General features: G+C 41.4%; 50 protein-coding genes (2 of these 50 cut by a window edge). 31 read left to right on the forward strand and 19 right to left on the reverse strand.

Going from position 1 to position 57,671, the window contains the following annotated elements; translation table 11 throughout:
• Positions 1–432, forward strand: the end of a protein-coding gene (locus B5Y40_RS14730; protein ID WP_079687560.1) for a lytic transglycosylase domain-containing protein. The gene continues 573 nt to the left of window position 1, outside the view; only the last 432 of its 1,005 coding nucleotides appear in the window; its start codon lies off the left edge, out of view; the stop codon is at positions 430–432.
• A gap of 117 nt (positions 433–549) precedes the next feature.
• Positions 550–1,311 (forward strand): creatininase family protein, encoded by a 762-nt coding sequence (locus B5Y40_RS14735; RefSeq protein WP_079687561.1) that lies wholly within the window; start codon positions 550–552, stop codon positions 1,309–1,311.
• Between the two features lie 128 nt (positions 1,312–1,439).
• On the opposite strand, the gene B5Y40_RS14740 is transcribed toward B5Y40_RS14735, so the two are convergent.
• A complete protein-coding gene (locus B5Y40_RS14740) occupies positions 1,440–2,267 on the reverse strand; it encodes a toxin-antitoxin system YwqK family antitoxin (protein ID WP_245840557.1) in 828 nt (275 codons plus the stop codon).
• A gap of 116 nt (positions 2,268–2,383) precedes the next feature.
• Here B5Y40_RS14740 and B5Y40_RS14745 point away from each other — a divergent pair, with 116 nt between their 5' ends.
• The 3 genes from B5Y40_RS14745 to B5Y40_RS14755 are packed head-to-tail and all read left to right on the forward strand — an operon-like array spanning position 2,384 to position 5,240.
• A complete protein-coding gene (locus tag B5Y40_RS14745; RefSeq protein WP_079687562.1) occupies positions 2,384–2,917 on the forward strand; it encodes an NADPH-dependent FMN reductase in 534 nt (177 codons plus the stop codon).
• A 50-nt stretch (positions 2,918–2,967) separates the two neighbouring features.
• Positions 2,968–3,450, forward strand: a complete 483-nt coding sequence (locus B5Y40_RS14750) for a GAF domain-containing protein (RefSeq protein WP_079687563.1) — start codon at positions 2,968–2,970, stop codon at positions 3,448–3,450.
• 5 nt (positions 3,451–3,455) lie between these two features.
• Positions 3,456–5,240: a MutS family DNA mismatch repair protein gene (locus tag B5Y40_RS14755; protein ID WP_079687564.1), complete on the forward strand. Its 1,785-nt coding sequence runs from the start codon at positions 3,456–3,458 to the stop codon at positions 5,238–5,240.
• A 30-nt stretch (positions 5,241–5,270) separates the two neighbouring features.
• On the opposite strand, the gene B5Y40_RS14760 is transcribed toward B5Y40_RS14755, so the two are convergent.
• The 3 genes from B5Y40_RS14760 to glmM all read right to left on the reverse strand — a co-directional run bounded on the left by B5Y40_RS14760 (position 5,271) and on the right by glmM (position 8,842).
• On the reverse strand, positions 5,271–6,203 hold the full coding sequence (locus tag B5Y40_RS14760; protein ID WP_143785781.1) for an NHL repeat-containing protein: 933 nt from the start codon (positions 6,201–6,203) through the stop codon (positions 5,271–5,273).
• Positions 6,204–6,230: 27 nt separating this feature from the next.
• A complete protein-coding gene (locus B5Y40_RS14765; protein WP_079687566.1) occupies positions 6,231–7,370 on the reverse strand; it encodes a cysteine desulfurase family protein in 1,140 nt (379 codons plus the stop codon).
• Between the two features lie 68 nt (positions 7,371–7,438).
• Positions 7,439–8,842 (reverse strand): phosphoglucosamine mutase, encoded by a 1,404-nt coding sequence (glmM, locus tag B5Y40_RS14770; protein ID WP_079687567.1) that lies wholly within the window; start codon positions 8,840–8,842, stop codon positions 7,439–7,441.
• Positions 8,843–8,985: 143 nt separating this feature from the next.
• On the opposite strand from glmM, the gene mazG reads away from it, so the two are divergent.
• Complete coding sequence (mazG, locus tag B5Y40_RS14775; RefSeq protein ID WP_079687568.1) at positions 8,986–9,813, forward strand: nucleoside triphosphate pyrophosphohydrolase; 828 nt, start codon at positions 8,986–8,988, stop codon at positions 9,811–9,813.
• A 44-nt stretch (positions 9,814–9,857) separates the two neighbouring features.
• On the opposite strand, the gene B5Y40_RS14780 is transcribed toward mazG, so the two are convergent.
• Both B5Y40_RS14780 and B5Y40_RS14785 read right to left on the reverse strand, forming a co-directional pair.
• On the reverse strand, positions 9,858–11,090 hold the full coding sequence (locus B5Y40_RS14780; protein WP_143785830.1) for a cation:proton antiporter: 1,233 nt from the start codon (positions 11,088–11,090) through the stop codon (positions 9,858–9,860).
• The gene (locus B5Y40_RS14785; protein WP_245840560.1) at positions 11,083–11,964 is read right to left on the reverse strand and encodes a universal stress protein; all 882 of its coding nucleotides are present in this window, start codon (positions 11,962–11,964) and stop codon (positions 11,083–11,085) included. The genes B5Y40_RS14780 and B5Y40_RS14785 overlap by 8 nt, the downstream gene beginning before the upstream one ends.
• Before the next feature lie 337 nt (positions 11,965–12,301).
• On the opposite strand from B5Y40_RS14785, the gene B5Y40_RS14790 reads away from it, so the two are divergent.
• The 8 genes from B5Y40_RS14790 to B5Y40_RS14825 all read left to right on the forward strand — a co-directional run bounded on the left by B5Y40_RS14790 (position 12,302) and on the right by B5Y40_RS14825 (position 26,170).
• Positions 12,302–13,588 carry a sensor histidine kinase gene (locus B5Y40_RS14790; RefSeq protein ID WP_159453706.1) on the forward strand — a complete coding sequence of 429 codons (1,287 nt, stop codon included), beginning with the start codon at positions 12,302–12,304 and terminating at the stop codon, positions 13,586–13,588.
• 105 nt (positions 13,589–13,693) lie between these two features.
• Complete coding sequence (locus B5Y40_RS14795; protein ID WP_079687570.1) at positions 13,694–15,238, forward strand: glycine--tRNA ligase; 1,545 nt, start codon at positions 13,694–13,696, stop codon at positions 15,236–15,238.
• Between the two features lie 131 nt (positions 15,239–15,369).
• On the forward strand, positions 15,370–15,960 hold the full coding sequence (locus B5Y40_RS14800) for an LURP-one-related family protein (RefSeq protein ID WP_079687571.1): 591 nt from the start codon (positions 15,370–15,372) through the stop codon (positions 15,958–15,960).
• 145 nt (positions 15,961–16,105) lie between these two features.
• The gene (locus tag B5Y40_RS14805) at positions 16,106–17,425 is read left to right on the forward strand and encodes a deoxyguanosinetriphosphate triphosphohydrolase (RefSeq protein ID WP_079687572.1); all 1,320 of its coding nucleotides are present in this window, start codon (positions 16,106–16,108) and stop codon (positions 17,423–17,425) included.
• Between the two features lie 396 nt (positions 17,426–17,821).
• Positions 17,822–20,254: an efflux RND transporter permease subunit gene (locus B5Y40_RS14810; RefSeq protein WP_079687573.1), complete on the forward strand. Its 2,433-nt coding sequence runs from the start codon at positions 17,822–17,824 to the stop codon at positions 20,252–20,254.
• A gap of 128 nt (positions 20,255–20,382) precedes the next feature.
• The gene (gene ileS / locus B5Y40_RS14815) at positions 20,383–23,853 is read left to right on the forward strand and encodes an isoleucine--tRNA ligase (RefSeq protein ID WP_079687574.1); all 3,471 of its coding nucleotides are present in this window, start codon (positions 20,383–20,385) and stop codon (positions 23,851–23,853) included.
• 42 nt (positions 23,854–23,895) lie between these two features.
• Positions 23,896–24,615: a lipoprotein signal peptidase gene (locus tag B5Y40_RS14820; RefSeq protein ID WP_245840563.1), complete on the forward strand. Its 720-nt coding sequence runs from the start codon at positions 23,896–23,898 to the stop codon at positions 24,613–24,615.
• A gap of 130 nt (positions 24,616–24,745) precedes the next feature.
• A complete protein-coding gene (locus tag B5Y40_RS14825) occupies positions 24,746–26,170 on the forward strand; it encodes an amino acid permease (protein WP_079687575.1) in 1,425 nt (474 codons plus the stop codon).
• Positions 26,171–26,247: 77 nt separating this feature from the next.
• Here B5Y40_RS14825 and B5Y40_RS14830 read toward each other — a convergent pair whose 3' ends face one another.
• Positions 26,248–26,667, reverse strand: coding sequence for a nucleoside-diphosphate kinase (locus tag B5Y40_RS14830; RefSeq protein ID WP_079687576.1), 420 nt, complete (start codon positions 26,665–26,667; stop codon positions 26,248–26,250).
• A gap of 211 nt (positions 26,668–26,878) precedes the next feature.
• On the opposite strand from B5Y40_RS14830, the gene B5Y40_RS14835 reads away from it, so the two are divergent.
• The 7 genes from B5Y40_RS14835 (at position 26,879) to secDF (ending at position 34,608) form a co-directional block, all read left to right on the forward strand.
• The gene (locus tag B5Y40_RS14835) at positions 26,879–27,898 is read left to right on the forward strand and encodes a DHH family phosphoesterase (RefSeq protein ID WP_079687577.1); all 1,020 of its coding nucleotides are present in this window, start codon (positions 26,879–26,881) and stop codon (positions 27,896–27,898) included.
• Between the two features lie 48 nt (positions 27,899–27,946).
• Positions 27,947–28,843, forward strand: coding sequence for an FKBP-type peptidyl-prolyl cis-trans isomerase (locus tag B5Y40_RS14840; protein WP_079687578.1), 897 nt, complete (start codon positions 27,947–27,949; stop codon positions 28,841–28,843).
• A 25-nt stretch (positions 28,844–28,868) separates the two neighbouring features.
• Complete coding sequence (locus B5Y40_RS14845; RefSeq protein ID WP_079687579.1) at positions 28,869–29,783, forward strand: FKBP-type peptidyl-prolyl cis-trans isomerase; 915 nt, start codon at positions 28,869–28,871, stop codon at positions 29,781–29,783.
• The gene (locus tag B5Y40_RS14850) at positions 29,780–30,364 is read left to right on the forward strand and encodes a non-canonical purine NTP diphosphatase (RefSeq protein WP_079687580.1); all 585 of its coding nucleotides are present in this window, start codon (positions 29,780–29,782) and stop codon (positions 30,362–30,364) included. The genes B5Y40_RS14845 and B5Y40_RS14850 overlap by 4 nt, the downstream gene beginning before the upstream one ends.
• Positions 30,365–30,469: 105 nt before the next feature.
• Positions 30,470–31,096 carry a uridine kinase family protein gene (locus B5Y40_RS14855; protein WP_079687581.1) on the forward strand — a complete coding sequence of 209 codons (627 nt, stop codon included), beginning with the start codon at positions 30,470–30,472 and terminating at the stop codon, positions 31,094–31,096.
• 86 nt (positions 31,097–31,182) lie between these two features.
• On the forward strand, positions 31,183–31,533 hold the full coding sequence (locus B5Y40_RS14860; RefSeq protein WP_079687582.1) for a hypothetical protein: 351 nt from the start codon (positions 31,183–31,185) through the stop codon (positions 31,531–31,533).
• Positions 31,534–31,623: 90 nt separating this feature from the next.
• Positions 31,624–34,608, forward strand: a complete 2,985-nt coding sequence (gene secDF / locus B5Y40_RS14865; RefSeq protein ID WP_079687583.1) for a protein translocase subunit SecDF — start codon at positions 31,624–31,626, stop codon at positions 34,606–34,608.
• Positions 34,609–34,759: 151 nt separating this feature from the next.
• On the opposite strand, the gene B5Y40_RS14870 is transcribed toward secDF, so the two are convergent.
• From B5Y40_RS14870 to mltG, 3 genes are read right to left on the reverse strand one after another with little or no spacing between them, the layout of a single operon-like run.
• Positions 34,760–35,761 carry a YihY/virulence factor BrkB family protein gene (locus tag B5Y40_RS14870; protein ID WP_079687584.1) on the reverse strand — a complete coding sequence of 334 codons (1,002 nt, stop codon included), beginning with the start codon at positions 35,759–35,761 and terminating at the stop codon, positions 34,760–34,762.
• A complete protein-coding gene (locus B5Y40_RS14875; RefSeq protein ID WP_079687585.1) occupies positions 35,758–36,165 on the reverse strand; it encodes an acyl-CoA thioesterase in 408 nt (135 codons plus the stop codon). The genes B5Y40_RS14870 and B5Y40_RS14875 overlap by 4 nt, the downstream gene beginning before the upstream one ends.
• 4 nt (positions 36,166–36,169) lie before the next feature.
• Positions 36,170–37,222, reverse strand: a complete 1,053-nt coding sequence (mltG, locus tag B5Y40_RS14880; protein ID WP_079687586.1) for an endolytic transglycosylase MltG — start codon at positions 37,220–37,222, stop codon at positions 36,170–36,172.
• 93 nt (positions 37,223–37,315) lie between these two features.
• Here mltG and B5Y40_RS14885 point away from each other — a divergent pair, with 93 nt between their 5' ends.
• Positions 37,316–37,945: an L-threonylcarbamoyladenylate synthase gene (locus tag B5Y40_RS14885; protein WP_079687587.1), complete on the forward strand. Its 630-nt coding sequence runs from the start codon at positions 37,316–37,318 to the stop codon at positions 37,943–37,945.
• Positions 37,946–37,973: 28 nt separating this feature from the next.
• A complete protein-coding gene (locus B5Y40_RS14890; protein ID WP_143785782.1) occupies positions 37,974–38,858 on the forward strand; it encodes an SMP-30/gluconolactonase/LRE family protein in 885 nt (294 codons plus the stop codon).
• A gap of 14 nt (positions 38,859–38,872) precedes the next feature.
• On the opposite strand, the gene recO is transcribed toward B5Y40_RS14890, so the two are convergent.
• The 3 genes from recO to B5Y40_RS14905 are packed head-to-tail and all read right to left on the reverse strand — an operon-like array spanning position 38,873 to position 42,427.
• On the reverse strand, positions 38,873–39,538 hold the full coding sequence (gene recO / locus B5Y40_RS14895) for a DNA repair protein RecO (protein ID WP_079687588.1): 666 nt from the start codon (positions 39,536–39,538) through the stop codon (positions 38,873–38,875).
• A gap of 49 nt (positions 39,539–39,587) precedes the next feature.
• Positions 39,588–41,825 (reverse strand): type IX secretion system anionic LPS delivery protein PorZ, encoded by a 2,238-nt coding sequence (gene porZ, locus B5Y40_RS14900; RefSeq protein WP_079687589.1) that lies wholly within the window; start codon positions 41,823–41,825, stop codon positions 39,588–39,590.
• Entirely contained in the window at positions 41,822–42,427 is a 606-nt protein-coding gene (locus B5Y40_RS14905; protein WP_079687590.1) for a thymidine kinase, read from the reverse strand. The genes porZ and B5Y40_RS14905 overlap by 4 nt, the downstream gene beginning before the upstream one ends.
• 182 nt (positions 42,428–42,609) lie before the next feature.
• On the opposite strand from B5Y40_RS14905, the gene B5Y40_RS14910 reads away from it, so the two are divergent.
• Complete coding sequence (locus B5Y40_RS14910; protein WP_079687591.1) at positions 42,610–43,680, forward strand: hypothetical protein; 1,071 nt, start codon at positions 42,610–42,612, stop codon at positions 43,678–43,680.
• Between the two features lie 21 nt (positions 43,681–43,701).
• Here B5Y40_RS14910 and B5Y40_RS14915 read toward each other — a convergent pair whose 3' ends face one another.
• From B5Y40_RS14915 to ruvB, 3 genes are all read right to left on the reverse strand, one after another.
• On the reverse strand, positions 43,702–44,208 hold the full coding sequence (locus B5Y40_RS14915) for a hypothetical protein (RefSeq protein ID WP_079687592.1): 507 nt from the start codon (positions 44,206–44,208) through the stop codon (positions 43,702–43,704).
• 89 nt (positions 44,209–44,297) lie between these two features.
• The gene (locus B5Y40_RS14920; RefSeq protein WP_079687593.1) at positions 44,298–45,878 is read right to left on the reverse strand and encodes an FMN-binding glutamate synthase family protein; all 1,581 of its coding nucleotides are present in this window, start codon (positions 45,876–45,878) and stop codon (positions 44,298–44,300) included.
• 123 nt (positions 45,879–46,001) lie between these two features.
• Positions 46,002–47,033: a Holliday junction branch migration DNA helicase RuvB gene (gene ruvB / locus B5Y40_RS14925; protein ID WP_079687594.1), complete on the reverse strand. Its 1,032-nt coding sequence runs from the start codon at positions 47,031–47,033 to the stop codon at positions 46,002–46,004.
• A gap of 209 nt (positions 47,034–47,242) precedes the next feature.
• Between ruvB and B5Y40_RS14930 the strand changes: the two genes are divergently transcribed.
• The 7 genes from B5Y40_RS14930 (at position 47,243) to B5Y40_RS14960 (ending at position 54,283) form a co-directional block, all read left to right on the forward strand.
• Entirely contained in the window at positions 47,243–48,226 is a 984-nt protein-coding gene (locus tag B5Y40_RS14930; protein WP_221408952.1) for an FAD:protein FMN transferase, read from the forward strand.
• Between the two features lie 13 nt (positions 48,227–48,239).
• Complete coding sequence (locus B5Y40_RS14935; RefSeq protein WP_079687596.1) at positions 48,240–49,016, forward strand: ZIP family metal transporter; 777 nt, start codon at positions 48,240–48,242, stop codon at positions 49,014–49,016.
• 88 nt (positions 49,017–49,104) lie between these two features.
• Positions 49,105–50,067 carry a glycosyltransferase family 9 protein gene (locus B5Y40_RS14940; protein ID WP_143785783.1) on the forward strand — a complete coding sequence of 321 codons (963 nt, stop codon included), beginning with the start codon at positions 49,105–49,107 and terminating at the stop codon, positions 50,065–50,067.
• Positions 50,068–50,970, forward strand: coding sequence for an FkbM family methyltransferase (locus B5Y40_RS14945; protein ID WP_079687598.1), 903 nt, complete (start codon positions 50,068–50,070; stop codon positions 50,968–50,970).
• Positions 50,971–50,980: 10 nt separating this feature from the next.
• Positions 50,981–52,090, forward strand: a complete 1,110-nt coding sequence (locus tag B5Y40_RS14950; RefSeq protein WP_079687599.1) for a glycosyltransferase family 4 protein — start codon at positions 50,981–50,983, stop codon at positions 52,088–52,090.
• A gap of 61 nt (positions 52,091–52,151) precedes the next feature.
• Complete coding sequence (locus B5Y40_RS14955) at positions 52,152–53,258, forward strand: glycosyltransferase (protein ID WP_143785784.1); 1,107 nt, start codon at positions 52,152–52,154, stop codon at positions 53,256–53,258.
• A complete protein-coding gene (locus B5Y40_RS14960) occupies positions 53,255–54,283 on the forward strand; it encodes a glycosyltransferase family 2 protein (protein WP_079687601.1) in 1,029 nt (342 codons plus the stop codon). Before B5Y40_RS14955 ends, B5Y40_RS14960 begins: the two co-directional genes overlap by 4 nt.
• Here the strand turns inward: B5Y40_RS14960 and B5Y40_RS14965 are convergent.
• The 3 genes in view from B5Y40_RS14965 to B5Y40_RS14975 are tightly spaced (at most 12 nt apart) and all read right to left on the reverse strand, a layout consistent with a single transcriptional unit that may run on beyond the window.
• A complete protein-coding gene (locus B5Y40_RS14965) occupies positions 54,280–56,040 on the reverse strand; it encodes an ATP-binding cassette domain-containing protein (RefSeq protein WP_079687602.1) in 1,761 nt (586 codons plus the stop codon). The genes B5Y40_RS14960 and B5Y40_RS14965 overlap by 4 nt on opposite strands.
• Positions 56,041–56,052: 12 nt before the next feature.
• A complete protein-coding gene (locus B5Y40_RS14970; protein ID WP_079687603.1) occupies positions 56,053–57,462 on the reverse strand; it encodes a B12-binding domain-containing radical SAM protein in 1,410 nt (469 codons plus the stop codon).
• Positions 57,459–57,671: the final stretch of a class I SAM-dependent DNA methyltransferase gene (locus B5Y40_RS14975; RefSeq protein ID WP_079687604.1), read on the reverse strand. The gene runs 585 nt beyond the window's last position; only the last 213 of its 798 coding nucleotides appear in the window; its start codon lies off the right edge, out of view; it ends in the stop codon at positions 57,459–57,461. The genes B5Y40_RS14970 and B5Y40_RS14975 overlap by 4 nt, the downstream gene beginning before the upstream one ends.

Genomic DNA, 57,671 nt, shown 5'->3' on the forward strand with positions numbered 1-57,671 from the left:
TTAAAGGCAACAGAAGCAGCTTGTAAATATCTGAAGAAAGCTCATAACAAGTTTGGCGATTGGGCATTGGTGGCGGCATCTTACAACCGAGGGATGGGCGGTGTAGAGCGCGCGCTGGATGATCAACACGTTCAGTCGTACTATGATCTATACCTGAATGATGAAACATCACGTTATGTATTCCGAATACTGGCAATTAAAGAGATCATTGAACACCCGGCCAAGTATGGATTTAAAATTGAAGCCCGTCATCTATACCAGCAGGAGCCACTTCGATACGTTGAGGTTTCCGAAACTGTGAAAGATTTGATATCATTTTCACTTCAACAGGGAGCTAACTATAAATTACTAAAACGGCACAATCCCTGGTTGCGTGAAGACAGACTGACTGTAAAGAAGGGGAAGCGTTACAAAATCGCTCTTCCCTCATAAAGTATAGATCGGTTATCTATATCTATCATTTTGAAAATTCTATACAAGTTTTAAATTTTATAATCTTGAATTTTCAAGTTTGAGACTTTTCTGAATTAATATAATAAATCCCTCTCTATGCGCCCTTATATACTTGCCGAAAACACCTGGAAGACTGTTGAAGAGACAAAGTATAGACTCGCTGTTCTTCCGTGGGGAGCGTGTGAAGCGCATAATTACCATCTACCGTATGGGACCGATATAATAGAAGCTGATAACATCGCTGCCGAAGCTGCGCGTATAGCCTGGGAAAATGGCTCGCGTGTAGTGGTGCTACCCGCCATACCGTTCGGTGTTAACACTGGGCAGTTTGACGTAAAGCTTGATATGAACATGAACCCCAGTACGCAACTCGCTATACTTCGAGATATAGTAACAGTGCTTAACAGGCAAGGTATATTTAAGCTGATCATCTTAAATAGTCATGGTGGCAATGATTTCAAAACCATGATCCGTGAATTAGGTCTTCAGTTTCCAGACATGTTTTTATGCCAGTGTAATTGGTATCAGGCCCTGGACCAAAAAGAATTTTTTGAAAATAAAGATGATCATGCAGGCGAAATGGAGACAAGTGTTATGATGCACCTAACACCCCAACTTGTGCGGCCCTTGCAAGAGGCCGGTGATGGTGCAGCCAAAAAATTTCGCATTACCGCTATACGCGAGGGTTGGGCCTGGGCAGAACGCAAATGGATGCAGGTTACAAAAGATACCGGTGTAGGTGATCCCAGAAAAGCATCTGCAGAAAAAGGAGCTCGCTATTTTAAAGCCGTCACCGAAAAAGTAGGGAAGTTCTTCCAGGAAGTAGCGGAAGCAGACAATAATGATCTATATAGTTAGCCGTAACTTTGTTAACGAGCATAAAAAAACTATTGCAAGAGTATATAAAAACAAAGAGTAGGAGTCACATAGTTGATTTACAGGAAATGCACTATATATAGAACCCACTAGCACGCGAAGCCTACAAGTTAATTAAGCGCTGCCATCTTAGTATTCTTATAGATCTCTTTTCCCTTCTCGTTCCACTCGGCTTTGATGTATGGCTTCAGTTCTTTATCAAAAGCTTCTTTCGAATACGCGATAATTTTTTTTCGTTTTCCGTTGGGATAATATTCAGTCCAATCGCCAACCTTTTCATCCCAATGATATTCTCCCTGTACGGCTACATTTCCATTTTCATGGAACAAGTAATAGAAACCTTCCTTCTCTCCGAATTCAATAGGTGTCATTTCTTTCATCCTTTTACGCTCTGTCGGATCATAATATGATACAAGCGATTCACGCGGCCAGCCTCTATAATATTTTTCTTTATCGGTAAGCACGCTGTCGCGGCTATAGGTAAGCCAACGTCCATGCTTGGTGCCTTTATAAAATATTCCTTTAGCCAGAACAATTTCACCTTGTCTTCTTTCATACGGACCGTGTAGCAAGACACCTTTTGCGGGATCAAACGTACTGGTCTTCCGGATTTCTTTCCGGGTGTAGTCATACCAGTATATATCTCTGGCAAACGTCTGAGACTTCTCTGCTTTCTTCAGGTAATAAAATGTTTCATACGTAGTGCGGTCACCAAAACCTTTTCGCGTAAATCCCTTCTTGGTTTTAATGCCATAGAAAACTTTTTTCTTCGGTTTCTTTTTCTTTTTGGTATCAGTAGGCTCTTCCTCTTTTTTAAAATCAAGCGTGGCGGGTGTATCAATGGAGAAGCGTTGCTCTTCTTCCGGTGCTGTTTGTTGTGCAACCCCGGACAAGCAAAAAGAAACCAACAGGTATATCAAAAACAAATACCGTTTCATAATATTATCAGTAACAAAATTCAGAACGAATTTAGGCAAAAAATAGTGTCAAAAGATTCTCTGAAAAAATGAAACTTCTTTTTCTGCCATAAGGTTCAAGTCAACAATAAATCTGTATGCATAGCAGTCCCATAAAAATTCTTACCGTTAGCGGAAGTCTTCGTGAAAACTCATCGACACAAATTGTTTTAAACTTTCTGGAAAAATCAACGGCTGCTAATGTCGTGGTAACGCAATATAAAGGCATCGCTGATCTTCCGCACTTTAACGACAGTAATGAAGTTCCATCAACAGTTGAGGCTTGGCGCAGGCAGCTAACTGAAGCTGATGGTGTTTTGATCTGTACTCCGGAATACGCCTTTGGTGTACCGGGTTCGTTAAAAAATGCATTGGATTGGACAGTTGGATCTTGCGAATTTGTTAACAAGCCAGTAGCGGTAATCACTGCGGCAACCGGTGGAGATAAAGCGCATGCGTCCTTACTCTTAACGCTCTCTGCTCTATCGTCAAAAGTATCGGACGAGGCTGCATTGTTGATTCCATTTATACGTTCAAAAATTGATAAAGAAGGCAACATAAAAGATTCAGAAACCGAACGCGCTTTGTTGGCGGTATGGAATGCGCTGATAAAATCAATTGTTAACCTTTAAAACACATATACGTTTGGTACCTTCACGCATCGCGTTAAAACTATAAACTCATGGCCGAAGAACTTATCATTTCAACATCCGCCAGTAAAAAGGAAAGATACGATATACTCATTCCACAGATTGAATCATTGGTAGACGGTGAGCCGGATGCGGTAGCCAATCTTTCAAACATTGCAGCGGCATTAAAGCAGTCGATGAATTTTTTCTGGGTTGGATTTTATATCGTAAAGAATGATCAACTCGTGCTGGGGCCTTTTCAGGGACCAATCGCTTGTACCCGTATAAACTTCGGCAAAGGTGTTTGTGGTGCTTCCTGGAAAGAAAAGAAAACGATTCTCGTTCCGAATGTCGATGAGTTTCCAGGTCATATCGCATGTAGCTCTGCTTCGAAATCAGAAGTTGTTTTGCCTGCTTTTAAAAATGGAGAAGTTGCTCTCGTGCTGGATGTTGATAGTGATATACTGGACGACTTTGATGAGACAGACTGTGAATCATTAGAGAAAGTTATGCGCATTATTGAAAAATTGCTGTAAGCAGAATGACACAACAAGAACTTCATCTTTTTTATACTACCCGAAGATCAACTTTTGCTGAAAGCCTTTCTTCCGTTACTAAAAAAATCAATCTGGTTTCCAATGTACGACTTGCTACTGCACTCGCCTTTCTTATTATAGTATATTTAGGTTTTTCGAACTTCAATTTACTTTACGTAGCAGCCATGCTACTCGTGCTTTTCATTATTCTTGTTCAGCGACATAGCAAACTCTTTCAGGAGAAAACACATCTTGAAAACCTGGTATCCCTAAATGATGCCGAGAGTAAAGCTGCTGCAGGAGATTCTTCTTCCTTTGCAACGGGTTCAGAATTTACAGATGCGCATCATCCTTACTCACACGATCTCGATATTTTTGGTGAAGGCTCCCTCTTCCAGTATATAAATCGTTGCAATACCCTTGGCGGGAAAAAAAGATTTGCAGATCGGCTTTCCGCACCGTTATTATCAGCAGAAACTATTCATGAACAGCAACAGGCTATACAAGAACTTTCTTCACACACAGATTTCAGACAACACTTTCAGGCGGCAGGGAGAGAGATGGACGAGCAGCCTGATGATCGAGCACAGCTCGAAGCCTGGCTTCGTCACCCTTCGTTTCTATATACCAAGCCTTTATACCGTTATCTGCTTGCTATATTTCCCGTCATTACCATCGCGTTGGTGATACTCGCTTTTGTTTCACCTGCATTTAAAGGATGGGCTATACTCTGTGCGCTTGCTCAATGGGCTATACTTGGCTTCCACTTAAAAAAAGTAAATGCTTTCCATGATTATATCAGTCGCAAGAAAAATATACTTCAAAAGTATGCGCGACTGCTCCATTACCTTCAGCAGAATACATTCCAGTCACCACTTCTTAAAAAACTTGCAGGCAGTGCTCAGGAAGCAGAACAAAAAGTACAGTCGCTTGCCTCCCTTGTAAGCGCATTGGATGCCCGGCTTAACGCGATGACTACGTTAGTAGTAAACAGTTTACTGCTATATGATCTGCAATGTATATACCGGCTGGAGCGCTGGAAAATTAACCATGCTGAAAAACTTATAGCATGGCTGGAGGCTATTAACGAGACCGAAGTTCTCGGGAGCTTCGGCACCTTCGCATTCAATCATCCTGCTTTTCAATATGCTGCTATACATGATAAGCTCTCCATTGAAATAGAAGCGCTGAGTCACCCACTCATCCAGGAAGATGAGCGCATCGCCAACGACTTGCTTATTGGTAACAGGCAATCGGTGTTGATTGTAACAGGTGCTAACATGGCGGGGAAGAGTACATTTCTTCGTACGGTTGGTATAAATCTGGTGCTCGCGTTGAATGGAGCACCTGTCTGCGCACAGTCATTCCGTTGTCCCATCATTCATTTACGAACCGGCATGCGAACAGCTGATTCTCTGAAAGATCATCAATCTTATTTCTATGCCGAGCTTAACCGGCTAAAAACGATTATGGATGAATTACGAAGTGATAAGCCCTTGCTGATTTTGCTAGATGAAATCTTGAAGGGCACAAACTCAACAGATAAGCAAGCAGGGTCAATCGCATTGGTAAAACAACTTTTGCCACATCCTTGTCTCGCAATGATTGCCACACACGACCTTGCGTTGGGAGACCTTGAAACGGAATATCCGGATCGTGTAAAGAATTATTGCTTCGAGGCGACCATTGAAAATGATCAGCTCTCATTCGACTATAAATTAAAGCCGGGACTTGCTCAAAAAATGAATGCTACATTTCTGATGAAGAAAATGGGAATCATTCCAGCGTAGTAAGCAACCTATACAATTGCTTACTATTTGCTACTTGGCAAATTGAAGAACTATACTATAGGATTCAACTCCCTGAAGTACCACTTCGCGCGTTCCTGAACCATCCAGGTTACCGCGTGCAATGATATGTGTGTCTGTGTTAGGATCTGTTTCTGTCCAGTATATTTTTCCCGAGCCCTTATCAATGGCGATTCCATCCGGTCGCGTCACGCCATCCTGACGATCAAATAAAACAACAGGGCTACCACTTGAAAGGCTGGAACCTATAATCTTCCCTAAACCTTCGTCTGCCCAATAAATGCTGTTCGCCACAGCATCCAGATGTATACCGGAAGGGTTTTGTAACGTAAGGTTGTTTATACCGAAAAAACGAGTCGGAATTGTTGACGTACTCCCTACCTGATAAAGCCATATTGATGCAAAATCAGTCAGGTCTGAAAAGAACATCGCCTTTGTTGATGGATCATAATTAACTCCGTAGCTATAGGACAACACTGTATCATACGCAAACATGGAAGTTGCTACCGCAGTACCATCAAGGCTACCCGTTTTCATTTGTCCGGTTCCTGAATTAGCCCAGTATAGTGTGTTATTGATAGCATCGATCGCCAACGCAGTCGGCATATTTACACTATCTGTAGCATCATATATAACTTCGGGTGTACCCGAGCCATCCAGGTTCATGCGCAGAATTCTGTCGTTTGTTTCTTCGGCCGCGTAAATTTTACCGGCAACAAAATCTATTGCTATACCTGCAAGTGTATCCAAGCCTTTGGATTCGTCAGCTATCGTGGTGTAGCTTCCGGGAGCATTTACATCCATAACGCCTATCTTTTTACCGCTATAGTCTGAAAAGTAAAGATGCGTTGCTTTCGGATATACCGGGTCCTTATCTATACCTCCACCACAAGACGCTAAAAACATGAGGGAAGCAACAACAAGAATTGAGGGAATAAATTTCATGAATATATGGGCTATAGATGGGTTCACTTATGCAGGTATTTTACAAAGCTCTGACAATGCTTTTACAGCAACGTCAATTTCTTCTGGTTTGTTATACTTACTGAAAGAGAAACGTATCGCTCCTCTTTTTGATTCCGGGTAAAGCGCTCCTAAAACATGTGAGCCTTGTGCGGCACCACTTGAGCATGCACTGCCTCCGGAAGCAGATATACCTTGCAGATCAAGATTGAAAAGCATCATGTCGTTTTCGTCTGATTCAGGAAGTGACACGTTCAGTACAGTATATAAGCTGGTTTCGAGGTTAGCGGAGTCACCATGAAAAGATATACCAGGAATCTGCTCCGTTAATCTTTCGATCATCCGGGTTTTCAATTCCTTTATATAGCGTATATGTTCATCCATATCTCTATAGGCAATTTCAAGCGCCTTCGCGAGACCTATAATACCATATACATTTTCAGTTCCGCCACGCATGTTCCGCTCCTGTGCACCACCATGAACGAACGGCTGAATTTTTTTATCCTTGCGGATAAACATAAAGCCAACACCTTTCGGTCCATGAAATTTATGCGCAGCGGCAGTAATGCCATGCACTTTAACTTTACTAAGATCGTGGCGATAATGCCCGACTGTTTGTACAGTATCTGAATGAAAGTATGCTTTATACTGATCGCAGAGTTCGGCAACTCTTTCTAGGTTCAACAAATTTCCGATCTCATTATTCGCGTGCATCAATGACACTAACGCATTTGGATTTTCTTTCAGCAGGCTTTCGAGATGATCCAGATCTATATGTCCTTTTGCATCCAACTGAACCATGCGCAGATTGAGTTGCTCTTGCTTCGTCAACAAATGCAACGTATGCTCTACCGCATGATGCTCAATAGGCGAAGAGATAACATTCTTTATACCATATGTACGAACGCTGCTTGTCAAAATTGCATTGTCAGCTTCTGTGCCTCCGGAAGTAAAGATGATTTCACCGGGCGTACAGTTTAACAACTCAGCAATTTTTTTTCTGGCAGATTCAATAGCAGCTCTTACCTTCCGCCCATGCCCATGTATGGAAGATGGATTTCCAAAATCCTCCAGCATAAAGGGCTTCATTGCTTCAAAAACCTCCGGATCCAGCGGGGTAGTAGCTGCATTGTCTAAATAAATGCGCATAGTTCGTTTAATGAGTTCTGGCCGTAAAGTTAAAAGGTTCGGAGTTATCCTTTGCCAGGTGCCCGATATTAAGCCAAGGTTTTTTCGCTAATGATCTCTTTAATGTCTGATATGATCTTTTTCGCAAGATTATCGGCTTTTACCTCCATGTCTGACTCTGCGTAAATACGGATGATTGGTTCCGTATTCGATTTCCGCAGGTGCACCCATTCCTTATCAAACTCGATTTTAACACCGTCAATGGTGTTGATCGGCTGCTTGGCGTACTTCTTTTTTACCGCCTCCAGCACTTTGTCGACATTGATATCCGCGGTCAATTCAATCTTGTTTTTAGAAATAACATAGCTCGGGTATGTTGAGCGCAGTCGTGAAACCGTCATCTCAGACTTTGCCAGGTGTGTCAGGAAAAGTGCTATACCTGCCAGTGCATCACGGCCGTAGTGCAGATCCGGATAAATCACGCCACCGTTACCCTCACCACCAATCACGGCCTGCTGTTCTTTCATCATGGTAACGACATTTACTTCGCCAACCGCAGCAGCAGCATATTTACCTCCCGCCTTCTCGGTTACATCACGCAGTGCGCGTGTAGACGACAGGTTGGAAACTGTATTTCCGTTTTTCTTTTTGCCGGCATTCAATACATAATCAGCAACGGCCACCAATGTATACTCTTCTCCGAAAGGAGTGCCATCTTCACACACCAATGCCAAACGGTCTACATCCGGATCAACCACAATACCTAAATCATACTTTCCTTTTTTTATCTCGCGGCAGATATCCGTAAGATGTTCAGGAAGTGGCTCGGGGTTGTGCGGAAAATGTCCCGTAGGCTCGCAGTATAGTTCCTTTACTTTCACACCCATTGCTTTGAGAAGCATGGGCACTGCTATACCTCCGGTTGAATTCACAGCATCCACTACTACTTTAAATCCTTTGCTTTCTACTGCGGCTACATCTACAAGTGGGAGTTTCAGAATCTGATCGATATGAATCTGGATATAGTCATCCTTCTTTTCATATTTACCAAGCTTTGTTACTTGTGCGAATTCAAATTCTTCCTTCGCTGCTATTCGCAAAACTTCTTCGCCATCTTCACCTGAAATAAATTCTCCGTTTTCATTTAGCAATTTCAAGGCGTTCCACTGCACAGGATTATGACTGGCTGTGAGTATAATACCACCGGCTGCCTTTTCCAGCGGCACAGCAATTTCCACAGTAGGCGTTGTTGAAAGACCGAGATCGACAATATCAAATCCCAGACCTTGAAGCGTAGCGGTTACCAGCGCGCTCACCATTTCACCGGAGAGTCTCGCATCGCGGCCGATGACAACTTTTGTTGCTCCTTCTTTCTTCTTTAACAACGTGCCGTAGGCTGCAGCAAATTTTACAATATCAAGAGGCGTGAGGTTGTCTCCTGTTGTACCTCCAATAGTACCTCGTATACCGGAAATCGATTTTATTAAAGTCACTTAATTTTAGTTTAATGGGGAGGGCAAAAGTAAGAAAGAAATCTTTGAGACACGAGACACAGCTTTACGAAGTACGATTTTGATTGCTGATTTTACATTGTAGATTGACGCGTGTTATTTTGTCAATCAACTGAACAGCAAGTATGAAAAAAGTTATATCCGCGCCAGACCCGATACGTGAAGAAAAATTAAAAGCGTTTGATCGGTTGCTCACCATCATGAATGAATTGCGGGAAAATTGTCCTTGGGATAAAAAGCAAACCTTGGAAAGTCTTCGTCATCTCACCATTGAAGAAACATACGAGCTGTCGGATTCTATTTTAGAAGGAGATCTGAAAGAAGTAAAAAAGGAACTTGGTGATGTCATGTTACACCTTGTGTTCTATGCGCGCATTGCTTCTGAACTTGGTGCTTTCGACATCACCGATGTGTTGCATTCAATCTGTGATAAACTTGTTGAACGACATCCGCATATCTATAGTGATGTGGTAGCTAACGATGAAGAAACTGTAAAAGCGAACTGGGAAAAAATTAAGTTGAAGACCGGAAATAAATCTGTGCTGGAAGGTGTACCGAAATCTTTGCCTGCGTTGGTGAAGGCAATCCGCATTCAAGACAAAGCACGCGGTGTCGGTTTTGATTGGGAAAAGAAAGAGCAGGTATGGCAAAAGGTTGAGGAAGAGATGCAGGAATTTAAAACGGAGTTCAACACAGAATCCAACGAAGCGATCAGTAAAGAGAAAGCCATGGCAGAGTTTGGGGATCTTCTCTTTTCACTTGTTAACTACGCGCGTTTTATCGACATCGATCCGGAGGAAGCATTGGAACGAACCAACAAAAAATTCATCAAGCGTTTTCAATACCTTGAAACTGAGTCTGCTAAAGACGGAAAAGTTATGGGAGAGATGACGCTTGCAGAGATGGATATATACTGGGAGAAAGCCAAAGGCATGAATACCAAGCTACCTTAAGTATATAGTATATATTGTGATTGAATCCGAATACAGTCATACAATTATTTTCTATTCAAACTCCATCGCATAAGCGGGCCGCTGGTCATGCTGGTAACGAGTGCCATCACAACCAGGGAGACGAATACTTTTTCGTTGATCAATCCATTCTCCAATGCAATTAAGCCGAGTATAATTTCCATTGCACCACGGGCATTCAGTCCGAACCCTGCCGCCAGGGATTCTTTCCAGGAGAAGCCACCTAATCGTGTGCCGAGTCCTGCACCAAATATTTTCCCTGTAAAGGCGATGAAAATGATAATGACCGTTAATAACAGATCGAAATTGGTAAAGAAGTTTACACGCAATCCAATAGACACAAAAAACAAAGGCGCAAAAATGTTGTTGATAAACTGGTGAACGATTTCTTTGGCACGTTCTGAAAAATGTTCTGAATCACCTAGGGCTACACCCATTATAAACGCACCAAAGATCGCATGTATACCTATATATTCGGTAAACGCTGCTGCAAAAAAACAAAGTGCCAGTGATAATGAAAGTACACCTCCAGGCCAGGCAAGCTTCCGGTTTACCCACGGCAAAAATCTATTGAGTAATCCTCTGCCCACCGTTAGCATGAGCGCAGCAAATAACAATGTGAGTAAAGCCGTATACCATACGGGTATAACACTGCCTTTCCCAATCATCCCGAGTATCACAGAGAAGATCATCCAGCCTATCACATCGTCTACCATCGCAGAAGCAACTACTAATAATCCCATGCGTGACTTGAACATATTAAGATCCATGAGAATGCGAACGATCACCGGCAATGCTGAAATGGCCATGGCTGTTCCCATAAAAAGAGCGAACGTTAATCGCGCATGTATATCTGCTATACCAAAGAACTCCGGGAATAAATATGGAAATACAAAGCCTATCAAAAAAGGAATTACCAAACCAAACAGACTGGTTGCTATAGCTTGCCTTCCTTGTTGCCATACTATATGCAGATCAACCTCAAGACCGGCAATAAATAGAAGCAACACAACAGCGACCTGCACCATACCCGACAATACTGTTCCTGCACCACTGGGCACTGGGAATAAAGCATGAAACCATTCGGGTTGAATCATGCCCAACACGGTGGGGCCTAAAAGCAGACCGGCTATAATTTCACCGATCACGGCAGGCTGTTTAAATTTTCTGGCAACCTCCGCGAATATACGTCCCATGATGAGCATGATACCGAGCTGCATCAGAAGGTGTACTACATCAGCATGACTTAATCTAACCACGCTTTGCCTCCTTTCCGATTCGCTCATTTTTAGGTGGATGAATCACCAGCAGGTTACAAGGCATATCTGCAAATATATACTCAAGGTCATGCGGGAAGACTCTGTCAAATAAAGAGAACCTCCGTGGAGATGCCCCTACCACCAACAAGTCTGCATGCTTGCGTTGCGTAAACTTTGCAAGTTCAAATCCAGACTTTCCTGCCAGCATTTTGATATTTACTTTCAGCCCTTCATGTGGTATACTATTCAATATTTTTTCAACGTTATCTATTTCATCTTTCACCAGACTTTGTCGCAGGTTTTCATATTCGTGCTCGGAGTGTTGATCTGCTGCTGACATGGTGAGGCCATATAGTTTTATCTCGCGCACTACATGCAACCATTGCGCTTTATCCCGCAATCCAATTGTGCATGCAGCACGAACAGCTTCCTCAACAAAAGAACTGTCCTCGGCATTCACCACTATATTTTTAAAAGGATTTGGAGCTATCGATGGATCGGTAAGCATTAGCAATGAGCAATCTGCCTTCCGTAAAATTTTTCGGGCTATTGTACCGAGATAATATTGAACAAGATTCTCTTTCTTCAGCGCCCCAGCTATAAGCAAGTCTATATTTTCGTTTTTACAAGTAGCCAGTATCCGTTCACTGGGTTTTCCTTTTTCCCAAAAGATACGAACATCTTTTGCTTGCGACAGATCTACTGCAGACAGAAATTCTTCGAGCAGTATTTTTTCTTTATCACCATACTCGCCTACGTGTATAAGAATGAGTTCAGCATTCCACATTCGCTTGAACCGAGCTGCCTCAGCCATAAGCGCTTGCGTACGCGGCGAGAAAGCGAGAGCCAATCCTATTTTGCGGAAATGCATCATGAAGCGGTAAGATAACGGTTTTAACAAAGCTTCCCATAAGTATAATCCGGTACACCGGCCATGCACTTCTATTTTCAGAACCTTCTTGTTCCTCGAAATCTTACTTCTGTCGAATGGTTAAACTTCAAAATTAACGGAACCTAAAGCGTCTATTAACATGCTATAGTTCAAATACATATTTTGTAATCCGCCATAGCATGGAATTACATTACACGTCTGCGTTGATGAATCTTATGAATTTTCTTGAAAATCTTGCATGAATACTCCAAGGCCCATAATCTCACCATACAGCTGGGGAGCTTCTTCTACTTTTGTATACTCAAAAATTAGTGTGGGAATGGAGTGGAAGAAAAAGATCAGGGATTTGATTGTTGGTGAAAACAAACATATAGAATCCTGGGGGGAATATAAACAGGTGATGCTTTCCGGTCAATTTGCTTTGCTGGGCATTTTGTTATGTTGCATGTATATACTGATTGACCTGCTGTCGGGTACCTATTTTTCAATACCAGTTTTTGTCTGCGCATTATTTTTTCTTTCGCTTTCTATATTTATACATCGCCAAGGGGACCATTGCCTAGCCAATTATTTCCTATTGCCTACCATTAACATCATGGTGTATCTTTTTGCGGCAAGCGAATCACCCAACACCGGCATCTTTGTTTTCTTTATTGCAAATTCTGTAGCAGCCTTTGCTGTGTTTAACTATAAACAACGACTGCTATCGATTCTGTTTGCTGTCTTTACCTATGTATTGTTCGCGTTGGCCTACTTTGTAGACTTTAGCTTGATTCCTAAACGCGACTATTCCGATGAACTGTTGCTGTTTCACCTCGTAGTGAATTTTACCGTAGCACTTCCAGCCATTACCATGGGAGTATATCTTTTGATCAGCCTAAATCATTACAATGCTATACAACTCGTGCAAAGCAACGAGATGCTTACCAAAACAAACCGCGAGCTCGATCGCTTTGTATATAGTACCTCACACGACTTGCGTGGACCGCTTACTTCCATCATGGGATTGCTAAATATAGCGGAGCGTTCGCAAAATCCGCAGGACGTAAGAAACTATATGGTGATGATGAAGGACCGTATTCATTCGCTGGATAAATTCATCAAAGACATTACGGATTACTCCCGTAACAATCGCCTTGACATCGCGCGTGAAAAAGTAAATCTTCATGAACTGGCAAATGAAGTGTGGGATAGTCTCAAATATTCTCCGGAAGCTGAGCGTATCGACTTTCAAATTGATATACCACATGATGCTGTTGTTGAGTCTGACAAGAACAGGCTGAGAATTATAGTTGGCAACCTGGTTTCCAATGCTATCCGTTATCATGACGCCCGTAAGGATGGGAAATATATACGCCTTCGCCATCAATTGAATGGACGAGTATTCTATCTTAAAGTTGAGGACAACGGACAAGGTATAGCGCCCGAATATCATGGCAAGATCTACGATATGTTCTATCGTGGCAACGAAAAATCAAAAGGCTCAGGCCTCGGTCTATACATTGTGAAAGAAACCTTGATGAAACTTTCAGGCTCCATTCACCTGGAATCATCTCCCGGTATAGGCTCTACCTTTACAGTTAAACTTCCAAAACGCGTTGCTTAAATCACGCTATACCTAACAGGTGGAAGCTTCTTAACCAGAGATTAACATTCAAAAAACAGGAGAGAGTCCACTGCGAAGTGGTGACTAATATTATCTTTGCCGCTTATGGCAGCACAAGAAGATAACCTGTTTAAAAATGTGATTGCCCATGCCAAGGAGTATGGGTTTGTTTTTCCTTCCAGTGAAATTTACGATGGACTCAGCGCTGTCTATGACTATGGACAAAACGGGGCTGAGCTAAAAAATAATCTAAAAGAGTATTGGTGGAAGTTCATGACGCTTCTCCACGATAATATAGTCGGGATCGATGCTGCTATCTTTATGCATCCTACCACATGGAAAGCTTCCGGCCACGTAGATGCTTTTAACGACCCGATGGTCGATAATAAAGATTCCAAGAAACGCTATCGTGCCGATGTGCTGGTAGAAGACGCCATCACCAAGATGGAAGATAAAATTGAGAAAGAAGTCGAGAAGGCTGCAAAGCGATTTGGAGAATCTTTTAACCGCGAAACATTTGTTACAACAAATGCGCGCGTGCTGGAGTATCAGAAAAAAGTTGATGAGACCAATGCGCGGTTGAAAGATGCTATGGGCAATGGCGACATGGCGGCTATGAAGCAACTCATCATCGATCTTGATATAGCTGATCCTATTTCCGGCACCAAGAACTGGACAGAGGTTCGTCAGTTCAACCTGATGTTCTCCACCGAGATTGGTTCTCTGGCAGAAGATGCTAACAAGATATACCTACGCCCTGAAACAGCACAAGGTATATTTGTAAATTTTCTGAACGTGCAGAAGACGGGCCGTATGAAAATACCTTTCGGTATAGCACAGATCGGTAAAGCTTTCCGCAATGAAATTGTAGCGCGTCAGTTTATTTTCAGAATGCGTGAGTTCGAGCAAATGGAAATGCAATTCTTCATTAAGCCCGGAGAAGAAATGAAGTGGTATGAATACTGGAAAGCTAAGCGTATGAAGTGGCACCAGACGCTAGGCCTGGGTAATGATAATTATCGCTTCCACGATCACCTGAACCTAGCGCATTACGCGAATGCAGCCTGCGACATCCAGTTCAATTTCCCAATGGGATTCAAAGAATTGGAAGGTATACATTCACGCACTGATTTCGATTTAAAGAATCATGAAAAGTTCTCAGGCAAGAAACTTCAGTATTTTGACTCTGAGGATAATCAATCATTTATACCTTACGTTGTAGAAACCTCTGTTGGTCTAGATCGCTTGTTCTTATCTGTACTCTCAAAATCATATATAGAAGAAAAACTTGAAGATGGAAGTGAACGCGTAGTGCTGAGAATTCCTGCTCCGCTTGCTCCTCACAAAGTAGCCATTCTTCCGTTAATGAAAAAAGATGGTTTGCCCGAGAAGGCAGAAGCTGTGATGAATGAGCTGAAGTACGATTTGCGCTGCTTCTATGAAGAGAAGGATGCTATCGGTAAACGCTATAGAAGACAAGACGCTATCGGAACTCCATATTGCATTACCATTGATCATCAAACATTGGAAGACGATACGGTTACCATCCGCGATCGCGACACCATGAAACAGGAGCGTGTTAAAATTGCGGATGTAAAAGCGAAATTGATTGACGCGTGCTCAATCAACAACCTCCTCAGAAAAATATAGATATACTTGTATAAATAATTTAAAGCAGGCACCTCATAATATGGTGCCTGCTTTGTATGTATATAATTCTGAAACTGCCACGAGCCTCATCATCGCCATCATTATCCTAACTAAATTCCTATAACCCTTTTATGAATCCTATCCTTAACAAGAACCTCTTTTTTGTAAAAGAGCATGTCGGTATTTTCAAAGCTTCCAACAGTTTTGATATATACAATCCCGAGACACAGCAAATTGTATTGAACTGCCGCGAAGAGAACCTCGGGTTCTTTACAAAGCTTTTGCGTTTCTCGGATTATAAGCGGATGACTCCTTTCAACATCGAAATTAAAACTCCCGCTGGCGAAAAGATTATCACTGTAAAACGCGGCGTTTCTTTTTTCTTATCAACGGTACAAGTACTGGATGAGAACGATACACTGATCGGGATGTTCAAGCAGAAGTTTTTTTCTATCGGTGGAAAATTTGAAGTGCTTGATGCCAGCGAGCGCTCACTCTGTATGCTGAAAGGAAAATGGACTAGCTGGGATTTCAAATTTGTATCAAGCGACAACAAAGAATTTGCTACGGTAACCAAACAATGGTCTGGACTTGGTAAAGAACTTTTCACCTCTGCTGATAATTATGTTTTACAGATCAGCTCTGAAGTACCCGAGAATCATCAACTCCGTCAATTGATTCTTGCGGCTGTTATGTGTATTGATTTTGTTTTGAAAGAGTAAGAAGAGTATAATTTGAGAGTACAGAAAGACGAGTCGAGAGTAATCTGGCTCGTCTTTAAATATTTAATATCTTGCGCTCGCGAAAAAATGCTTATCATTTTTCGTGATTTAAATTCATCAAGGCTCCGCCTTCTTTTAATTTTTAATGAACTGGCAATCTCTTCTTTCTCCACAGCGTACAGGTTCAAAGCCAACTTCTTCAGAAGCATCACGAAGTGCCTTCGAGCAAGATTACGATCGGATTATTTTCTCGCATCCCTTCAGAAGACTACAAGATAAAACCCAGGTACACCCGCTACCTGAACACGACTTTGTACATACACGATTAACGCATTCACTTGAAGTATCGAGTGTAGGCAGATCGTTGGGAAGAAAAGCAGGCGAAGTAATTGTGCAGCGACACCCGGAGCTCAAAGAGAAATTTTCGCTGTTTGATTTTGGGGCCGTTGTAGCCGCGGCTTCACTCGCGCATGATCTCGGCAACCCTCCCTTCGGACATGCCGGAGAAGATTCTCTTTCCGATTTTTTTCTGGAACATCCTTATGGGAAATCTTTTCAATCAAAAGTTACAGAAGCAGAATGGAATGATTTGTTGAAGTTCGAAGGAAACGCGCAGGGCTTCCGCATCATCAACAGTAATCAATACGGGTTGAAGCTTACGCTGGCAACCCTAGGAGCGTTTACAAAATATCCGTGTCCTGCTTTGTTTCCGGGTCGCGATAAATCAAAAAAAAGTCAGAAGAAATTCGGTTTCTTTCAATCCGAAAAAGAAATATTCTCTACCGCGGCAGCGCAGCTTGAGTTAACACGCATTGCAGAAGATGTATGGGTGCGCCATCCTTTAACTTTTCTGGTAGAGGCAGCAGATGACATTTGCTATAGCATCATCGATCTCGAAGATGGTTGTAGGATGGGATTGGTGAACTATAATGATACTGTAGACCTGTTAGCGAATATTTTAAAAGAGAATTTCAAGCGTGAGAAACTCGATAAGATTACGGGCCAGAATGAAAGGATAGGAGTGCTTCGCGCCATGACGATTAATAAACTGGTGGAAGAATGTACTGAAGTTTTTCTGGCGCATGAAAAAGAAATTCTGGAAGGCACATTCGATAAAGCGCTTGCTGATCATTGTGCTTCCAAAGATGCCCTCGAAGAGATCAGTAGTATTTCTGTTGAGAAGATTTACCGTGCACGGCATGTAGTAGAGATCGAAGCCTCCGGCCATGAAGTGTTGCCGGGATTATTGCACGAATTTGTTACTGCGGGTGAACACATCATGAATAAATCTTCATCACGCAAGTATAAAAATCTCGCTTTATTGTTGCCGGTAGAGATGCGAATTGAAATTGAAAAGCAGGTGAGCACCTATGGTATGCTGCGCATCATTCTTGACTTTGTTTCCGGATTGACCGACCGGCATGCGCTTTCACTGTATAGAAGAATAAAAGGGATTTCGCTATAGCGAATAATAAAAGTTGTTTCAGCACTCCCTGGTGCTGAAACAACCTCGAAGGAATTAATTTTTAGAAGCTTTCTTTACCTGCTTTTCAGCACGTTTTTCCTTTAATGTTTTGGCCGGCTTCTTTTTAGTTTCCTTCCTTGCATCTTGTGATTTTGCCATAGCTAGTGATAGTTAATGATTCAAAAATAATAAACTGCTACTGTATAAACCATTGTTGTCTACTGATTTTGAATGCAGTATGGTATAGTTATACTGATTGCCTGGAGCTATTGTTTCAAGATATGAATTGATTTTTTACCGCTCACTTCCCCCACCAGCTTGTTGGTTATATGTTAACCTCGGAAAAAGGCAAAATTGATTAGCTTTGGCCTTTCTGAAACTTGCATTGCATCGATTATGTGGAATAGGATTGCTCAATTTATTATTAAGTACAGACTGTCGCTGATCATAATAATTGGTCTCATTACTATCGTAATGGGATATTTTGCTTCACGCGTTCAAATGAGTTACGACTTTGCAAGAACAGTACCGCTGGACGATCCGGATATGGTGTTGCTTACCAAGTTTAAAGCGCAGTTCGGAGAAGACGGTAATCTTATAGCGGTTGGCGTAAAAGATAGCGGTGTTTACACACTTGAGAATTTTAAAGCATTCAGAGAATTAACGCGCGATATAAAAAAGATTGAAGGCGTAAACGAAGTTGTGTCGTTGCCAGTGATCAAAATAATTTTAAAGGACACCGCTAAATCTCAATTCTATCTTCAATCAATTTTTCCTGAAAATATAGCAAGTCAGCAAGAACTTGATAGTCTCCTTGCCATCGCCTACGATCAGAAGGTATATATGGGCCACATTGTGAACCCGGACAACGGTGCCACCATGATGCTCGTGTCGGTGCAAAAAGAGTATATGAACTCTTCAAAGCGCGAAGGACTTGCACAATCTTTACTCGCTGCGGGAAAAAAGTTTGAAGACAAATCAAAAATCCAGTTGCATTATGCCGGCCTTCCGTTCATCCGTACGTTGGTAGCAAACCAGGTGCGAAAGGAAATGCAGCTTTTCCTCTATGCGTCTGCATTTGTAACGGGGCTGATCATGTTCCTGTTCTTTAAATCATTCCGTGCCGTAATCTTCTCCATGATTATCATCGGCATTGTTGTGGTGTGGACACTTGGAACACTTACTCTTTTTGGTTTCAAGATCACCTTGCTGAGCGGCTTGATTCCACCGGTAATTGTTACGATCGGTATAACCAATGCTATATATCTGCTGAACAAGTATCACCTTGAGTTTGCCAAGTCGAAAGATAAAATCAAAGCAATCTCTACGGTAGTTCAAAAGATGGGGCTGGCAACCTTCCTTACCAATTTAACGGTTGCTATAGGGTTCCTTACTCTTCTTTCTACCGATATTATTATTCTGCGCGAGTTTGGTATTGTAGCCGGCATAAACATCATGGTGTTATTCCTGGTAAGCCTGGTGATGATACCGAGTGTTTTCTCCTGGCTGCCTACGCCTTCTGAAAAACACTTGCGCCATCTCAACTTCAAAATCATGAACGGCTTTTTAAAGCTGGTTGATTTGACCGTGCATCGCCACCGCGCGATTATATATGTGGTGTCCATGACGGTAGCCATACTCTCTGTATATGGTATACTTCAGTTACGCTCGGTGTCCTACATGGTTGATGATATTCCGGAAGAGAGCCAGATCAAAAAAGATCTTCACTTCTTCGAAGCGAACTTCAGCGGCATTATGCCACTGGAGGTTGTTGTGGAGTTCAAAACAAAAAAGAGAAGGCCCGTATTGGATGTTAAAAATATGGCGAAGGTTGATGAGCTCGAAAACTTTCTTGACTCGCTACCCGAAGTGTCTCGCCCTATATCTGTGCTCAGTCTTATCAAAGCATCGAAGCAGGCTTTCTATAATAATAATCCTGCCCGCTATACTTTGCCAAGCAAAAGTGAAGGAGCCTTCATTCTTCGCTATATGAAAGGCCAAACCGATAACAGTGGATTGTTTAAATCCTTTGTTGATTCTTCTTTTACGAAAATGAGAATCTCCAGTCAGATTGCCGACATCGGTTCGATCAAAATGGATTCACTGGTTCATTACGTAATCGAACCTAAAATGAAATCTATTTTTGTATCCACGGAAAAAGATTCAGTGACAGCTTCGGTAACAGGCTCAACCAAGATCTTTATTAAAGGAAATAAATTTCTGATCGCCAATCTCCAGGAAAGTTTACTGCTGGCATTTTTACTGATAACACTTTCCATGGCGATACTCTTCGCTAATGTGCGCATGATCATCATTTCACTCATCCCAAATTTATTGGCGTTGATGATCACTGCAGGACTGATGGGGTATCTTAATATACCTCTCAAAGCAAGCACCGCGTTGATCTTCAGTATCACGTTTGGTATTTCGGTGGACAATTCTATTCGCTTTCTGGCAAAATACCGTCAGGAAATTCTGTCGAATAATTTCTACATCCCGGTAGCAATCAGCGATGCTATTATGGAAACTGGTAAAAGCATCATCTATACTTCCATCGTTCTTTTCGCAGGCTTTATCATTTTCACATTTTCTTCGTTTGGCGGTACCATCGCACTTGGACTTCTCACATCGGTGACGTTGATCATCTCGATGTTCACTAATCTGATTCTGTTACCAGCGTTGATCATGACCTTTGACAGACCACGGAAAAAGAAAGGTGATCGTAAGCTCATTGATGAGTTCGACCATACTTTTTATGGCGAGTCTGAAGACGAAGAGATCGACCTGAACAAAATCAAGATTCACAATCGCCATTCAGCTGCGGAGTAGTTGCAACAGATAGTCAGCTATTTGAAAGCACGAATAATGTGCTCCCGGACAAAATTCGTAGTTCTTACTTCGTAATTCGTAATTATCTTTGCGCTCTTATTTCGAAACGCAGACGCTAGTTTTTGAGCATGGCAGGAAATTATAAAGAATTTAAAGATCTGAATTTTGCCCGTATCGCTGAAGAAATCCTTGATTTCTGGAAACGCGAAGAGGTATTTCAAAAATCCGTTACCAATCGTGAGGGTGCTCCTTCTTTTACATTTTACGAAGGCCCTCCATCCGCCAACGGCACGCCCGGCATTCACCACGTAATGGCCCGGACTGTAAAAGATATCTTCTGTCGTTACAAAACGCTTCAAGGCTTCCAGGTAAAACGCAAAGGTGGTTGGGACACGCATGGGCTTCCGGTAGAACTCCAGGTGGAAAAACAACTCGGCATCACGAAGGACGATATCGGTAAGAAAATCTCCATTGAAGATTATAACAAGAAGTGCCGCGAAACGGTAATGATGTATAAAGATCAGTGGGATGACCTCACCATGAAAATGGGCTATTGGGTCGACCTTGATAATCCCTATATCACCTACGAAAAAGAATATATCGAATCACTGTGGTGGTTGCTCAAACAGTTCTATAACAAAAAGCTACTCTACAAAGGATATACTATACAGCCGTATTCTCCTGCTGCAGGTACGGGCTTAAGCTCACATGAATTGAACTTACCAGGCTGCTATAAAGATGTGAAGGACACTTCTATCGTAGCGCAGTTTAAGGTAATGAAAGATTCAAAATCAGAATTCCTGTTTTCAAATCCTACCGGAGATGTATTTATACTCGCCTGGACTACTACTCCCTGGACACTTCCATCGAACACATCGTTGGTAGTAGGCGAGAAGATTAAATATGTTCAGGTAAATACATTCAATCCGTATACCTATAATGCAGTAAGCGTTGTGTTGGCAAAAGATCTTTTTGGAAAATATTTCTCTGAAAAGAATAAAGAGCTGAAGCTCGAAGACTACAAGCCTGGAGATAAAGCTATACCGTATCACATCGTTCAGGAATTTACCGGTAAGCAATTACTTGGTATAAGCTATGAACAACTGATGCCCTACCTGCAGCCGCTATATGATGCCGACAAAGCATTTAAAGTAATTGCAGGAGATTTCGTAACAACAGAAGATGGTACAGGCGTTGTACACAGCTCGCCTACATTTGGTGCAGACGACTTCCGCGTAGCGAAACAAAACGGAATACCTCCACTTACCTTAAAAGACGAAGCAGACAACGAAGTGCCTACTGTAGATCGCAAAGGAAAATTTGTTACTGCGATAGGTGAAAGATTGAAAGAAGGTGTAGCCAAGTTCAACATCAAAACTCATAAGCCACTTGGTGCCGATGACTTTTATGTGAAGAACTATACCAATGAAGACGAGACTCACGCAGACTATAAAAATACTGATGTAATCGTCTCCATTATTTTGAAAGAAGAGAACAAGGCTTTCAAGGTAGAGAAGTACGAACACACGTATCCGCATTGCTGGCGTACCGATAAACCTGTGCTATATTATCCGTTGGATTCCTGGTTTATCAAAACAACGGCATTGAAAGATAAGATGGTGGAGCTTAACAAAACTATCAACTGGAAACCGGAGTCTACAGGCACAGGACGCTTTGGCAACTGGCTTGAAAATCTTGTTGACTGGAATTTATCGCGTTCACGCTATTGGGGAACACCACTGCCAATCTGGAGAACAAAAGATGGCAAAGAAGAAATTTGTATCGGCTCACTCGAGGAACTGAATAACGAAGTTGCAAAATCAGTAAAAGCAGGTTTTATGAAAGCCGCGCTTACTGTCGATTTTGATTTACACAGACCTTATGTAGATGACGTTGTACTTGTAAGTGCGTCTGGTCAACCCATGCATCGTGAGCCCGACCTCATTGACGTGTGGTTCGATTCAGGAGCAATGCCGTACGCACAATGGCATTATCCATTTGAGAATAAAGATATATTCGAAAAAAATTATCCTGCAGATTTCATTGCCGAAGGTGTAGATCAGACTCGTGGATGGTTCTTTACATTGCATGCCATTGCAGTCATGATTAACGAAAGCAGCCCGGAAATAAATGCTGTTAATAAAAAAGTAAACAACGGTGGCGTTGCATTCAAAAACGTAATCTCCAACGGACTCGTGCTTGATAAGAACGGCAATAAAATGTCGAAGAGCAAAGGCAACGTTGTGAACCCGTTTGAAACGTTAGGTAAATATGGTCCCGATATAGTGCGTTGGTATATGATCGAGAACGCACCGCCTTGGGACAATTTGAAATTCGACTTCGATGGTATCAGCGAAGTACAACGCAGATTTTTCGGAACACTTCAAAACACCTATTCATTCTTTGCACTGTATGCTAATATAGATGGGTTTGTAAAGGATGAGATGAATGTTGTTCCATATGATAAGCTGTCGCACCTTGATCGCTGGATCATTTCAAAACTTCAAACGCTTATTGTTGATGTAACAAAAGCATACGAAGAATACGAACCTACAAGAGCTGCACGTGCTATACAGGAGTTTGTGAATGATCATCTCTCCAACTGGTACGTTCGTCTGAACAGGAAACGTTTTTGGAAAGGTGAAATGAGTGAAGACAAGAAGGCTGCTTATGAAACGCTTTATGAGTGTTTACTTGTAGTCGGCCAACTGATGGCTCCTGTCGCACCTTTCTTCAGCGAATGGCTATATAAAAATCTTACTGAAAACATCCGCGATAAAGCGCTTGCCAACAACACTCCGCTTCGCCATGCGTCTATTCATTTAACAAGTCTTGTAAAGGTTGAACAAAACCGCATTGACAGTGAATTGGAAAAATCCATGGAGTATGCGCAGAAGATCTGTTCATTGGTTCACTCGATCCGCAAAAATGCAAAGATCAAAGTTCGTACTCCGTTACAACGCATTTTGTTACCGGTATTGGATGAAGCTTTTGCAAATCGCATTAAATCTGTAGAAGAGATTATCCTTGCAGAAGTAAACGTGAAGGCAATCGAATATATAGATGATACTTCAGGCGTGCTTGTAAAGAAAGTGAAACCGAATTTCGCGAAGCTTGGCAAGCAGTATGGCCCGAAGATGAAAGAGGTAGCTGCGGTCATCAATACGTTTACAAAAGAAGATATAGCACTGATCGAGAAACAAGGTAAACTTTCGAAAGATGGTTTCGACCTTGTACTGGAAGATATACTGATTTCGTCTGAAGATATACCAGGATGGTCGGTAGCAGCAGAAGCAGGCATCACGGTTGCGCTTGATATCACAATCACAGAAGATCTGAAAAAAGAAGGTATAGCCCGCGACTTTGTAAACCGTGTTCAGAATTTGCGCAAGGACATGGGGCTGGAAGTGCTGGATAAAATTGGTATTGAGGTTGAGAAAGATGGTGAAGTAGTAACCGCTGCCTTAACTGAATTCCGTGACTATATCAGCACCGAAACCCAGGCATTAACATTGGAGTTAAAAGAAGGTGTTGCCGATGCTACAGAAGTAGATATGGATGAATTTATGTTGAAAGTAAAAATAAGTGTCAAGCGATAAGTTTGTTTTCACAGTTCATGTTTAGCTTAAGCATGAACTGTGATGCAAACATCACCACCTGAGAACTCAATGAAAATATACAAGTATTTCCTCCTCGCGCTCTTAATCATTATCATCGATCAGGTTTCCAAATTATTGGTGCATCACTATATGTACCTGCACCAGGAAATAACCGTTGTCGGAAATGAGCAATTCGGATTCAAGCTCCATTACCTTCTGAACCCCGGCATGGCCTTTGGCATTCGGTGGAATAATGAGTTTGGCAAGCTCACGTTAACGGTGTTCAGGATTGCTGCCATGGTGGGTATAGGATATTACCTGGTAAAGATGGCGAAGAAGAAAGCGCACGTTGGTTTTTTGTGGTGTATGGCTTTGATTCTGGGAGGTGCTGTGGGCAACGTTATTGATAGTACATTCTATGGTGTGTTGTTGCATAATCAACCTGCTAATTCTCCTACACCGTGGTTCCACGGTCAGGTAATTGATATGCTCTTCTTTCCATTATTTGATTTTACATGGCCAACGTGGATGCCATACGTTGGTGGAGAATACTTTTTATTCTTTAGTCCTGTATTTAATATTGCCGACTCCTCCATCTTTGTTGGTGTAGTAATTATACTGTTGTTCCAGCGTACATTTTTTGGTGAGCATATCAATGACTCTGTGCCGGTACCGCCAGCAGAAGAATCGCCTACTGATGAAACTGATCAGAATATAATTACAAAAAATCAAACGGACTCATCATCACTATCTCAATCATAGAGATAATGATGGTGAAGCCATCGATCACAATTTTACCTGCTTCACACTAATAGCCGTTAGTCAAGTTCATTATTATTATTACTTTTAGGACTGATAACTTTTCCATAACCTTAACCTAAGAAGAATTATAATGAGTTTGTTTATCAAAAAGCCCTTGGATCAGCTGATGAATCAGGCTGGGGATTCTGAGAAGGGGTTGAAACGCACGCTAACGGCAACCAACCTGGTAGCGTTAGGTATCGGAGCCATCATTGGTGCAGGTCTGTTTGTTAGAACAGCAGCAGCAGCCAGTGAAGCCGCGGGACCTGCCGTAGTCATTTCATTCGTAATCGCTGCAGTAGGTTGTGCCTTTGCAGGTTTATGTTATGCAGAATTTGCTTCTATGATTCCTATTGCCGGAAGCGCCTATACATATGCGTATGCCACAATGGGAGAGTTTATTGCCTGGATTATCGGATGGGCACTTGTATTGGAATATGCGCTTGGTGCAGCAACCGTTTCAATTGCCTGGAGTGAATATCTCAACAAGCTCTTAAACGGGGCTATACCATATTCCCTCAGTCACTCGCCACTAGAGGGTGGTATTATAAATCTGCCTGCATTATTAATCCTTGCTATACTCACTGCTGTACTTATTAAAGGAACACAGGAGTCAGCATCGCTAAATGCAATAATAGTTTTCGTGAAGGTAGCCATCGTGTTACTGTTCATTGTTATTGGCTGGGGCTTTATTAATCCTGCTAACTATGAGCCATTCACTATTCCTGCAGGAACTCCTGGTCACGATACCTTCCGGGAATTTGGCTGGGGAGGCGTAGTCGGAGGAGCTAGTATAGTGTTCTTCGCATTTATAGGTTTTGACGCTGTATCAACCGCTGCACAGGAAGCAAAAAATCCGAAGCGCGATATGCCCATTGGTATACTTGGTTCACTTGTAGTTTGTACCATACTATATATATTGTTCTCGCACGTTCTTACCGGTATAGCAAACTGGACCGAATTTAAAACTGCTGGTAAAGAAGCCTCTGTAGCATATGCCATTGAAACTTATATGCATGGATACGGATGGTTGGCAACCGCTATCACAGTAGCGATTCTTGCAGGGTTCTCTTCAGTTATCCTGGTGATGTTGTTAGGACAATCTCGTGTGTTCTTCTCCATGGCAAATGATGGATTGCTTCCAAAAGTATTCTCTGATCTGCATCCTAAATTCCGCACTCCCTATAAATCGAATATCATTTTATTCTTTTTCGTAGGAGCGTTCGCGGCATTCATTCCAGGCAGCATGGCCGGAGACTTAACCAGTATTGGTACACTCTTCGCGTTTGCAGTAGTATGTATAGGTGTGTGGGTATTGCGCGTTAAGAACCCTGAACTTAAGCGTCCTTTCAAAACTCCGCTTGTACCCTTGGTTCCAATCCTTGGCGTTATAGTTTGTACCGCTCTGATCGTTTACGTTGACTCACGCACACAATTAGTAGCGGGTGCCTGGATGCTCATCGGGTTCGTGGTATACTTCGGCTATAGCAAGAAGAACAGTACACTTCGAAAATAATATTCAGATAAGTCAGTAATAAAAAAAGAGAGCCGCTTATGAAGCGGCTCTCTTTTTTTATTTGATGCTATACAAAATTAGAATTGCTCTAATTGAGAGAAGAAAAAGCTTCCTTCAATGGCAGCGTTCTCATCACTGTCAGATCCGTGAATAGCATTTGCTTCAATTGATTTTGCAAAAAGATTACGGATAGTACCTGGTTCTGCTTTCTTTGGATCAGTTGCTCCAATGAGTTTTCTGAAATCTTCTACTGCATTATTCTTTTCAAGAATCATCGGTACAATAAAGCCTGACGACATATACGTGCAAAGCTCTTGATAGAAAGAACGCTCTTTGTGAACAGCATAAAACTGACCAGCACGTTCAGGGCTGAGTTGAGTCTTTTTTAACGCAACGATTTTGAAACCTGCTTCTTCAATTAATTTTATAATCGCTCCGGTGTTACCTGCGCTTACTGCATCAGGTTTGATCATCGTAAAAGTTCTGTTAGTAGCCATATTAAGTTTTAGTTATAGTCTTGAACGGGAATGGGTTTCTGATTGTATATCTCTTGTAAACGGCCGCAAAAATAGAAAAAAAGATAACAGGAAGGGGGCCGCACTAAATGTTTAACAGACTATTTAAAAAGTCTATTGAAAATGACAGTCGATTACTGAAGGTGAACTATCAAGATTTTTTACCCATTTTTGCCCCTTGTTTTACCAGCCTATGCAGAATATCACGGCTTTTAAGGAATATCTAAGCAAACCGCGTAGGGTTGTTATCATAACGCATTTCAAACCCGATGCCGATGCGCTTGGTTCTTCCCTCGGATTATGGGGTTATCTAAAAAAGAAAGGACATTCCGTTACCGTTATAACACCCAGCGACTATCCTGATTTCATTTCGTGGATGCCGGGAAATAAAGAGGTTGTTATTTTTCAAAAGGAGAAACCTCAAAAATCAAAACAGCTTATTGCCGAAGCCGATACAATTTTTTGTCTCGATTTTTCAAGTCTTAATAGAATCAATGACCTGGGTGAAGTGGTTCGCACAGCTACGGCAACAAAAGTCTTAGTAGATCACCATCTTGAACCTGAAAAATTTGCTGACTTCGAGCAGTGGGATGGAACAGCTGCATCAACAGCGGAACTTATTTTTCAGCTTATAGATGAACTCGGAGATAAATCACAAATCGATACCGACATTGCCAATTGCCTGTATGCGGGCATCATGACAGATACAGGTGGGTTCAGACATTCAAACACTACACACAAAGTTTTTCAAATCGCTGGCGAACTTGTTGCCTTGGGTGCGAATCCATCGAAAGTGTCCAAGCAGATTTATGATACCAACAGCATCGAGCGTTTACGACTCATGGGCTATGTGCTGAGTCAAAAACTCAAGGTGCTTCCTGAATATAGAACAGCTTATATCGTGCTTACCGCAGAAGAATTAAAAAACTTCAGTTCACAAACTGGCGATACAGAAGGCTTCGTGAATTATGGCCTATCTATTAAAGGAGTAAAACTTTCCGTGCTCATCTCCGATCGCAAAGAGAATATTAAATTATCCTTCCGCTCGCTGGGAAATTTTTCTGTAAACGAGATGGCGAGAAAATACTTTGAAGGCGGTGGCCATCGAAATGCATCTGGCGGTCAAACCAAACTTACGCTGGAGCAAACGCTGGAGAAGTTTCTGAGCATCCTGCCGGAGTACAAAGAGCAATTGCTGGTAGAAGAGAATTAAAAAAGAGTAAACCAATTCCAACTTTATAAATTAAATCATTGTCTAATCATGAACATGACCAAACTCGCGAACGTGCTGATCGGATTGCTGCTGCTATGTGTGGCTTGCAAAAATTCAGAAGAGAAAGTTACTCCAAACGGATTTAAATTTCAGGTAATAAAAGCCGGTGATGGTGTAAAACCTAAACCAGGCCAGTTACTAATATTCGAATACATCATGAAAGATTCCAAGGATTCTGTATGGCAAGACACATACGAAAATGGTTTCCCTGGCGTGTTTCCTATTCAAGACAGCAGCACGATTGCAACTGAAATCGGTGCATTGCAAATGTTCCGCATGTTATCAAAAGCAGATAGCGTGACTCTTACTCGTCCTGCAAAAGAATTTTTCAAAGATGTGTTGGGTGGTCCGATGCCTCCTCAGGTAGACTCTTCCCGCAACATCACGATCAATATCAAAGTTGTTGATATCCTTGATCAGCAGAAATTTCCAGCATTCCAGGCGGAACTTTATGCAAAAAGAAAAGGCTTTCAAAAAGCAAAAGATGCCAAGCAGATTGAAAAATATCTTGCTGATAAAAAGATTACTGCCCAACAAGATACCAGCGGTATCCGCTACGTTATCCATACTAACAATGGTGGACAAAAGCCTACACCTACAAGCTGTGTTGAAGTTAGTTATGAAGGTAAATTCCTGAAGGACGAAAAGACATTCGACAAAAATCCGAAGATGACTTTTTCTCTTAACCAGGTAATTCCAGGATGGAAGCAAAGTATACCTATGCTTGGCGTAGGCGACTCTGCAACGTTCTATATTCCTTCCCATTTGGCGTATGGCCCACAGGGTTATCCGGGTGCTATTCCTCCAAATGCGATTTTGATTTTTGATGTTAAGCTTTTCGGAACAGGAGAGACTTTCGATCCTGAGACGAAAACCTGCAAATAGAAATTAACCAAATCCCAAACGAAAAATGAACAACGTAAGAAGATTGATAGGAGTCGCATTGGTTTGTGCGGCAGTCGGTTTGAGCGGATGTATTGATTCCACAGATGACATTGCAGATCCAAATATTCAATTGCAGGCAGATGTTAAAGCGATTGATGACTACCTGGCTGCCAATTTCATCGGTGCACAAAAAGATCCGAGTGGTATCCGAATGGAGATCACAAAACTTGGAACCGGATTGCCTGCAAGAAGCATAAACTCAACCGTTGATGTCGATTACGTTGGTAAATTCTTTCCAGATGGTGCAGGATTTGATCAAGGCAACATTAAAGGAACGTTGAAGAGCTATATAACCGGATGGCAGATCGCTTTTACAAAACTTCCTGTAGGAACACAGGCAAGACTATATATACCATCCGGATGGGCCTATGGAACAACAGGGCAAAACGGAATACCTGCCAATTCTATTTTGCAGTTTGATGTAGACTTTAATGAAGCGGTAATAACTTCTACCGAGAAAACTCAGTTCACTACAGACACTACTGCAATCAATAAGTATTTTGAAACGAATAGTTCAGCAGGTGTCATCAAGGATACTACCGGCATCCGCTATGTGATTACACAACAGGGCTCGGGCGCATCCATCAGTTGGTTTACAAAAGTTAATTTTAAAATCACCTATAGATTATTATCCAACCCAACCAGCGTGGTTGCAACGGTTACGCAAACACCAAGCGATACATTCTATAGCAGACCGGTTGATTTTATTCAGGGCATTATGATTGGCTTGCAGAAATTAACAGTTGGTGACAAAGCAACTATATATGTACCGTCAGGACTTGGCTTCGGAACAAATGGAGCAACGGACTCCAACGGATCGCAGGTAATCGGCAGCAATGCAAACCTGATTGTAGACCTTGAAGTGTTAGGAGTTCAATGAGACTATGTTTTGCTTCCAACAATAAGCACAAGCTCGAAGAGATAAAAAACGTTGTTGGCCGTAATATTAACATTGTAAGCTTAGCCGACATTAAATGTTATGAAGAGTTGCCCGAAACGCGGAATACGCTGGAGGGCAACTCTCTTCAAAAAGCTGAATATGTTTTTCAGCACTATAATACCCCATGCTTTGCGGATGATACTGGCCTGGAAGTGGATGCTTTAAACGGTGCTCCAGGAGTATACTCTGCACGGTACGCTGGCGAACAGCGCAGCAGCGAGGATAACATCGCGCTACTTTTACAAAACCTGAAGAACGATACAAATCGCAAAGCGCAATTCCGTACAGTCATCACGTTGCTTGGCGTAGAGGAAAAGCCGCTGTACTTCGAAGGGATTATTCGCGGCGAGATTATTACCGAGAAGCGTGGCACATCTGGTTTTGGATACGATCCTATATTTATCCCCGAAGGGCAAACTAAAACTTTCGCAGAGATGAGTATGGATGAAAAAAATCAGCTTAGTCACCGCGCTATAGCGGTTCGAAAATTGGGTGCATATCTTTCGGGAATCACTGTTTAAGATTCTCAATCTATATCTTTAAAAAGAGCCTTCGAGAAATAAAGATTCCGGAGGTTTTTTTCTTTCTGCACATTACCGGATGATTCGTAATTTTGTGCGGATTTTATGAAACCTATCTATATCATCGGCATTACGGGCGGGAGCGGCTCAGGAAAAACACATTTCCTTAAAAATCTTTCTTCCCGGTTTATGCCCGAAGAAATTTGCCTCATCTCACAGGATCATTACTACAAGCCTCTCGACCTACAGGTTATTGATACGAAAGGCATACAAAATTTCGATCTTCCCGAAGCAATTGAGCGCGAGAAATTCCATCAGGACATTCTGAAATTAAAATATGGTGAAACAGTACACAAGGCTGAGTACACCTTTAATAATCAAAATATAAAAGCCGCCACGCTTGAGTTCAAACCAGCACCGTTGTTGATCATTGAAGGTTTGTTCGTGCAGTATTTTCCGGAGATAGAAGAAGAACTCGATCTCAAAATTTTTATCGAAGCGAAAGATCACCTAAAGCTTAGCAGAAGAATCAGACGCGACAACGAAGAGCGTGGTTATGATCTCGATGACGTGCTGTACCGCTATCAACATCACGTTATGCCGGTTTACGAAACATTAATCAAGCCTCTCCAGCATAATGCCGACCTGGTGATTCCCAACAATCATCATTTTGAACGTGCATTGGATCTGGTAACCTGGGCTCTGAAAGCGCGGCTAAAAGCGGAACATTAAAATCGATTTGAGTCAATAGCCATAGCCAAAAAGCAAGGCATTGTACATTGCCGGCAATTGTCTACTTTTGTACCCCCGGAAAAAACATGACAGGAAAAGCTCGCATACGGACAACAACATTAATCGCAGGGATTCTAACAGCCCTGGTGATTGTTGTGTCGCAGCTTTTCTATTTTGAAACGGCTCACGTTGCAAAAAAAGAAATAAAGACCGAGCAGCAACAAGATGATCAGTCTGGTGACGAAGCTTACATTACGCTGCCTTCCAGCACACTTCCTTCCTCTACGCACGTAGAATTCGGTCAGGAAATCTTCTATCTTTTTGATATCCTCTTCGAGGAAGAAAAAATTGAAGAGCATGATTTTAATGTCTCGCTTCCTTTAAGTAAGTTTTTCCAAACACTTTTCGGGACCATCATTTCTCCGAACGCTCCTTAAGTAAGATATACTTCATCTTATATTCTACCGGATCTTTAATCGGTCCGGGTCTCTATTCTTTTCTATCACGTTTTTTACTTAACCAACCATATGCAAAACAAAGGACTAGTAATTTTTCTTTCGGTAGTCGTTACACTATTGTGTTTCTTCTACCTGTCATTTACGGTCGTGTCGTACAACGTGCAGCAAGATGCTGTCGCTGTAGCCACAGACCCAAGCGGTAAAATTGATGTTAACAAGAAGCAAGCTTACCTCGATTCAATCTGGAATACACCGGTATATAATCTGTTTGGTGCAGAGTATACTTACAAAGAAGTAAAAGACTACGAGCTTAGTCTTGGTCTCGATCTTCAAGGTGGTATGCACGTTACTCTTGAGGTTTCTCCCGTGGATATTATCAAAGGTCTTGCTGCCAACAGCCAGGATTCATCTTTTGTAAAAGCATTGAGAACTGCTTCTATTGAACAAAAGAAAAGCCGCCAAAGCTTTAGCTCATTATTCTTTAAAGCATATCGCGATGCTAACCCCGACAAACGCTTAGCATCTTTATTTGCAAATGCTGCTACACGTGGCAAGATTGCTACTAACGATGATGACAGCAAAGTTATCAGTGTTGTAAATGAAGAAATAGAAAGCGCTATAGATCGCTCTTTTACAATCCTTAGCAATCGTCTCGATCAATTTGGTACATCACAGCCTAACATTCAGCGCTTACCAGGTACAGGAAGAATTCAGGTTGAAATACCCGGTGCCGATAACCCACAACGCGTTCGTAAATTATTGCAAGGTGTAGCACGTCTTGAATTCTGGGATGTGATCGAACCAAACACATTGAATAATTCATTACTGGCAATCAATGACATATTGGTTAAAGAACAAAAGGCAGCAAAAACAGGTGACCAAGCCAAGACTGGCGAACAAGCGAAGACCGGTGACGAAGATCTTTCATCACTGCTTGGTGACAGCACAAAGACAGCAAGCGATACTACAGCAACTGCTGACGAATCAAAAGGATTGGATTCACTTCAGAATCTGAATATATCTCCGCTTTTCTCATTGAGCAATCCACAAGGATCGTTCCGCTATAGCACAAAAGATACAGCGGTTATCAATGACATCTTCAGAAGACAAGATGTTCGTAACCTGTTGCCACGTACCGTTGGTGTATTCTGGGGAAACAAACCTGAATTGATCGGCACAACGGAGTCGCTGGAGCTTTTCTTCCTGGATATAGGCCGTAATGGAAAATCAAAACTTACAGGTGAAGTAATTACGGATGCCCGTAATGATCTCGATGAGTACGCGCGTCCTGCAGTAAGCATGAACATGAACTCAGTAGGCACACGCATCTGGGCTAAGTGGACATCTGAAGCCTCCAGTAAGAGTCCTAAAGGAAGAATTGCCATCATGCTTGATAACACAGTATACTCAGCTCCTTCTGTAAACGGAGAAATTCCAAACGGTAACTCACAGATCTCTGGTAACTTCACAGTTGAAGAAGCAAAAGATTTAGCAAACGTTCTGAAAGCTGGTTCACTTCCTGCTCCTACCAAGATCGTTGAAGAATCATCGGTTGGCCCTACACTCGGACAAGAATCAATCCGTAACGGTATGATCTCGATTGTAGTAGGCTTCCTCATCATCATCTTCTTCATGCTGATTGTATACAACGCATCAGGATGGGTAGCTGACTTAGCTGTTATTCTTAACTTGATTTTCCTGTTAGGTATACTTGCATCACTCAACGCAGCGCTTACACTTCCTGGTATTGCCGGTATATTACTTTCACTCGCTATCGCGGTGGATGCAAACGTACTGATCAACGAACGTGTTAAAGAAGATATCAACGCAGGGAAGTCACTTGAAACTTCGATCCGCGCAGGTTATAAGAACGCATTCACAGCCATCATCGACTCCAACGTTACTACGTTGATCAAAGGCTTTGTATTGCTGGCATTCGGTTCAGGTCTTATCTATGGTTTCGCCGTAACGCTGATTATCGGTATCCTTTGTTCATTCTTTACATCAGTGTTCTTCACACGCGTGATTTTTGAATACTATATCCGCAGAGGTACAAAAATTAAGTTCTCTATGGGATGGTCAAAAGATCTGTTCCGCAGTATCAATATCAATTTCATTGGCAACCGTAAGATATACTATACCATTTCATCTGCTATCATTATAGCGGGTATGGGATTTTTGGCCGTGAAAGGATTTAACTATGGTGTTGATTTCAAAGGTGGTCGTACCTACATCGTAGCGTTGGACAAAGCCGTTACTGCGAAAGCTGTGCGTGAGAACCTGACGGAATCTTTTGGTGAAGCTCCTGAAGTAAAAACTTTTGGAAGTGAAACAAAATACAAGATCACAACCAGCTACCTGATCGATGATGATTCAGATGAAGCAACAGCACAAGCTGAAAAGCATCTTCAAACCGGTCTTGGTAAATTCTCAGGCAACAATGCATCTATATTAAGCTCGTATAAAGTAGGACCTACTATTGCAAATGATATTAAGATATCTGCGATATGGTCATTACTCGTAGCGGTTGTATTGATGTTCTTATACATTCTGATCCGTTTCAGAAAGTGGCAGTTCGCGATGGGTACTGTAGTAAGTTTATTCCACACCGTATTGATGGTGCTCTCCCTGTTCGTGTTATTGGAAAATGTAATGCCGTTCAGCTTGGAGATTGATCAGGCTTTCGTAGCGGCAATCTTGACTGTGATTGGTTACTCGATCAACGATAGCGTGGTTGTGTTTGACCGCGTACGTGAATTCTTGTCTATGAAGAAAAGCACAGAAGATACCGCTTCTGTTGTAAACAATGCCTTGAATGATACATTAAGCCGTACGCTTATCACAGGTATGTCTACACTCTTCGTATTGTTTATCCTCTTTATTTTCGGTGGTGAGACGATCCGCGGATTTACATTCGCCATGTTGATCGGTGTAATTATCGGTACATACTCATCTTTATGTATAGGTACACCTGTATTGGTTGACTTCTCTAAAGATGATAAACTACCAGACAGTACAAACAAAGTTGCACCTGGCAAAGCAGTTACTGCTTAAGTCAGTCTGACAAATAACAGAAAAGGCGTTCCGATTGGGACGCCTTTTTCTATTTTATACTATTCTATACTTGACTCCTTGTGAAAACAAGAATCAAGTCTATCTCACCGTTATAGGCTGAACTATAACTATAGATGAGACACAAGCCAATTTATAGTTCCTGTGATTGGATATTTCCCGGAGATTTTTGCTTTCTGTATTTTCTCGCATTCCACAACGCCTCTCTGCGTATAGCATGATGAATGGTTGCGTTGATCTCATAGCCGATCAGCAAGACAACTGTAACAAGCTGTATCCATACCATGAGCGCAATCAACACACCGATGGATCCGTATACTTTGTTATAGGTAGAAAAGTTCGTTACGTAAAATGAAAACCCATACGATACCGCCAATGTAAGAAACGTGGCCACCAGAGAGCCCAACGAAAAGAACCTCCAGTTATAGTGTATAGCAGGACCGAAATAATATAGCGTTGATATCGCCAGGAAGAACACTATAAATATAACGAGGAAGCGAAGTGCGAAAATCAGGAATACGGTAAACTTATCAATGTTAAGCCAGTCAAATTGCATAATGTAGTCCAGCACAAACTGGCCCACCACAAGAAGTGCAATGGCAAGCAATACAACAAATGCAAGATTGAGCGTAAGTCCTGTAGCGATCACTCTTGTTTTTAAGCCGCTACGTCTTTCAATCGTTCGGTAACAAGCGTTGAAAGCACGCATGAGTGCCAGCGTTCCATTGGTAGATAAGTATACGGAGAATAAAAAACCCAACGACAACAAGCCACCCCGTTGGTTGCTGACTATATCTTTCACTGTGGGGGCAACTACATCAAACATAGACGGAGGTATCATCGCTCCTAAAAATTGCAGGATGCTATCGTCTGTAATGCCGGAGAAAAAAGGAGTGACGTATGGAATTAATGTGAAGAGGAAGATGATCGCAGGAAAAATGGCCAGGATAAAATTGTATGCTACACCATTCGCGCGATCCATGATCTCATCGTCCATCAGGTTTTCAATGAACAATTTTAAGATCTTGTATAAAGAAACGTTCTCGTATTTTTTAAATCGTACTTTCTTAAGCCACGTTATGACGTGACGACCGGGACTCCATTGTAATAAGATGCGTTTATATTTATACTTCATTTAAAAAATGGCTCCAGTATAGTTTCCATTGCCTCGGGCGGACGACATGGTCGTTTCGTTATCTTATCAACAAATACCAAGAGTGTTTCTCCACGGTTGATGAGTTTATCTTCTTCATTAAAAATCTCATATTGAAAGCGGATTTTTATACTCGGCTTTTCAGGTATGGTAGTTACGATGCGCAATAATTCATCATATCTGCCAGGTGCGAGATACTTCGAGTGATTCTCCAACACAGGCATCATGATGCCCATCGCTTCAATTTCCTTATACGATAAACCTAACTGTCGCAAACTTTCCACGCGCGCCACTTCGTAGTACATCGCATAAAATCCGTAGTATACATATCCCATCTGATCGGTCTCGCCATATCGCACACGGATTTTAGTTTCAGATCTATACATCGAATCAACGTTTATTTCTCAGCGCTTCTCCCTTTTGCTGTTCGAGGGTAAGTGCTCTTTGGTACCGTATAGCGTTGCTCATATGTTCCTCGTAACTGTTTGTGAAATTATGATTGCCCGAAAAATCCTCCTTGGCACACATATAGTAATAGTCACTCGGTGTATAATTTAACACAGCATCCAGCGAGCGGATCTCCGGCATATTGATTGGCCCCGGTGGTAAGCCTGGATATTTATAGGTGTTGTAAGGCGAATCAATTTGCTTATGCACATTCAGCACACGCTTCAGTGAAAAATCACCTACAGCAAACACAAGTGTAGGATCTGCCTGTAAAGCAATGCCCTTCTTTAAACGATTCAAATATAGTCCAGCGATTACGGGTGCTTCTTTTGCATTTATACTTTCGGCCTGCACGATAGAAGCCAGCACCGATATTTCAATAGGTGTTAATCCAACAACCTTCGCTTTTTCTTTTCGTTCATCGGTCCAGAATTTTTCATACTCACCATGCATTTTTTCTACCAGCGCTTCAGGTGCTATATTGAAATATACTTCGTATGTATTTGGTATAAACATCGTCATGATGTTGTCTTTATTAAAACCATACGAATTCGTCATGGCAAATTTTATTAATGCCGCTTCAAATTCCTCAGGTTTCATTCCCAGGTTCCGCGTAATGCGCTCTGCCAATTCGGAAACGAGACGAACATTATTAAAAGTAATTTTAACAGGCTCTTGCTTTCCGGATTTTAAAATTTTCAACGCCTGCAGGTTCGTCATGTTTTTGCGCAAAATATACCGGCCAGGTTTTAACTGATCTGCATAGCCGCTGAGCTTGGCAAGAAAACTAAAAGACACGAGGTCGTTTACAACTCTGCCTTCATGAAGTTTTCTCTGGATGTCCTTAAAAGTAGAACCTTCTTCAACAATGAATAAACGATCATCCATCCCTACCAGAATGTTGGGAGTGTATACAATTTGGTAAGCATAGTAACTGAACGATATGCCCAGAATTGCTACCAGGAGAAATAAAATTAAACGCTTATTGGGTTTCATAATAAAATACGAGGTATCAAAAATAATAAAACAGCCTTAACCTCCCGCAGGAACGACTTTTGATTTCTGCCGAATATCTATCTTTAGAAAGAAATGGCAGCGGAATTACTAAAAATACATCCTCAAAATCCTGAAATCAGAAAAATCAACCACGTTGTTGAGGTATTGAAAGATGGCGGAATTATCATCTATCCCACCGATACCATCTACGGCATTGGCTGCGATCTCATGAACCGAAAATCAATTGAACGTCTCTGTCAGATCATGAACATTAAACCACAAAAGCTTGATCTTTCGTTCATTTGCAACGACCTCAGTCATATATCAGAATTCGCACACAGAATAGACACACCCGTTTTTAAAATATTAAAGAAAGCCTTACCAGGTCCGTTCACGTTTATTCTTGAATCAAGCAGTCGCGTTCCCAAAATTCTTAATGTGAATAAGAAGACAGTGGGTATTCGTATACCCGATCATTCGATCCCCCGTACTATTGTTGAGCATCTTCAAAATCCGCTCATCACAACATCCATTAAAGATGACGATGAGATAAAAGCATACACAACCGATCCGGAAGAAATCTATGAAGACTTTAAACATAAAGTAGATTTGGTTATTGATGGCGGAGTGGGAGGCAACGTACCGTCTACTGTTGTTGACTGTACAGGCGATGAGTTGACGATTTTGCGCCAGGGGCTTGGAGACCTCGATCAATATTTATAATTATTTTTACTGCTAAATATACCTTTCTATGATACGATTACTTGTACTTCTTCTATTAACCGGCAGCATGGCAACACTGCATGCGCAGGATTTTCAACGACATTTTATAGCGGAAGATTTTACAGCAGAGAATTTATTCACGAATAATATAGAAGGCCCATGCTTTGACGAAGCCGGTAATCTTTATGTAGTAAACTATCAAAAAGACGGAACGATTGGACTGATTGCTCCGAATAGAAAGATCTCTTTATTCCTGACGCTTCCACAAGGAAGTACCGCCAACAGTATAAAGTTCGATAGCAAAGGCAACATGTACCTGGCGGATTTCAGCGCACACAATGTGCTGAAGGTAAATATGAAAAATAAAAAGGTGTCGGTATATGCTCACAACGATGGTTTCAATCAACCGAATGATATATGCATCAACAGTAAAAATCAGTTATTTGCTTCTGACCCTAACTGGAAAGAAAGCACTGGCAAAATCTGGCGCATCGACAAAGGTGGTAAAGCTGTATTGCTCGATGACAAGATGGGTACAACCAATGGTATAGAGTTGAGTCCGGATGAAAGAATACTATATGTAAATGAAAGTGTTCAGCGAAAAATCTGGGCATTCGATGTAGACTTTGATGGAAACATTTCCAACAAAAGACTCTTTGCAGAGTTTCCTGATTTTGGTTTCGATGGTATGAAGTGCGACAAGGAAGGCAACCTATATGTAACACGATATGGTAAAGGCACAATTGCAATACTGTCGCCAAAGGGCGAGCTGATTCGCGAAGTACAATTGAAAGGCAAGAACTGCAGCAACCTGGTGTTTGGTGGATTGAATGGCAAACTCGTTTTTGTTACGCTGCAAGACAGAAAGGGAATGGAGATGTTTAGAAATGATATAGCAGGGAAAGGGTATTAATCGATGGCCCAGCATCAACTCATTATTTCTCTTAACACCTGCACTGACTTCATCTCTCCTAATGTATCAATGTGATCGGAATAAAAATTCATAAGTACTTCGAGTAGTTCTCTGCGCAATGTATTTGTAATCGGGAGTGTCGTATCATACTCTGCATTCACAACGTGTTCGAGCATCGCTTCTGCTTCCAACGATGCAAGGCGCCCTCCTACAACTTCATTTTTAGTCTGCGCTCCAAAACCCAGGTAGCGACTTAGCTTGATGAGAAATATCAAATGAAAATTTTCAACCTTGCTTTGTTTGTCAAGGGTTATCAACGATTGTATCAGGAACTCACACAACTCCTGCGCATGACTTTCTTCCTTTACAGTTCTGTTGATCACTTCATTTATGAACATCGCCAATGCCGACTTTCGAATGTCTGTCGGAATGTTGTGATACGGGTATAAACACTTAATCTCCTTAATGCGCAAGATGTTTGCATTCTCGCGATGATATACCACAAGGTCCAGCAACGTGAGCGGTTGATACAATGCTATTCTACTCCTTGCCGTTTGACTGCGCACACCATTCACAATATAGCTTTGCATGCCAAAGACTTCCGTAAATATATTTACGATGATGGAAGTATCTCCATATTTGGTATATCTGAAAACAATGCCGCGGGTTTTATGTAACATCTGTATAAGCAGCTATTGTGCTATGGGTATATTTGAAGGGCCGGTCAATTTATTCAACAACAGCAATCTTCCCGACAACACTTTCTGTTCCATCGGAAGTCGCTGCAAAAACAAGGTATATACCCGTTGCTGCACGCTTGCCGTTGTAATCGCGCACATTCCAGGTGGCAGTGCCGCCACTGGCTTGCGTTTGCCAGATAAGCTTTCCACTTATATCGGTGATCTTGACTAAAGCATCGGTGGCAAGTCCATTTATACCAACGCTTCCATTAAAACTATTTGTAATGGGGTTGGGGAAAATCTTAACGGATTGAAATGAAAAATCACTCTCTGTAGCATCACTTCGGAAAGAGATTATACCCTTATCCGTAGCAAAAAAAACTTCCCCGGTTTTGTCGTTGATCGCAATATCTTTAATCACATTTGAAAGCAATGGGCTGTTCGCGGTTGTAAAATTATAGATCAGCTCTTCGCCTGTAGCATTAAACAGCCAAACACCGCGCTCTGTTCCCATCCACTTCCGGTTGCCACCATCTATAGCAATCGCAGTCACTTTATCATCGCGCAGCAAAAAGCGACTTTCGTAAATAGGCTTAACAGCTTCTCCCGAGGGTCCGAAAAAATAAGCTACTCCTATATCTGTTCCTACCCACACTAGACCATCACGGTCGATAGCTATTGAGCGTACATTTTTACTTGGCAACGCTCCGCTTCCACTTTGGTCCGTTATATACTCGTATCCTTTGCTGGCTTTATCAAACACATAAATGCCTCCTCCTTGCGCGGGGTTGGTAACCATCCATATATAGCCTGACAAATCTATAGCCAAATCTACGGGGTAACGTGCTGCAAATATAGGAGCAGCGAAAGATTCCCACGTATTATCCTCTTTTAGCAGGTGCAGTGAATTAAGTGTGCCATATTCCGTAACCCAAAGTCCTGTTGACGAATTTTCAATAGCAGTTACATTCGCTGCACCAAGCGTGCTATTGGTTTCATTATATACGATTGATGTTCCGTCTGAATTTATTTTCTCCACACCACGATCAAAAGAAGCATAGTATACTGACTCCGATTGCTGACTACTGGCAACATCGGTTATATCTTTGAGCGATGTTTTTCGAGGTGACCAAACTCCATTTACAAATTCATCTACTATACCAACATTACCAAGTCTTATGAAACCTGAACTATATCCCCCGGGAATATTCCATACAACGCCATCGGCATACGCCAACCGAAAAATATCTGGTTGTGTAGGTCCATTCGGCAGATAACTTTGAAATGAACCACTATAGTTTGATAACAGTCCATTCACGTTATCACCAATCCAGAACTTGCCGTTCTCTTCCAAAGCGAAAAGAGGGGCTTCAATTTTTTCGTCTATCACCTCTGTCAAAACATTTGTAGCGTTGATCTTCCAAAGGTTGTCATCAGCCCCTACAAGTAGATCAGATCCCGAAGCATTTAAAAATGTAAAGATCTCTCCTGATAAATAACCTTCATTTGTCCAATTCCCTGCAGTATAACTGACGATACCTGTTGTATTTATTACAGCGTAAACTTTGGAATTAAAACTTGCTATAGCCTGTATAGATCCGCTCAGCATTCCGGTATTGAAACGTTTATAGTTTGCAAAATCCAATAGGTTATCCTGAAGATCTCCTGCCAGTATACCTTTTTCTGTAGCGAGAAATATACTGTCATCTTTAAAAGTAACGGCATTAATTTTTAGTGTCTCACCTGTTACACCCAGGTCACGCCAGGTTTCTTTAACCTCAGCCCGCGAAAGATCAAATACCACTACTCCAAAGTCTGCAGCAAAATATGCGAGCCCATTATTTATAGCGATGTGATTTATTTTCTTTGAACCGGTAATCGATGCATTCGCCAATGGATCAAGCGACTTGATCACATTATTCTTTATCACATCAATTTTTCCATCGTCATATGCGATCAGGAGTTGCTCAGTAAGAGCATCGTATTGAATATAGGTTACAGTCGTCCCACTAAGTCCACTCAACTTGGAGTAACTCGTGATGCTATTGTCTTCACGATCGAGCACCATGATACCATTGGTGGCTGCACCGAAAATATAGTCATCATCGATCGCTATACTTTTAATAGAGTTATAAGAAGTATGCACACGCCACGTGCCTATAGGAATTTCCTGTGCGTAAGAAGTAACAGTTAAAAGCAGAAGGCTGAAACTTAAAGCCTGAAACGAAAAGCTGAAAGGTTGACGTTGTATAGTGTGTTTGGAAAAATTTCTGCGGGCAGCAATCATAAATCTGTCTTCTTCCTTTTTTTCATTCCTTCCATAAATGATTGACGATTACGTGCTTCATATTCCTTGCGCTCACCTAGCATCACTTGTTGTTCACTTGCTGTAAGTCTGAATGAGAACGAAGCAAGCTCACCGGTTTGTGCGCAGATCGCATGAACTTTTGTAACAAACTCAGCAACAGCAAGCAGGTTCGGCATCGGTCCAAAAGGTTTACCTTCGTAGTCCATATCGAGGCCGGCTACAATCACGCGCTTTCCACCGTTGGCCAACGTATTGCATACTTCAATTATAGCGTCATCAAAGAATTGTGCTTCATCAATTCCCACTACTTCACAATCTCCGGCCAGCAGTAAAATATCGCTGGCAAAGTTTACCGGTGTAGACCGGATAGAGTTGGCGTTGTGCGATACAATTTGCTCGTGGTGATAACGTTTATCGATAACGGGTTTAAAGATCTCAACTTTCTGGCGCGCAATAATGGCACGATTTAATCTGCGGATAAGCTCTTCCGTCTTCCCGGAAAACATACAGCCGGCAATAACTTCGATCCATCCAACACGTCCGTGTTCACGCCTGCTCCCTAAATGTGGTTCTATAAACATTCGTTAAAATTAAGCATAGACATGAAATAAAAATACGCGTTGCGGATGGAAGCACCATTCAGTTTTGTCTCGCCAAATGTCTATCCATCTCAAAACTAATGTCTAAAGTCTGTGGCCTGACTAAATGTCTCGAAGCAAATTAATATCTTTAAGGCCGTTAATATCATAATCGTATATAAAGCATGGACGAAAAGATAAGTCTCGAAGCAATTGCCCTCTATGGAGATTCGTACGCGGAAAGTGTGTTGAGAGGATTTTTCTCTTCGAAAGATAAGATCAGTGGTCCCGAAATTCTCAGTCTTTGTAATGTACAACAGGTGAATCTTTTTGTGATCCGCGAGCTTTTTCGCGCGTGGAAAGAAGAAACCAAAAAGTTAAAGAGTCCATATTTCAATTATGACAATCCGGAAGTAAAAGAGTCGCTCGAAGACCTGATGGGTGTTCTCTCCAAAAATATTTCAATCGATCGGGCACATTTTGCTCCCTTGCTCAAGAAAGCGTCCAGCCACGCATTAATGGTTATTTTTGATCCGTACGATTTCTTTTCGATGATCGTTACGGGAAAAAATAATAAGCTTGAAGTAGAACCCTTCCGGGAAGAAATAAAATATCTCAAGGTAAATAAAGCTCCATTGGACCGGATGCTTCAAAAACTGGAGGAGAAAGGAGTTAAAGAACTTTCGGGTAATGAAGCCTTTGCTATACTTGATCAAATTCTGGAAGAAGTAAACTTTACTCCGGAAGATGTTGAAGACTATATTGAAAAGTTTTCAGCAGTGGTACCGCTGGATCCGGCAAGGTTCTTCGTAACGAAATATGTTGAGCCTGAATACAAAGCGCCTGTACAAAGCAGCAGACCTGTGGAAGTGGAAACTCCAAAGGTTGTAACATCGCCTCCTCCTCAACCTGTTCAACAACCAAGACAAGCACAGAATACTCCACGCGTTCAACAAAGCGGAGGCTCGAGCCTCAACGATCGGTTAGGTCGTGAGTCCAAGCCTATGCTGGCGGGTAACTTTAATAAGATCATCAAGATCAAAGACAGCCTCACTATAAATCAAAAGTTTATGTTCACCAAGGTGCTTTTCCATGGTGACTTTGAATTGTTCAGCAAGGCTATCGATCGACTCGATCAACTGAACAACCTGAACGCGGCATTAAACTATATAGATGAGGAGTACGCTTCGACCTGGGATCGTGACAGCGAAGAGTTTCATGAATTTATGGAACTGGTGGAGAAAAGATTCTCGTAGTCCGAGTGTTTTATACCACGGTCAGGCTACACGTATTCGAACGATACCTTTCTGAGAATCAATCTTTAACTCGAAAAATTTTGTGATGAATGTGCTGAGGCGAAGGCCAGCCATTTGCGGCGTATAGTCTTCCGGATAGAACACCGTAAGCTCCAGTATAGCACGAATGAATTGTTCGTGACGGCAAAACTCCCGAACCCATTGGCGATAGGTAGCAGACCAATCTTCGCTATACTTTTCCATCGGGTCGCGGCCATCGAAGATAAACTCCAATTGGTTATCGCTATAGTTCTTGTAGCGGTATACTCCCGCCAGGTTCTCGTAAAATTCGTGCAGATGAGAATGATCCGTTCCGGTATGTTGCTTGATACGCTCAGCAGCTTCGTCCATCAGGCCAAGAGCATTAAAACGGAGCAGGTATTCTACTTTCACATAGTCCACCAGGTACTGCAACAGCGAATTTTCAAGAGAATGCTGTGCCTCTTTCAGAACATAGTTTTTATCGCGTGGGAAAAACTTACGAAGCACCGAGTCTGTGTTTTAAGATTTATACTCAAAGGTAAGAAAAACAGATGAGCCCGCGATTGCAGGTTGATAGTTTTTCATCAACAAAAATTTTAAAACTGATCTGCACTGGCCGACTCACATGATTTTTTATACGGATCTGGTACACTGCAATCCAACATAGAACCTACAGGGATGGATGGGTATATTTCTTCCAGTGTTTTGATCTCATTCATGAAGATCCGTCTGCTGATCTGGTGACGGTTCAATTTGCGCGGACTATCCAAACCGGCCGCTGCCAACAACTCTACAAAGCTTTCTATAGTATACTTGTGAAAGTTTGCAACCCTTACTTTTTTATCATCGATGTCGAGACCTGCGGCAAGCTCAGGGTCTTGTGTTGCAACACCTGTAGGGCACGTGTTCTTATTACACTCCAACGCCTGAATACATCCAATCGCCATCATCATGGCACGTGCGCTGTTACACATATCTGCCCCCAATGCTACAGCACGAATCATGTGAAAACCTGACAATATTTTTCCGGAGGCGATAATTTTAATGTGGTTCCGGATATTGAAGCCTTTCAACATGTTATCTACAAATGCAAGGCCTTCGAGTAAAGGCATTCCAACAAAGTTCGAGAACTCAGGAGGAGCTGCACCTGTACCGCCTTCACCTCCATCTACCGTAATAAAATCAGGGTATATATCTAACTCTACCATGGCTTTGCAAACGGAAATGAATTCGCTTTTGCGACCAATGCAAAGTTTAAAGCCAACCGGTTTGCCATCGGACAGTTCGCGTAGTTGATTTATGAAAAGGATCATTTCGCGCGGTGTCTTGAAGGCACTGTGAAAGGGTGGCGAGAAAACCGTAGTGCCCGCTTTTACAAGTCGAATTGCAGCAACTTCAGGTGTATTTTTTTTTGCGGGAAGTATACCACCGTGTCCGGGCTTAGCACCTTGCGAAAGTTTCAATTCAATCATTTTCACTTCGGGCCGTAATGCATTTTTTCTAAAACCATCCGGACTAAAGTTTCCGCCTTCATCGCGTGCTCCAAAATAACCTGTACCAATCTGCCAGATCAGATCACCACCATTATTAGTATGATGATGACTGATACCACCTTCACCCGTGTTGTGTGCAAAGCCTCCGATTTTCGCACCAGCATTCAAAGCCTGCACGGCATTGCTGCTCAGAGAACCGAAACTCATCGCAGATATATTTAATACACTTGCCGAGTAAGGTTGCTTGCAATCTTTATTTCCAACTACAACCCTGGGGCTATGCTCCATCTTATGAAAGTCAAGTGGAACAATGGAGTGACTCATCCATTCGTACCCTTCCGCATAGACGTTGAGTTGTGTACCAAATGGAGTGGTGTCTACTTGCTTTTTAGCACGCTGATAAATTACAGAGCGATCGTTTCGATTTATCGGTGCCCCATCCGTATCGGATTCAACAAAGTATTGCTGAATCTTCGGACGCATGTCTTCAAAAACATAACGAAGTCTTCCTAACACTGGAAAATTTCGCTTGATGGATTGCTTCTTCTGAACCATATCATGAACGCCCATGCTGATGATGGGGGCAATCAGTAAAAATCCAAAAAGAGCTGGCCACCAGAACCATGCCCACAGCACAAGCAGCATCGTTACAACAACGCTGCTAACAATGAATATCTTTCTCATATAGTATGGATGAAAATCAAATATAGTAACTCTGTAAATTCAGTTTTAAACCTGATGATTTGCCATCGGTTTTTAATTCAAGAGGGGATTTTTTATTCTACATATATAGTGAAGAACAAAACGCTAGTCAAATAACCCACCGCGTTTACTTAAGGGGGGCACAACCTTCAGATGCTTGTATGCAAGTTCGGTCGCTTCTCTTCCGCGGGATGTTCGTTTAATATAGCCTTCCTGTATCAGGAAAGGTTCGTATACTTCTTCAATGGTCTCGCTTTCCTCACCCACAGCGGTTGCAATGGTGGTAAGTCCGACAGGCCCGCCTTTGAATTTTTCAATGATAGTAAGGAGTATACGATTATCCATATCGTCTAAACCATTCTCATCTACATCCAACGCCTTGAGTGCCATTTGCGCTATAGCTTTTGTGATTGTTCCGTTGCCTTTGATCTGGGCAAAGTCGCGCGTTCTTCTCAGTAGGTTGTTGGAGATACGCGGTGTTCCTCTGCTTCTGCGAGCAATCTCAAAAGCTGCATCAGATTCAATCGGTGTATTTAATATAGCCGATGAGCGATTAACAATTTTTGTAAGCAACGTAGAATCATAATACTCTAACCGCGCATTTATACCGAAGCGCGCACGAAGAGGCGATGTAAGTAAACCTGCACGCGTAGTGGCTCCGATCAGTGTAAACGGATTCAACCCTATTTGTACTGACCGCGCATTAGGACCCGAGTCTAGCATGATATCAATGCGAAAATCTTCCATCGCAGAATACAGATACTCTTCTACGATAGGATTGAGGCGGTGGATCTCGTCAATAAACAAAACATCGTGCGGCTCCAGGTTTGTAAGTAGTCCGGCAAGATCACTGGGTTTATCCAGCACCGGACCAGACGTTATCTTGATGCTTGTCTGAAGTTCATTCGCGATAATACTAGATAGTGTAGTCTTCCCTAATCCCGGAGGGCCATGAAGCAACACGTGATCCAACGGCTCACTCCTTTGCTTTGCTGCCTGCACGAAAATTTTAATATTGTCTACTACTTTTTGTTGTCCCGTGAAATCTTCAAATGAAAGTGGACGAAGAGCCTTCTCTATTTCCTTCTCTACTGAATTCTGGCCTTCGTTATCACTTTTCAGGTAATCTTCTCGCATGGTATATGAGTCGTTATCGGGCTGTTCTGTCCGTCAATCCTTGGAGGTGTAAAGGTCATAAAAAAACTATTGAAATGACTAATATGACCAGAAGACATTGAGCGTGTAACATGAAATATCCACATAAATCGGCGATGATGCATGAGCAACGTTGTTGCATTTACATTTTTACGATAACTTGCGCCTGATTGAGCACGCCCCAACTATTATTGACTATCATTTTAAGCTTCTGGCAAACGCAGAAGCCTGTTGATGCTATTCATGTGGAAGGGTATACCATGGGCACAACGTATCACATCACCTACTTTGACGATCAAACCCGAAATTTTAAAACTTCCGTTGATTCACTTTTACAAAAAGTAAATCATTCTATAAATACATATGATCCTGCCTCAGAGGTGTCGCGCTTCAATACCAGCAAGCGAGGAATTGCTTTTGAACTATCTCATCTTCGAATTATTATAAAAAAATCGCAGGAAGTATATAAAGCTTCAAATGGAGCGTTCGATCCAACCGTAATGCCTTTAGTAAATGCCTGGGGATTTGGACCTGGAAAAAACCTGACCATGAATAAGGCGCGGATCGATTCTCTTAAATCTTTTATCGGTTTCGAAAAAATTCGTATTACTTCCGATAGCCTTATAAAACTCGATCCGCGGGTTCAACTTGACTTTGGGGGAATCGGACAAGGCTATGGAGCAGATGTGATCGCTTCATTCTTGCAATCAAAAGGAATTAAAAATCTATTGATTGAGTTAGGAGGAGAAGGTATAGCGATGGGCAAAAATATACAGAAAGATAAAAACTGGACGATCGGTATACTTGATCCTAACTCGACACGCGACAATCAATTCTTTAAAGCGTACGCTGAAGTAAAGGATCAGGCATATACTACAGCGGGAAATTATTTTAACTATCGTGAAATCAACGGAAAAAAATATTCACACACGATCGACCCGACCTCAGGTTATCCGTCAGATTTACCTTTATTAAGTGCCTCTGTATTTGCAAAAGATTGTACTGCCGCAGATGCATGGGACACTGCCTTTATGGTAATGGGACATACCAAAAGCATTAAATTTTTAAAGCAACATCGAGATCTGAATGCGATCCTGATGTATACTTCACACACTGGCCCTATAGAAATATTTAGTACACCGGGTATAAAAGACCAGGTTACATTAGAACGCTGAATCAATAACCTCCATGACGCTTAAATTACTCGTACTGTTTTTCACACCACTTCTCTCTGGCTTGCTTATTTACCTTGTTCCCAAAAGCAGGTCAACAAACTTCAAATTACTACTGGTGTTTGCGGGTGCATATCTGTTTGCGATAACCGTTATACATATTCTCCCCGAATTATACCATCAGCCCATAGGCAAAGAATGGATCGGCCTTTTTGTTTTAGCTGGATTCTTTTTGCAACAGCTGCTGGAGTATTTTACATCCGGTGTAGAGCACGGACATATTCACACGCACGATCATCATCATGATCACTCTCATCATCATCACTCGCATGATCAAACACAAAAATCAGTTTCAGCGATTGTATTATTGGTAGCATTATGTATTCATGCGTTCCTTGAAGGTGGTATGTTGGCAGAACCGTCTTACATGGGACAACACTATGATATCAATGCTATACTTCTCGGTATCGCTCTTCATCGTGCACCAGCAGCGTTTGCGCTAATGACTGTATTAGCTTTTCAACTTGGTTCACGACAAAAAGCGCTGCCCTACTTAATTGGTTTTTCATTTGCAGCACCGATTGGCTTGCTGATCAGCAGTTCTCTTGCCGATGCACATATACTGACAGAAGAAGGTCTCATTCTTTTATATGCCCTTGTATGCGGAAATTTTCTTCATATTTCTACCACTATAGTTTTCGAAAGCAGCCCTGATCATCGCTTCAATGCTAAAAAAATGGCGGTCGCAGTTTTTGGAGCGCTCGTGGCGGTGGCCGTTGAGTATATAGTTTAGGTGTTTACTTCACTATATTTATTGCGTGAAAGCGATTGTACGAGTCAAGCCGTGGAAAGGCAAGAATCCTCCTAAAAGAATTCTTGTTATGCGTTTTCAAGCTTTGGGCGATACGATAATTACCTTGCCTTACTTGCAAAGTTTAAAGCGACAATATCCAGATACAACGCTACATCTGTTTACTCGAAAAGAGGTTGATCCTATACCTGGAAGTATAATCTTGTTTGATAGAATAATCTCGCTTGGAGGAAAAAGGAATGCCAAAGTCCAATTTCTTTTGTCCCTTGTTAAAATGCCGTGGTTGTGGAGTACTCGCTATGATGCAGTCATGGATTTACAAAACCATAAGTTTAGCAGAATAATACGCAAGTTGTTATGGACAAAAGCATGGGTCGAGTTTGATAGAACCTCGCCCATTTCGGCCGGAGAAAGAACAAGACAAACCATTGAAGCACTTTGGGATTGGAAGATACCATTGGATACTGCCTTTAAATTTAAATACAAAACAGATATAGCGCATCTGTTAAATTCACATGGATACAGATCAGGGAATGAACTTGTTGTTCTTAATCCTGCAGGTTACTGCGCATCCAGAAATTGGCCATTGCAATCTTATGTGGCGTTTGCTAAACTCTGGTTAAAGGAAAAACCAAATACACAATTTGTATTACTCTTACTTCAGACGCATCATAAAAAAAGTGTATATATTCAAAGTGAATTAGCGGATCGGTGTATCAACCTTACAGGCCATGCAAATCAGACAGAAGCTTTTGAAGTCATTCACATGAGTAAATTTATGCTAACTGAAGACTCGGGGCTGATGCACATGGCATGGGTACAAGGTATACCAACGCTTGCTTTGTTCAGTTCTAGCAGAAAAGATTGGTCTGCTCCCCAGGGAAGTTGGTCGTATTGTCTTGATTCTTCCGATCTGGAATGTGGGCCCTGTGGTTTAGCAACATGCAAGTATGATGATAATCGATGCTTAACCCGATATTCTCCTGATTTTGTTTTTAATATAGCCATGCAATTAACTAAGTCATCAATCTAAATGTTAGGAGTATATAAAAGATATCCGTTTCCTGTTTCCACAAGAACCAAGTTCTTCAACCTTTTTCGTTACTTCTTTACACATCCGGTCTTAGAGAGATTTCTTATAGCAAGGCTCTCAAAGGGTCAGAGCCGATGGTGGTCGAAATTTATTCCTCCGATATATTTTTACGAACGAGAAAGTGTCAGGAAAGCAGAACGGGATAATATACTATATGATCTCGACATCAGTAAACTCATTGATCACTCACTTTACTTCTTTAGCATAAATGATCAAGTCTGGAAAAATCTGTTTAAAGAAATACAACCAGCATTTCATATAATCGATGCCGGTGCCAATATAGGTTTTCTGTCAATGAGTTTCGCCAGGCTTTGCCCGCTAGGCTTTATATATAGCTTTGAGCCCGATAGTGAAAACTTCGACTATCTCAAAAGAAACAGGGATAACAATAAGTTTTCAAATATTGCATTATTCAAAACGGCGTTAGGTGAACAACCTGGTAAAGGTGAACTATATAAATTATATAACAACAATCCGGGGGCAAATCGTATTTTAACGAACAAGCCCAATCAGCATGTAATTTCCGAAACCATTGAAATATCCGTGCTTGATGATTTCAAGAAGACAGGTGCCATACAGAAGGTTGATCTTTTAAAGATTGATGTTGAAGGGTTTGAACCCTTTGTACTGAAAGGTGCAAAAGAAATTATAAAAACCTGGCGCCCCATTCTTTTTGTTGAATTAGCAGAAGTAAACCTCCGTCAGCAGGGGTATACTGCAAAAAAATTAATTGAACTCATTGAAAGTTTTGACTACGATGTTAAGGATGCTCGTACAATGAGGCCAATCGACAGGGATTTTGAAAACCATCATACGGATGTGTTATGCTTTGCAAAAAACTAGATACTGATATTTGAAAAAGAAAGTTTCCATCTGGATACAAGGAGGGATTGGTGGAGGTATGTTTTCTCAAGGATACCCCGCCATTAATCAACTTATAGCCGGGCTCGCCACGCAATATGATATTGATATATACTCGCAGCTTCCTGCTAACCCCGATTATATACCACAAGGTTTTAAATTTTATTCTCTCAACCGGAAGATAAAATCAGGGACGCTTCGGTGGATATATCTATTCTCTATCTTTTTCGTTAAGCACATCAAAAAACCATACAAGGTTTTGTTTAGTTTTTGGGGGTACCCTGCCGGAGCTATATCTGTTATACTGGGCTTGGTTATCAGGCGTCCTTCTGTTGTTTACTTGCATGGTGGCGACTCTGTTTGTATTCCATCTATACCCTATGGCGTATTTTGTGATTCTAAACGCGCCCGAATCTGTCGTTGGGCCTATTCACGCTCATCGCGTTTATTAACCATAAGCCAATACCAGGCTTCGCGTTTAATAACCTACGGTATAGCAAAAGAAACTGATGTAGTTCCCTACGGTATAGATTCTTCTGTATTTACTTTTAAGGAAGACCGATTCGATACACCTTGCATACGGTTCATTCACGTTGGCAATCAAACTCCCATCAAAGATCAACACACCATGTTGGAAGCGTTTTCGTTAATTGTTCAATATATACCCGCTACGTTAACAATTGTAGGTCCCGATTTTTTTGAAGGCCAATTGAAAACCTGGTGTATATCATTGGGCATCGAGAATCATGTCAAATTTATAGAGCCGCAGCCGAACGCAAGCTTGTCTGCCTATTATCACTGCGCAGAGATTATGCTTCATACTTCTCTATATGAAGCTCAAGGATTTGTCTTTGCAGAAGCTGCTGCCTGCGGAACGCTTATAGCTGGTACGCGAGTGGGTATGTTAGCTGATATGGGAGAAACCTGTGGAATTATTGTGGAACCTGGCCAATCAAAACTACTGGCAGAAAAAATTCTGGACATACTCAAGAAGCCAGAAGAAATAAAGGCAAAACGACTCGCTGCACTGCGATGGACTCAAAAAATAAATTCAGATTACACCATAAAAGAAATTTCTGCCATATTCGAACAGGTGATGTAATTTTAGGCTAACAATGTAATTCTATACTCATAAGCCAGGCATATATATTAACATTATACCCGTGAAACGAATTGCTATTCTGGGCAGAGGGGCGCACACTTTACCAACGTACCGGGTATTGTTGAATGATCTGGCCGCACATTATTCCATCACACTTTACTCTGAAGTAGCAATGACTCCTGAATGGCTGCTTCTTGAACATAATTATGCTATAAAGTCTATTCCTAAAGGAAAATATCCGAGAAGGTTAAGAGATTTACTTTTACTCCTTTTGATTCTGCGTGATCATCTTAAAAATCCATTTGTATTGCTTCACGCGCACTCTACATATCCTACTGGGTTTATAGCTATACTTTTAAAGAAAATTTTCAAAATTCCTGTAGTGGTTGCATTGGATGCCGCCGAGGGAAGTGCTTTCCCTGAGATTGATTTCGGAGACCTATTAAGCAAGCGAAGAGCTAAATTGAACCAATGGGTAATAAACCAGGCATCGTTTGTAACAGCGTTAACAAACTTCCACCGAGATCAGGTATATACCAATCTAAAGATAACCAAAAATATCAACGTTATACCCAGAGGTGTTGATCCTGCTAAATTTTCCATTGTAAACACACAAAAAGAAAATGATAGCATAACAATCCTGAGCGTTTCTTATCTAAGCCCGGTAAAAGATCCTGAAACACTTATAAGAACGTTCTTCCTCATTCAACAAAGTATAAATTGTAAATTGATACACATCGGTCACGATTATATGAACCATGCGATTCAGCAACTGGTTAAGGAGATGGGTATTGAAGATAAAGTATTCTTTATGGGACACCTCGCCTATGAAGAAATTCCAGAGTACTACAAAAAAGCAGATCTCTTTCTTTTAACATCTGTTTATGAAAGCCAGGCCCTTGTCGTAGCAGAGGCACTCGCAGCAGGTATACCGGTAGCCGGAACTCATGTGGGACTGATGGCGGATCTTTCAGAAAAATGTTGCATTACAGTTCCACCAGGAAATTATAAAGCTTTAGCAGAAAGCGTTCTTGCGCTACTCAGTGATAAAGAAAGAATGAGTGCACTTCAGGAAAACGGCTATAACTGGTCCCGGCAAAATAATCTCGATACCTGCGTTGCCACGTTACGTAATATATATGATCATCTCATCGTAATAAAACAATGAAGATAACTACAGTTATACCTACCAGAAATCGCCCGATGCACATCAACCGGGTTTTACAAACCCTTCAGTCACAAACCAGACAAGCAGATGAAATTATTATAGTAGATTCAAGTGACGAGAAGAGTTACATCGATGAAGTCTTGAAACATTTTTCTCACTTGCCTTTAAAATGCATTCAATCATCAGCCTCAGTATGTATACAAAGAAATCGAGGTATTGCAGTTGCCCAAGGGGATTGGATTTTTTTATGTGATGATGATATAGAGTTAAATTCCGATTATTTGGAAAAATTAGAGCTATATACTAAATGTAATATTGAATGTGGAGCCGTGGCCGGACGTCTGCTTCAACAAGAAGATAATAGTTGGGTTGATCAATATCCAGTGAAGGGAGCAAAAGACTTAATCTGGCGATTTATATTTCAACTCTCAGTGTGGGGTGATTTGCAAACAATAAAATCATCGTTCCCCATAAATATACCTCTTCTATATATAAAGAGATTTTATTCCCGAAGAGGTAATGACCTTACCCTTGCTGGTTGGCCGTTGATAACATCATGGAAAAAGGGTTCATTTCAAACTACAGTTTATTCACTTGGCGCAAATCTTATCAAACGTGATTGGTTGTTAGTATCGCCCTATGACGAAGTGTTGGACCCGAGTGGTATAGGAGATAATTATGGAGTAGCTATTGGATTTCCTCAAAGCTTAGGCATTCATGTACTTGATACAACCTTTGCTTACCATCACCGTGCACACGAGAATCGTCTTGATCGTACTCTGGCATATTACCGAAGAGTTTTAGCCCTGCATTACTTCATCAAGAAAAACAAAAAACATGGTATCCTTACCACACCGTTCTTTATTTGGTCACTGACCGGGAATACGTTACTCTATATATTCAAGAGAAATAAAAAATTGGTTAGGGCAAATCTAAAAATCATTGTCCTTATCCTGACGTCAAAGAATCCTTACTGGCTTGCATTCAAAAGAAAAGAAAAAGTAATTCGTCCGGATTTTACTTAAGACCTTGTCAACGTTTTACTATCCAGGATTAAAATATGAGAAGCATACTGCTTAACAACGGGATCATGTGAAGCCAAAATGATAGTCTTACCCTGCCTGCATAAAGATTGCAGTTGCTCCAGTATATATACTTTATTTTTCGTGTCTAGCTGATTCGTTACCTCGTCCAAGAGCAATACATCAGGATCACGGTATAGAGCCCGCGCTAAACAAAGTCTTTGACGCTGGCCGCCTGAAAGCGTTATACCATTTTCCCCTATAGGTGTATCAAGTCCTGCCGTTAGCAGGTCAATAAAATCATTTATACCAGCTAAAGCTATAGCTGCTTTTACTTTGTTTCTGTCAATAGCAACGTGCTGTTCTCCGAAGGCAATGTTATGAAGAATTGTATCCTGAAGAATGACCGGAGATTGCGACACCACACCGAGCCTGGATTGCCATGCCTGAATTGATTGTTTATCGAGACAAACATTATTATCAATAATAATTTCACCCGCATAATCCTGTATAATTCCGGCCAAAATATTCAGCAATGTTGTTTTACCTGTTCCTGAGGGGCCTTGCAACATTACAAAATCACCTTTTGAAATTTTAATATTTATATTGTTTAACAGCAATGATCTTGTTTTATCCGCATATTGAAATGAGAGAGCCTTTAACTCTATGCTTGTCTTAAAGTCAACCGAATCACTATTTTCATTCAGGAAATTTTCCGGGAAGTCATCAAGATTTTCTTTCAAAGTTGATACTGTATATGCATAAGACTGAATTTGAGACAAGCTTTGCAAAATTCGATTGAGCGAGGGCATAATGCGATACAAAGCCAATGAAATTAGTCCGATGAAAACCATTATATACTTGGCGTCAGCATTTGATGTACGCGCATATATAATCATACCAGCGAACAAAACTATTCCGATGGTCTCCAGTATACGTGTTGGAAGACTTGCGAAAGTTTTAAGCTTAGCTAGTTGTGTTGTTGTTATTTTACTTATATGTATAAATTGATTGATAAAATAATCTTCCTTTTGGTATATTCTCGCTTCAGCATAACTACTTATACCTTGTGTTAAAATTATATTCGTAACAGGAGTAAGGTCACGAAATGATTTATCTGTTTTAAGGATTACATTTTTCCTAAAGAAAAAATAAAAAATAATCACCGGCATACATAAAATGATGAAGATAAAGAGAATGCGATAGTCAAACCAGGTTATAATACTAATCATCATCACACAAATCACCACATCGGTTATAAGCAGGAAATAGCTATTTACTACGTAATTAATAAATTCGAAAGGAGTGTCTTTAATTTTCCGAAATGTTTCAGCCGAATTTGTTTGCGCATAGTCCGTCCACTTCAAGCGGTAAAAGCGATGATAAATACGTTTTGAAAAATCCAGATAAAGCTGATTCAAAAAATCCAGCTGTTTATGCATTTGCCATACTGAAAATATATTTTTCAAAGCAAACGTTAAAATTATACCTACTACTAAAACAATCCAGGAAATTGATTCCATCAAAAGGATTACACTTCTCAATACTTCCGGTGCCTGCTGAGATTTATCAGGGTCAATGAGATAGTAAAATAATGGAAGAATAATTGTTAGTGAAAAGACCTCTAACAATGCCACACCAACAGAGATCGCTATATTTTCTATAGCCTTCAACCTCTGCTTGCGAGAAAGCAATCGTAAGATTTGAAAAACTCCAGGAAAAAATGAAGCATTCAAAATTGACTTCCCAGTATGAGGCATCCGAGCTGACGGTTAAAAACTATTAGTAGAAAACTTCTGCAATTGCATTCCCAACTTAGCTACAACGGATTTTACTTTCATTTTAATTGCGGATGTATTTCTGTTTATATTTCTGGCTTTGAAATAATTTACTTCGCTTACAACTCGGGTCACCGCATAGTCATAATACTTCCGCGAATACATTCGCTCGAAATCTATTTGACGGTCGGTGGTGGTAGTCCAGTCAAGGTCTGGTGTTTGAGATGCCTCGACTTCCTGGTATAGCTCTGTTCCTTTGATGGGATACGCTACTGTGATGGTAAAATGATCCGGGTTAGATTCTTTTAAGTGCTTTATAGTTTCTTCAATGTCTGCTTCTGTTTCACCGGGATAACCAAGCATGATGAAGGTTCCGGTCTGAATACCAAATTGCTTGGTAAGCTTGATCATGTCTCGCACTTGATTTACATCTACTCTCCGATCCATAAGATCTATCACCCGTTGCGACCCGCTCTCTGCACCAATCCATACACGAAAGCAACCTGTTTCCTTCAACATTTTTATGACGTCTTCATTCATGCGGTCAGCACGGGTAATGCATTCGTATGGAATTATGACATCTCTCTTTTTTAATTCATCCCTGAAAGCCGTTAGCCATTTATGACTGATTGTAAATACATCGTCCACAAACCATAGTGTATCCGGATTGTATTCTTTTTTGATCATCTCTAACTCCTGGGCGACTTTCTCAGGTGATCTTCTTCTATAGCTTAACCCATACACTGCACGACTGCACCACTTACAGGTATAGGGACATCCGCGCATCGTACTCACAGAAATTGCATTTGTGCCATGAAATTTTTTCCATGCATCAAGGTATAAATGAAGGTCTATCTTTTTCCGATTCGGAACAGGAAGCTCATCAAGGTCTTTGATCTTATCACGTTCGAGTGTTTCGATCCGTTTACCTTCATACAAAAAAGATATACCGCGTATTTTATCCAATGCATCTTTTGGTATAGATACGCCAACCGTATTATTTATTGTATGGATAAGCTCCAACATTGTTTCCTCGCCTTCGCCCAGCACAACAAAGTCAGCACCACTATTTAAATAGTTCTCAGCATTGTAACGAACATCAGGCCCGCCAAGAATAATTTTACTATTCGGTAAACTTTCATTTATATACTGGACGATCTCTAACACATTTAGCTTCGTCATTAGGTTGGCATATATACCAATGATTTTGGGTTGATGCTCGAGCAGGTATTGACGGAATTTATGCTTTGTTGAGAATGTAGTATCAAAAACATCATTATCGATACCATGTTGCTCCAGGTAAGCCGATATATAGAGTATACCTAATGGGGCGTAAGGTCGCATGATCTGCTGCTCCTTTACATCATCCGCCAGAAAATAACCATGCGTTAGAAGAACACTCATCTTAGTCGCAGGTCGATGATAAAATGATCAGCCATGCCTGAGAGAAATGAAAAGCCAGAAACTTTTTTCTCCATTACATTCAATCCAAACAACAAGCGCTTTCTACTTGAAAAGAAATTTTCGAGATAGGAAGGTGGCAGTGCGAACCCAACGGGCTTACGGCTTATCACTTTAAAATTTTCTGACGACCACATCTTTATTTGTGAGGG

The sequence above is a fragment of the Ohtaekwangia koreensis genome, from assembly GCF_900167975.1.
Taxonomy (GTDB): Bacteria; Bacteroidota; Bacteroidia; order Cytophagales; family Cyclobacteriaceae; genus Ohtaekwangia; species Ohtaekwangia koreensis.

Bases quoted from the DNA above. Each gene is read 5' to 3' on its own strand.
- B5Y40_RS14735 (WP_079687561.1), top strand. From the start codon at position 550: ATGCGCCCTTATATACTTGCCGAAAACACCTGGAAGACTGTTGAAGAG.
- B5Y40_RS14740 (WP_245840557.1), bottom strand. From the start codon at position 2,267: ATGAAACGGTATTTGTTTTTGATATACCTGTTGGTTTCTTTTTGCTTG.
- B5Y40_RS14745 (WP_079687562.1), top strand. From the start codon at position 2,384: ATGCATAGCAGTCCCATAAAAATTCTTACCGTTAGCGGAAGTCTTCGT.
- B5Y40_RS14750 (WP_079687563.1), top strand. From the start codon at position 2,968: ATGGCCGAAGAACTTATCATTTCAACATCCGCCAGTAAAAAGGAAAGA.
- B5Y40_RS14755 (WP_079687564.1), top strand. From the start codon at position 3,456: ATGACACAACAAGAACTTCATCTTTTTTATACTACCCGAAGATCAACT.
- B5Y40_RS14760 (WP_143785781.1), bottom strand. From the start codon at position 6,203: ATGAAATTTATTCCCTCAATTCTTGTTGTTGCTTCCCTCATGTTTTTA.
- B5Y40_RS14765 (WP_079687566.1), bottom strand. From the start codon at position 7,370: ATGCGCATTTATTTAGACAATGCAGCTACTACCCCGCTGGATCCGGAG.
- mazG (WP_079687568.1), top strand. From the start codon at position 8,986: ATGAAAAAAGTTATATCCGCGCCAGACCCGATACGTGAAGAAAAATTA.
- B5Y40_RS14785 (WP_245840560.1), bottom strand. From the start codon at position 11,964: ATGATGCATTTCCGCAAAATAGGATTGGCTCTCGCTTTCTCGCCGCGT.
- B5Y40_RS14790 (WP_159453706.1), top strand. From the start codon at position 12,302: ATGGAGTGGAAGAAAAAGATCAGGGATTTGATTGTTGGTGAAAACAAA.
- B5Y40_RS14795 (WP_079687570.1), top strand. From the start codon at position 13,694: ATGGCAGCACAAGAAGATAACCTGTTTAAAAATGTGATTGCCCATGCC.
- B5Y40_RS14800 (WP_079687571.1), top strand. From the start codon at position 15,370: ATGAATCCTATCCTTAACAAGAACCTCTTTTTTGTAAAAGAGCATGTC.
- B5Y40_RS14805 (WP_079687572.1), top strand. From the start codon at position 16,106: ATGAACTGGCAATCTCTTCTTTCTCCACAGCGTACAGGTTCAAAGCCA.
- B5Y40_RS14810 (WP_079687573.1), top strand. From the start codon at position 17,822: ATGTGGAATAGGATTGCTCAATTTATTATTAAGTACAGACTGTCGCTG.
- ileS (WP_079687574.1), top strand. From the start codon at position 20,383: ATGGCAGGAAATTATAAAGAATTTAAAGATCTGAATTTTGCCCGTATC.
- B5Y40_RS14820 (WP_245840563.1), top strand. From the start codon at position 23,896: ATGCAAACATCACCACCTGAGAACTCAATGAAAATATACAAGTATTTC.
- B5Y40_RS14825 (WP_079687575.1), top strand. From the start codon at position 24,746: ATGAGTTTGTTTATCAAAAAGCCCTTGGATCAGCTGATGAATCAGGCT.
- B5Y40_RS14830 (WP_079687576.1), bottom strand. From the start codon at position 26,667: ATGGCTACTAACAGAACTTTTACGATGATCAAACCTGATGCAGTAAGC.
- B5Y40_RS14835 (WP_079687577.1), top strand. From the start codon at position 26,879: ATGCAGAATATCACGGCTTTTAAGGAATATCTAAGCAAACCGCGTAGG.
- B5Y40_RS14840 (WP_079687578.1), top strand. From the start codon at position 27,947: ATGAACATGACCAAACTCGCGAACGTGCTGATCGGATTGCTGCTGCTA.
- B5Y40_RS14845 (WP_079687579.1), top strand. From the start codon at position 28,869: ATGAACAACGTAAGAAGATTGATAGGAGTCGCATTGGTTTGTGCGGCA.
- B5Y40_RS14850 (WP_079687580.1), top strand. From the start codon at position 29,780: ATGAGACTATGTTTTGCTTCCAACAATAAGCACAAGCTCGAAGAGATA.
- B5Y40_RS14855 (WP_079687581.1), top strand. From the start codon at position 30,470: ATGAAACCTATCTATATCATCGGCATTACGGGCGGGAGCGGCTCAGGA.
- B5Y40_RS14860 (WP_079687582.1), top strand. From the start codon at position 31,183: ATGACAGGAAAAGCTCGCATACGGACAACAACATTAATCGCAGGGATT.
- secDF (WP_079687583.1), top strand. From the start codon at position 31,624: ATGCAAAACAAAGGACTAGTAATTTTTCTTTCGGTAGTCGTTACACTA.
- B5Y40_RS14870 (WP_079687584.1), bottom strand. From the start codon at position 35,761: ATGAAGTATAAATATAAACGCATCTTATTACAATGGAGTCCCGGTCGT.
- B5Y40_RS14875 (WP_079687585.1), bottom strand. From the start codon at position 36,165: ATGTATAGATCTGAAACTAAAATCCGTGTGCGATATGGCGAGACCGAT.
- mltG (WP_079687586.1), bottom strand. From the start codon at position 37,222: ATGAAACCCAATAAGCGTTTAATTTTATTTCTCCTGGTAGCAATTCTG.
- B5Y40_RS14885 (WP_079687587.1), top strand. From the start codon at position 37,316: ATGGCAGCGGAATTACTAAAAATACATCCTCAAAATCCTGAAATCAGA.
- B5Y40_RS14890 (WP_143785782.1), top strand. From the start codon at position 37,974: ATGATACGATTACTTGTACTTCTTCTATTAACCGGCAGCATGGCAACA.
- recO (WP_079687588.1), bottom strand. From the start codon at position 39,538: ATGTTACATAAAACCCGCGGCATTGTTTTCAGATATACCAAATATGGA.
- porZ (WP_079687589.1), bottom strand. From the start codon at position 41,825: ATGATTGCTGCCCGCAGAAATTTTTCCAAACACACTATACAACGTCAA.
- B5Y40_RS14905 (WP_079687590.1), bottom strand. From the start codon at position 42,427: ATGTTTATAGAACCACATTTAGGGAGCAGGCGTGAACACGGACGTGTT.
- B5Y40_RS14910 (WP_079687591.1), top strand. From the start codon at position 42,610: ATGGACGAAAAGATAAGTCTCGAAGCAATTGCCCTCTATGGAGATTCG.
- B5Y40_RS14920 (WP_079687593.1), bottom strand. From the start codon at position 45,878: ATGAGAAAGATATTCATTGTTAGCAGCGTTGTTGTAACGATGCTGCTT.
- ruvB (WP_079687594.1), bottom strand. From the start codon at position 47,033: ATGCGAGAAGATTACCTGAAAAGTGATAACGAAGGCCAGAATTCAGTA.
- B5Y40_RS14935 (WP_079687596.1), top strand. From the start codon at position 48,240: ATGACGCTTAAATTACTCGTACTGTTTTTCACACCACTTCTCTCTGGC.
- B5Y40_RS14940 (WP_143785783.1), top strand. From the start codon at position 49,105: ATGCGTTTTCAAGCTTTGGGCGATACGATAATTACCTTGCCTTACTTG.
- B5Y40_RS14945 (WP_079687598.1), top strand. From the start codon at position 50,068: ATGTTAGGAGTATATAAAAGATATCCGTTTCCTGTTTCCACAAGAACC.
- B5Y40_RS14960 (WP_079687601.1), top strand. From the start codon at position 53,255: ATGAAGATAACTACAGTTATACCTACCAGAAATCGCCCGATGCACATC.
- B5Y40_RS14965 (WP_079687602.1), bottom strand. From the start codon at position 56,040: ATGCCTCATACTGGGAAGTCAATTTTGAATGCTTCATTTTTTCCTGGA.
- B5Y40_RS14970 (WP_079687603.1), bottom strand. From the start codon at position 57,462: ATGAGTGTTCTTCTAACGCATGGTTATTTTCTGGCGGATGATGTAAAG.